The sequence below is a fragment of the Alphaproteobacteria bacterium LSUCC0684 genome (genome assembly GCA_041228335.1).
GTDB lineage: Bacteria > Pseudomonadota > Alphaproteobacteria > Puniceispirillales > UBA1172.
The window spans coordinates 574,250-631,920 of record CP166130.1 but is presented as its reverse complement, the minus strand read 5'-3'; the positions used below and the strand labels follow the sequence as shown (position 1 = coordinate 631,920).

52 protein-coding genes, 1 tRNA gene and 1 pseudogene (2 of these 54 running past the window's edge) are annotated in these 57,671 nt (G+C 54.6%); 41 read left to right on the top strand and 13 right to left on the bottom strand.

The window, feature by feature from the left end:
* The 14 genes from AB8880_02960 to AB8880_02895 form a co-directional block, all read left to right on the top strand.
* Positions 1-262, top strand: partial view of an ABC transporter ATP-binding protein gene (locus AB8880_02960; protein XDZ67005.1) — the 3' portion only. It extends 554 nt beyond the left edge of the window; the window shows 262 of its 816 coding nt (coding positions 555-816); the start codon falls outside the window, past its left edge; its stop codon occupies positions 260-262.
* A complete protein-coding gene (locus AB8880_02955) occupies positions 263-1,501 on the top strand; it encodes a phenylacetate--CoA ligase family protein (protein ID XDZ66372.1) in 1,239 nt (412 codons plus the stop codon).
* Between the two features lie 28 nt (positions 1,502-1,529).
* Positions 1,530-2,678, top strand: coding sequence for an acyl-CoA dehydrogenase family protein (locus tag AB8880_02950; GenBank protein XDZ66371.1), 1,149 nt, complete (start codon positions 1,530-1,532; stop codon positions 2,676-2,678).
* Positions 2,675-3,688, top strand: coding sequence for a 3-hydroxyisobutyryl-CoA hydrolase (locus tag AB8880_02945; GenBank protein XDZ66370.1), 1,014 nt, complete (start codon positions 2,675-2,677; stop codon positions 3,686-3,688). Before AB8880_02950 ends, AB8880_02945 begins: the two co-directional genes overlap by 4 nt.
* 20 nt (positions 3,689-3,708) lie before the next feature.
* Positions 3,709-4,887, top strand: a complete 1,179-nt coding sequence (locus tag AB8880_02940; GenBank protein ID XDZ66369.1) for an acetyl-CoA C-acyltransferase — start codon at positions 3,709-3,711, stop codon at positions 4,885-4,887.
* 245 nt (positions 4,888-5,132) lie between these two features.
* Positions 5,133-6,494 carry an alanine/glycine:cation symporter family protein gene (locus tag AB8880_02935; GenBank protein XDZ66368.1) on the top strand — a complete coding sequence of 454 codons (1,362 nt, stop codon included), beginning with the start codon at positions 5,133-5,135 and terminating at the stop codon, positions 6,492-6,494.
* A 152-nt stretch (positions 6,495-6,646) separates the two neighbouring features.
* On the top strand, positions 6,647-7,414 hold the full coding sequence (locus tag AB8880_02930; protein XDZ66367.1) for an SDR family NAD(P)-dependent oxidoreductase: 768 nt from the start codon (positions 6,647-6,649) through the stop codon (positions 7,412-7,414).
* 8 nt (positions 7,415-7,422) lie between these two features.
* Positions 7,423-9,135 carry an AMP-binding protein gene (locus tag AB8880_02925; GenBank protein XDZ66366.1) on the top strand — a complete coding sequence of 571 codons (1,713 nt, stop codon included), beginning with the start codon at positions 7,423-7,425 and terminating at the stop codon, positions 9,133-9,135.
* 96 nt (positions 9,136-9,231) lie between these two features.
* Positions 9,232-10,395: an isovaleryl-CoA dehydrogenase gene (locus tag AB8880_02920; GenBank protein ID XDZ66365.1), complete on the top strand. Its 1,164-nt coding sequence runs from the start codon at positions 9,232-9,234 to the stop codon at positions 10,393-10,395.
* Positions 10,396-10,407: 12 nt separating this feature from the next.
* Complete coding sequence (locus AB8880_02915) at positions 10,408-12,012, top strand: carboxyl transferase domain-containing protein (GenBank protein ID XDZ66364.1); 1,605 nt, start codon at positions 10,408-10,410, stop codon at positions 12,010-12,012.
* A 2-nt stretch (positions 12,013-12,014) separates the two neighbouring features.
* A complete protein-coding gene (locus AB8880_02910; protein XDZ66363.1) occupies positions 12,015-13,955 on the top strand; it encodes a biotin carboxylase N-terminal domain-containing protein in 1,941 nt (646 codons plus the stop codon).
* Complete coding sequence (locus tag AB8880_02905) at positions 13,952-14,833, top strand: hydroxymethylglutaryl-CoA lyase (protein XDZ66362.1); 882 nt, start codon at positions 13,952-13,954, stop codon at positions 14,831-14,833. Before AB8880_02910 ends, AB8880_02905 begins: the two co-directional genes overlap by 4 nt.
* On the top strand, positions 14,826-15,614 hold the full coding sequence (locus AB8880_02900) for an enoyl-CoA hydratase-related protein (protein ID XDZ66361.1): 789 nt from the start codon (positions 14,826-14,828) through the stop codon (positions 15,612-15,614). Before AB8880_02905 ends, AB8880_02900 begins: the two co-directional genes overlap by 8 nt.
* Before the next feature lie 41 nt (positions 15,615-15,655).
* On the top strand, positions 15,656-16,759 hold the full coding sequence (locus tag AB8880_02895; GenBank protein XDZ66360.1) for an AbrB family transcriptional regulator: 1,104 nt from the start codon (positions 15,656-15,658) through the stop codon (positions 16,757-16,759).
* Here the strand turns inward: AB8880_02895 and AB8880_02890 are convergent.
* Positions 16,741-17,178, bottom strand: coding sequence for a PaaI family thioesterase (locus AB8880_02890; GenBank protein XDZ66359.1), 438 nt, complete (start codon positions 17,176-17,178; stop codon positions 16,741-16,743). The two genes, AB8880_02895 and AB8880_02890, sit on opposite strands and share 19 nt — an antisense overlap.
* A 206-nt stretch (positions 17,179-17,384) precedes the next feature.
* Between AB8880_02890 and AB8880_02885 the strand changes: the two genes are divergently transcribed.
* From AB8880_02885 to AB8880_02875, 3 genes are all read left to right on the top strand, one after another.
* Positions 17,385-17,460: transfer RNA gene (locus AB8880_02885), tRNA-Thr, on the top strand.
* A gap of 61 nt (positions 17,461-17,521) precedes the next feature.
* Entirely contained in the window at positions 17,522-18,667 is a 1,146-nt protein-coding gene (locus AB8880_02880) for a DUF6538 domain-containing protein (GenBank protein XDZ66358.1), read from the top strand.
* 18 nt (positions 18,668-18,685) lie between these two features.
* A complete protein-coding gene (locus AB8880_02875; protein ID XDZ66357.1) occupies positions 18,686-19,513 on the top strand; it encodes a hypothetical protein in 828 nt (275 codons plus the stop codon).
* A gap of 457 nt (positions 19,514-19,970) precedes the next feature.
* Here AB8880_02875 and AB8880_02870 read toward each other — a convergent pair whose 3' ends face one another.
* From AB8880_02870 to AB8880_02855, 4 genes are read right to left on the bottom strand one after another with little or no spacing between them, the layout of a single operon-like run.
* Complete coding sequence (locus AB8880_02870) at positions 19,971-20,201, bottom strand: hypothetical protein (GenBank protein ID XDZ66356.1); 231 nt, start codon at positions 20,199-20,201, stop codon at positions 19,971-19,973.
* Positions 20,198-20,629: a hypothetical protein gene (locus AB8880_02865; GenBank protein XDZ66355.1), complete on the bottom strand. Its 432-nt coding sequence runs from the start codon at positions 20,627-20,629 to the stop codon at positions 20,198-20,200. The genes AB8880_02870 and AB8880_02865 overlap by 4 nt, the downstream gene beginning before the upstream one ends.
* Before the next feature lie 11 nt (positions 20,630-20,640).
* Positions 20,641-21,357, bottom strand: coding sequence for a hypothetical protein (locus AB8880_02860; GenBank protein XDZ66354.1), 717 nt, complete (start codon positions 21,355-21,357; stop codon positions 20,641-20,643).
* Positions 21,341-22,819, bottom strand: coding sequence for a hypothetical protein (locus AB8880_02855; GenBank protein XDZ66353.1), 1,479 nt, complete (start codon positions 22,817-22,819; stop codon positions 21,341-21,343). Before AB8880_02855 ends, AB8880_02860 begins: the two co-directional genes overlap by 17 nt.
* 313 nt (positions 22,820-23,132) lie before the next feature.
* Between AB8880_02855 and AB8880_02850 the strand changes: the two genes are divergently transcribed.
* A complete protein-coding gene (locus AB8880_02850) occupies positions 23,133-23,573 on the top strand; it encodes a hypothetical protein (GenBank protein XDZ66352.1) in 441 nt (146 codons plus the stop codon).
* A gap of 774 nt (positions 23,574-24,347) precedes the next feature.
* Here the strand turns inward: AB8880_02850 and AB8880_02845 are convergent.
* From AB8880_02845 to AB8880_02835, 3 genes are all read right to left on the bottom strand, one after another.
* The gene (locus AB8880_02845) at positions 24,348-25,124 is read right to left on the bottom strand and encodes a ferredoxin--NADP reductase (protein XDZ67004.1); all 777 of its coding nucleotides are present in this window, start codon (positions 25,122-25,124) and stop codon (positions 24,348-24,350) included.
* A gap of 165 nt (positions 25,125-25,289) precedes the next feature.
* A complete protein-coding gene (locus tag AB8880_02840) occupies positions 25,290-27,059 on the bottom strand; it encodes a hydantoinase B/oxoprolinase family protein (GenBank protein XDZ66351.1) in 1,770 nt (589 codons plus the stop codon).
* Positions 27,056-29,140 carry a hydantoinase/oxoprolinase family protein gene (locus AB8880_02835; protein XDZ66350.1) on the bottom strand — a complete coding sequence of 695 codons (2,085 nt, stop codon included), beginning with the start codon at positions 29,138-29,140 and terminating at the stop codon, positions 27,056-27,058. The genes AB8880_02840 and AB8880_02835 overlap by 4 nt, the downstream gene beginning before the upstream one ends.
* A gap of 113 nt (positions 29,141-29,253) precedes the next feature.
* On the opposite strand from AB8880_02835, the gene AB8880_02830 reads away from it, so the two are divergent.
* From AB8880_02830 to AB8880_02805, 6 genes are all read left to right on the top strand, one after another.
* Positions 29,254-30,675, top strand: coding sequence for a hypothetical protein (locus tag AB8880_02830; protein ID XDZ66349.1), 1,422 nt, complete (start codon positions 29,254-29,256; stop codon positions 30,673-30,675).
* 141 nt (positions 30,676-30,816) lie between these two features.
* The gene (locus AB8880_02825) at positions 30,817-32,142 is read left to right on the top strand and encodes an ABC transporter substrate-binding protein (protein XDZ67003.1); all 1,326 of its coding nucleotides are present in this window, start codon (positions 30,817-30,819) and stop codon (positions 32,140-32,142) included.
* A 118-nt stretch (positions 32,143-32,260) separates the two neighbouring features.
* Entirely contained in the window at positions 32,261-33,187 is a 927-nt protein-coding gene (locus AB8880_02820) for a branched-chain amino acid ABC transporter permease (protein ID XDZ66348.1), read from the top strand.
* A complete protein-coding gene (locus AB8880_02815; protein XDZ66347.1) occupies positions 33,184-34,128 on the top strand; it encodes a branched-chain amino acid ABC transporter permease in 945 nt (314 codons plus the stop codon). Before AB8880_02820 ends, AB8880_02815 begins: the two co-directional genes overlap by 4 nt.
* The gene (locus AB8880_02810; GenBank protein ID XDZ66346.1) at positions 34,116-34,838 is read left to right on the top strand and encodes an ABC transporter ATP-binding protein; all 723 of its coding nucleotides are present in this window, start codon (positions 34,116-34,118) and stop codon (positions 34,836-34,838) included. The genes AB8880_02815 and AB8880_02810 overlap by 13 nt, the downstream gene beginning before the upstream one ends.
* Positions 34,838-35,533 (top strand): ABC transporter ATP-binding protein, encoded by a 696-nt coding sequence (locus AB8880_02805; GenBank protein ID XDZ66345.1) that lies wholly within the window; start codon positions 34,838-34,840, stop codon positions 35,531-35,533. The genes AB8880_02810 and AB8880_02805 overlap by 1 nt, the downstream gene beginning before the upstream one ends.
* A 62-nt stretch (positions 35,534-35,595) precedes the next feature.
* Here AB8880_02805 and AB8880_02800 read toward each other — a convergent pair whose 3' ends face one another.
* A complete protein-coding gene (locus AB8880_02800) occupies positions 35,596-36,015 on the bottom strand; it encodes a MarR family winged helix-turn-helix transcriptional regulator (protein ID XDZ66344.1) in 420 nt (139 codons plus the stop codon).
* Positions 36,016-36,157: 142 nt separating this feature from the next.
* Here AB8880_02800 and AB8880_02795 point away from each other — a divergent pair, with 142 nt between their 5' ends.
* From AB8880_02795 to AB8880_02765, 7 genes are all read left to right on the top strand, one after another.
* On the top strand, positions 36,158-37,003 hold the full coding sequence (locus AB8880_02795) for a xanthine dehydrogenase family protein subunit M (protein XDZ66343.1): 846 nt from the start codon (positions 36,158-36,160) through the stop codon (positions 37,001-37,003).
* The gene (locus tag AB8880_02790; protein XDZ66342.1) at positions 37,000-39,777 is read left to right on the top strand and encodes a molybdopterin-dependent oxidoreductase; all 2,778 of its coding nucleotides are present in this window, start codon (positions 37,000-37,002) and stop codon (positions 39,775-39,777) included. The genes AB8880_02795 and AB8880_02790 overlap by 4 nt, the downstream gene beginning before the upstream one ends.
* Positions 39,774-41,246 carry a 6-hydroxynicotinate reductase gene (locus tag AB8880_02785; GenBank protein ID XDZ66341.1) on the top strand — a complete coding sequence of 491 codons (1,473 nt, stop codon included), beginning with the start codon at positions 39,774-39,776 and terminating at the stop codon, positions 41,244-41,246. The genes AB8880_02790 and AB8880_02785 overlap by 4 nt, the downstream gene beginning before the upstream one ends.
* Before the next feature lies 1 nt (position 41,247).
* Positions 41,248-42,222 carry a UPF0280 family protein gene (locus AB8880_02780; protein XDZ66340.1) on the top strand — a complete coding sequence of 325 codons (975 nt, stop codon included), beginning with the start codon at positions 41,248-41,250 and terminating at the stop codon, positions 42,220-42,222.
* The gene (locus tag AB8880_02775) at positions 42,167-42,748 is read left to right on the top strand and encodes an amino acid synthesis family protein (GenBank protein XDZ66339.1); all 582 of its coding nucleotides are present in this window, start codon (positions 42,167-42,169) and stop codon (positions 42,746-42,748) included. Before AB8880_02780 ends, AB8880_02775 begins: the two co-directional genes overlap by 56 nt.
* Before the next feature lie 73 nt (positions 42,749-42,821).
* The gene (gene pncA, locus AB8880_02770; protein XDZ66338.1) at positions 42,822-43,418 is read left to right on the top strand and encodes a bifunctional nicotinamidase/pyrazinamidase; all 597 of its coding nucleotides are present in this window, start codon (positions 42,822-42,824) and stop codon (positions 43,416-43,418) included.
* Positions 43,419-43,441: 23 nt separating this feature from the next.
* On the top strand, positions 43,442-43,966 hold the full coding sequence (locus AB8880_02765; GenBank protein XDZ66337.1) for a hypothetical protein: 525 nt from the start codon (positions 43,442-43,444) through the stop codon (positions 43,964-43,966).
* 105 nt (positions 43,967-44,071) lie between these two features.
* Here the strand turns inward: AB8880_02765 and AB8880_02760 are convergent.
* Positions 44,072-44,194, bottom strand: a pseudogene (locus tag AB8880_02760) (IS3 family transposase).
* A 33-nt stretch (positions 44,195-44,227) separates the two neighbouring features.
* On the opposite strand from AB8880_02760, the gene AB8880_02755 reads away from it, so the two are divergent.
* The 7 genes from AB8880_02755 to AB8880_02725 are packed head-to-tail and all read left to right on the top strand — an operon-like array spanning position 44,228 to position 50,741.
* Complete coding sequence (locus AB8880_02755; protein XDZ66336.1) at positions 44,228-44,965, top strand: GntR family transcriptional regulator; 738 nt, start codon at positions 44,228-44,230, stop codon at positions 44,963-44,965.
* A gap of 9 nt (positions 44,966-44,974) precedes the next feature.
* On the top strand, positions 44,975-46,009 hold the full coding sequence (locus tag AB8880_02750) for an ADP-ribosylglycohydrolase family protein (protein XDZ66335.1): 1,035 nt from the start codon (positions 44,975-44,977) through the stop codon (positions 46,007-46,009).
* Positions 46,006-46,986 (top strand): PfkB family carbohydrate kinase, encoded by a 981-nt coding sequence (locus AB8880_02745; protein ID XDZ66334.1) that lies wholly within the window; start codon positions 46,006-46,008, stop codon positions 46,984-46,986. Before AB8880_02750 ends, AB8880_02745 begins: the two co-directional genes overlap by 4 nt.
* A 10-nt stretch (positions 46,987-46,996) precedes the next feature.
* On the top strand, positions 46,997-48,037 hold the full coding sequence (locus tag AB8880_02740) for a PotD/PotF family extracellular solute-binding protein (protein ID XDZ66333.1): 1,041 nt from the start codon (positions 46,997-46,999) through the stop codon (positions 48,035-48,037).
* A 30-nt stretch (positions 48,038-48,067) separates the two neighbouring features.
* Positions 48,068-48,928, top strand: a complete 861-nt coding sequence (locus AB8880_02735; GenBank protein XDZ66332.1) for an ABC transporter permease — start codon at positions 48,068-48,070, stop codon at positions 48,926-48,928.
* Positions 48,925-49,710 carry an ABC transporter permease gene (locus tag AB8880_02730; protein XDZ66331.1) on the top strand — a complete coding sequence of 262 codons (786 nt, stop codon included), beginning with the start codon at positions 48,925-48,927 and terminating at the stop codon, positions 49,708-49,710. The genes AB8880_02735 and AB8880_02730 overlap by 4 nt, the downstream gene beginning before the upstream one ends.
* Complete coding sequence (locus tag AB8880_02725) at positions 49,710-50,741, top strand: ABC transporter ATP-binding protein (protein ID XDZ66330.1); 1,032 nt, start codon at positions 49,710-49,712, stop codon at positions 50,739-50,741. Before AB8880_02730 ends, AB8880_02725 begins: the two co-directional genes overlap by 1 nt.
* A 210-nt stretch (positions 50,742-50,951) precedes the next feature.
* Here AB8880_02725 and AB8880_02720 read toward each other — a convergent pair whose 3' ends face one another.
* On the bottom strand, positions 50,952-51,251 hold the full coding sequence (locus tag AB8880_02720) for a hypothetical protein (protein ID XDZ66329.1): 300 nt from the start codon (positions 51,249-51,251) through the stop codon (positions 50,952-50,954).
* The gene (locus tag AB8880_02715; protein ID XDZ66328.1) at positions 51,252-53,216 is read right to left on the bottom strand and encodes a GNAT family N-acetyltransferase; all 1,965 of its coding nucleotides are present in this window, start codon (positions 53,214-53,216) and stop codon (positions 51,252-51,254) included.
* A 250-nt stretch (positions 53,217-53,466) separates the two neighbouring features.
* Between AB8880_02715 and AB8880_02710 the strand changes: the two genes are divergently transcribed.
* Both AB8880_02710 and AB8880_02705 read left to right on the top strand, forming a co-directional pair.
* Positions 53,467-53,748, top strand: coding sequence for a hypothetical protein (locus AB8880_02710; protein ID XDZ66327.1), 282 nt, complete (start codon positions 53,467-53,469; stop codon positions 53,746-53,748).
* 106 nt (positions 53,749-53,854) lie between these two features.
* On the top strand, positions 53,855-54,301 hold the full coding sequence (locus tag AB8880_02705) for a YtoQ family protein (protein XDZ66326.1): 447 nt from the start codon (positions 53,855-53,857) through the stop codon (positions 54,299-54,301).
* Between the two features lie 534 nt (positions 54,302-54,835).
* Here the strand turns inward: AB8880_02705 and AB8880_02700 are convergent.
* Entirely contained in the window at positions 54,836-57,160 is a 2,325-nt protein-coding gene (locus tag AB8880_02700) for a molybdopterin guanine dinucleotide-containing S/N-oxide reductase (protein ID XDZ66325.1), read from the bottom strand.
* Between the two features lie 262 nt (positions 57,161-57,422).
* On the opposite strand from AB8880_02700, the gene AB8880_02695 reads away from it, so the two are divergent.
* On the top strand, positions 57,423-57,671 hold the 5' end (the start) of the coding sequence (locus AB8880_02695) for a sulfite exporter TauE/SafE family protein (GenBank protein ID XDZ66324.1). Its footprint extends 582 nt past the window's final position; the window shows 249 of its 831 coding nt (coding positions 1-249); the start codon lies at positions 57,423-57,425; its stop codon lies beyond the right edge, outside the window.

Below are 57,671 nucleotides of genomic sequence, written 5' to 3'. Positions count from 1 at the left end.
GGAAATTTTCAATATCGTGAAAGATCTTAACGAAAAGGAAGGTGTTTCCTTCCTCCTCGCAGAACAGAATACCAATATCGCGCTTCGTTTTGCCCATTACGGCTATATCCTTGAAAACGGCCGGGTGGTGATGGATGGACCGGCGGCGGAATTGCGCGAAAATCCGGATGTGAAGGAATTCTATCTCGGCATGTCGGATGAAGGCCGGAAATCCTTCCGCGACGTGAGATCGTATCGCCGGCGCAAGAGATGGCTCAGCTAGATGACACAAGAGAACAGCCAGTATTTTGATACGCTTGAAACCCGGAGCACGGCGGCGCGGGCCGAAGACATGGCATCTGCCCTTCCCCCGCTCATCCGTCATGCGCAGGAAAACATCCCCGGCTATACCGAAAGCCTGAAGGGGGTTGAGGCCGGACGTATCATCGATGCGGCAAGCCTGGCTTCACTCCCTGTCCTGCGCAAGGGCCGGATGATGCACAGCCCCGGTGAGCCACTGCCACTCAAGGATTTCATCGGCCGTGAGATGGCGGATATCGATCATGTGTTCCAGTCCCCTGGGCCGATCTATGAGCCGGGGATGCGCGGCCGGGACTGGTGGCGTTTTGGCCGCTTTCTTCATGCGCTCGGGGTTGGGCGCGGCCATATTGTGCAGAACTGTTTTGCCTATCATTTCACCCCGGCCGGGATGATGTTTGAAAGCGCGGCCCATGCTGTTGGCGCCACCGTCTTTCCTGCCGGCACCGGGCAGACGGAAATGCAGGCAGCTGCCATGTCTGATCTTGGCGTCGATGTGTATGCCGGCACGCCGGACTACCTCAAAGCCATCCTCGAAAAAGGCGAGGAGATGGGCCTTGACATGAGCAAGGTTACGAAAGCCGCGGTGAGTGGTGGGCCGCTCTTCCCGGCGCTCAGGGAAGAATATAAAAACCGCGGCATCACCTGCCTGCAGTGTTATGGCACGGCGGATGTCGGCCATATTGCCTATGAGAGCGAGGCGATGGAAGGGATGATCGTCGATGAAGGGGTGATCGTTGAAATCGTCACCCCGGGCACCGGCAATCCTGTTCCGGCCGGGGAGATCGGCGAAGTTCTGGTCACCAGCCTTAATCCCGACTTTCCGATGATCCGCCTTGCCACCGGCGATCTTTCGGCTGTTTTGCCGGGAGAAAGCCCTTGCGGGAGGACCAATCTGCGGATTGTCGGCTGGCGCGGCCGCGCCGATCAGGCCACCAAGGTCAAGGGGATGTTTGTCCGCCCTGAACAGGTCGCCCTGCTTGTTGCCCGCTTTGACGCTATCAGCAAGGCCCGCGTCACCGTAAGCCATGACGGCTCATCGGATCAGATGCATATCCAGTTTGAATCCAGCGAAAGTGATATTTCCGGCATCGATGATGCCATCCGAGATGTGTTGAAACTGCGCGGCACCGTCGAATGGTGCGCCCCGGGAAGTTTACCGAATGACGGCAAGGTGATTGATGACCGCCGCGAGATCGGCTAGATCATCATCATAAAGGCGAGGTATGAAGATGGACTTTTCGCTCAGCGAGGAACAGCAGGCTGTTTTCGACATGGCCCTGGATTTCGGCCAGAACGCCATTGCCCCCCATGCGCTGGCCTGGGACCAGAATCAGGAAATGCCCAAGGACATGCTGCGTGAGGCGGCGGCACTAGGGCTTGCGGCGATCTATGTCCCGGAAGAACATGGCGGCTCCGGCCTGACACGTCTTGATGCGGCGCTTGTTTTCGAGGCCCTGGCCATGGCCTGTCCTTCGGTGTCATCCTTTCTTTCCATCCATAACATGGTGGCCTGGATGGTTTCGAGTTTTGGCAGCGACGGGCTCCGGGACCGGTATCAGCATGATCTGAATACCATGACGAAAATCGCCTCCTACTGCCTGACCGAACCTGGATCAGGCTCCGATGCGGCGGCGCTCAAAACAAAGGCCGAACGCACCAATGAAGGGTTCCGGCTGACGGGGACCAAATCTTTCATCTCCGGCGGCGATTATTCCGATCTTTATGTGGTCATGTGCCGGACCGGCGATGACAGCCCCAAGGGGGTTTCAGCCATCATGGTGGATACGGGCACTGATGGTCTTTCCTTCGGGGCCCAGGAAGTCAAGATGGGCTGGCGTGGCCAGCCAACGGCGCAGGTTATTTTTGACAACTGCCAGGTCGCGGCCGAAAATCTGCTCGGTGAAGAGGGCGCCGGCTTCCGCTATGCGATGATGGGGCTTGATGGCGGCAGGTTGAATATCGCCGCGGCAGCGCTGGGCGGCGCCCAGGATGCGCTCAACCGGGCTCTTGTCTATGCAGGGGAACGCAAGGCCTTTGGCCGGTCGATTGATCAGTTCCAGTCCCTGCAGTTCAAGCTTGCCGACATGGAAACCGAACTTCAGGCGGCCCGTGTCTTTCTGCATAAGGCCGCGTGGAAACTTGACCGCAAGGACCCTGAAGCGACCCGGTACTGCGCCATGGCCAAGAGATTTGTGACCGATGTTGCCTTCAATGTTGCCAATCAGGCCCTTCAGATCCATGGCGGCTATGGCTATCTTGCCGATTACGGGATCGAAAAGATCGTCCGCGATCTTCGGGTGCACCAGATACTCGAAGGCACGAATGAGATCATGCGCCTGATCATCTCCCGTTCACTGCTGGCTGCCCGCGACGCATGACCGACCTCATTACGGGAAAGGAAAACAGCACCGGCAGGTTGACGCTCAACCGTCCTGATGCGCTGAATGCGCTGACCCATGACATGGCGCTCTTGATGGAAGATCAGCTCAACGCCTGGAGAAGTGACGACGGCATCAGCCAGATCCTCGTCGATGCATCGGGCGAGAAAGCCTTCTGCGCTGGTGGCGATATCCAGGATCTCTATCACCATGGCCGGGCCGGGGATTTTGCTTTCGGCCAGCGTTTCTGGCGTGATGAATACAGGCTCAACACCCTGATTGCCGAATATCCCAAGCCCTTTATCGTCCTGATGCAGGGTTTTGTGATGGGCGGCGGTGTCGGCGTTGCCTGCCATGGCTCGCATCGGGTGGTAGGTCGGACAAGCCGCATTGCCCTGCCCGAATGTTCGATCGGGCTTGTTCCTGACGTCGGCAGCAGCGCTATTCTCGCCGCCGCCCCGGGGCGTCTTGGTGATTATCTGGCAACCACGGGTTATCGGATGAATGCAGGCGATGCCATCCATACAGGTTTTGCCGATATCTTCATCCCTGAAGACGACTGGCCCGGGATCACCGCAGAACTGATTGCCGAAGGAAACCCGGATTGCCTCAAGCGCCATGCCCTGCCGGCGCCCACGCCTGATCTTTCCGGGCATGAGCCGGAGATCAATGCCTTGTTCACCACCGCCGATGCCGCAACGCTGATCCGGCAGATCGAATCGGCAGAAGGGGAATTTGCGGCCACAACCGCCGCCACGTTACGACGTCAATCCCCGCTGTCGCTTTACGGCACCCTTGGCATACTGGAAAGACTGAGGAAAGAGCCCGGCCTCGCCCACGCACTTGACCTTGAATATCGCTTTACCAGCCGCAGCAGCGCGTATGGGGACTTCCTTGAAGGCATCCGTGCCGCTATTATCGACCGGGACCGCAGCCCTTCATGGAAACATGCCTCGATCGAAGATGTTCCGGATGCGGATCACCTCGCCATGCTGGCGCCGCTCGATTGAAACCGGGAAAGGATGATGAAATGACCGACATCTGCATCACGGGCACAGCCCGCACCCCGATGGGGGGCTTTCAGGGGGAACTTGCAAGCCTCACCACGCCGGAGCTTGGCGGCAGGGCGATTGCGGCGGCCATCGCATCCGCCGGCATTTCCCCTGATCAGGTGGATGAGCTGATGATGGGATGCGTTCTGCCCGCGGGGCTGAAGCAGGCCCCCGCACGTCAGGCAGGTTTCCATGGCGGGCTTGAAAAGGAAACCCCCGCCACCACGGTCAACAAGGTCTGCGGCTCGGGAATGAAGACGGTGATGCTCGTCCATGATGCCATCCGTGCAGGCGGCCCCCGGATCGCGGTTGCCGGCGGCATGGAAAGCATGACCAACGCGCCCTATCTTTCGCTTGCCACCCGAAATGGCGGCAGGCTCGGGCATCATCAGCTGAACGACCATATGTTCTATGACGGGCTCGAAGATGCCTATGACAGCGGCACGCTGATGGGGAGTTTTGCCGAAGACTGCGCTGAGCATTACCAGTTCTCAAGAGAAGAGCAGGACAATTACGCGCTGGCCTCACTGGAACGCGCCATCGCCGCCCGGGATTCAGGGGCGTTTGATCAGGAGATCACGCCGCTCACGATTGCAACGCGCAGAGGCGAGATCACGATCAGTCAGGATGAACAGCCAGCCAAGGCAAAACCTGAAAAAATTCCATCCCTGCGTCCGGCCTTCCGGAAGGATGGCACGGTCACGGCCGCCAACTCTTCCTCGATTTCAGATGGCGCGGCCGCACTTGTGCTGGCCGGCAGCGATGCCGTCCGGGAATATGATCTGCCTCTTAGGGCCATTATCCGCGGCCATGCCGGCCATGCGCAGGCGCCGGGCTGGTTCACCACCGCCCCTGTACCGGCGGCAAGGAAACTTCTCGATCGCCTGGGCTGGTCGGTTGATGACGTCGATCTCTGGGAGGTCAACGAAGCTTTTGCCGTTGTCCCCATGGCCTTCATGCGCGAGCTTGGCGTTGATCACGAGAAGCTCAATATCCATGGCGGGGCCTGCGCGCTTGGGCATCCCATCGGGGCATCGGGCAGCCGGATCATTGTCACCCTTCTTCACGCCCTTGAGCGGAACAACCTCAAGCGGGGCGTGGCGGCGATCTGTCTTGGCGGCGGCGAAGGGCTGGCGCTGGCCATCGAACGTCCCTGACGCGCAAAACCCCCGGTTTCAGATAGGTATACTCTTTCTTAGGAAATTGGGGTATATTACCACATCAGGTCATCCTGGAATCATGCCGATTTCAGTACTCACGTTTCATGGTTGGGTAAGACCGATATACCTTTGGCATGACTGTTTAGTTTAACTCCATCACCGTTTCCTATCCAAAGGCCTGAACCCGGGGTGTCCGGTCCTCCGGCCACCCTCCATGTTCAACATCTGGAGGAAAGACCATCATGGAAACAATCAACTCACTTGTTGGCCAGATCAACAGTATTGTCTGGGGCCCGCTGATGCTGATACTCATCGTCGGGGTCGGGGCATATCTTCTGGTCCGGACAGCATTCATGCCATGGCGCAAGATCTCCTACGGGTTTTCGCTGCTCTGGCAGGGACGAAGTCCGGACGGCGTCGGCGATATCAGCGCCTTCAATGCGCTGATGACGTCACTTTCGGCGACAATCGGCACCGGCAATATTGCCGGAGTTGCCACGGCAATCGCCATCGGCGGGCCTGGAGCGCTGTTCTGGATGTGGGTGACCGCTCTTGTCGGCATGGCCACGAAATATGCCGAAGCCGTGCTGGCCGTCAACTTCCGTGAAGTCGATGCCGAAGGAAGGCATATCGGCGGGCCCATGTATTACATCAAGAATGGTCTCGGGCAGAAATGGCACTGGCTCGGGTTTCTCTTTGCCCTGTTTGGTGCCGTTGCGGCATTTGGAATAGGCAATATGGTTCAGTCGAACTCTATAGCCGATGCGCTCGATGACAAGATCGGGCTGGATCCGATGCTTACCGCGGTCATCCTGATTGTGCTGACCGGCGCGGTGCTCATCGGCGGCATCACCCGGATCGCGGTCTGGGCCGGCCGGCTGGTGCCGTTCATGGCGTTTTTCTATATTGTCTTCGGTCTGATCGTCCTGATGATCAATATCGGCAATGTGCCGGCAGCGATCAGCACCGTCTTCAGCCATGCCTTTACCGGCACGGCCGCGCAGGGCGGGTTTGCAGGTGCAGCCGTCTGGGCAGCCATCCGCTTCGGGGTTGCCCGCGGGGTATTCTCCAACGAAGCCGGGCTCGGCAGTGCGCCGATCGCCCATGCCGCTGCCAAGACGAACGATCCTGTCCGCCAGGGGTCCATCGCCATGCTGGGCACCTTTATCGATACCATCATCGTCTGCTCGATTACCGGGCTTGCGATTGTATCGACCGGCGCCTGGACAACCGGTGAAACCGGGGTGGATCTGACCGCGCTTGCCTTCTCGCGATCGCTCGCCGGTGGTGAGTTCATTGTTACCATCGCGCTCACCATCTTTGCTTTCACCACCATTCTCGGCTGGAGTTATTACGGTGAGAAATGCTGGCAGTATATTTTCGGCGTCGGCAGCATCAGGATTTACCGGGTTCTGTGGATCATTGCGGTCTTTATCGGCCCGATGGCACTCACTTTAGAAGGTGGTGCCCGCGCCGGGATTGATCTCATCTGGCTTGTTGCCGATACGCTTAATGCGATGATGGCCTTGCCAAACCTGATCGCGCTTATTCTTCTCAGCCCGGTTGTCTTCAAACTGACACAGGAATATTACGCGAACAAGTAATCGCGAAAAAACAGCTCCGGGGCATGTTCATGCCCCGGGGCATCTTCAATTCTCGCCAGATGGAACGGCCGGCCGTGTTGACAGAATCATGTCTCCGGGCTGAAACTGGGTTGATACATTAAATATCCGTTGCGGGAGGCAGCAGGCTTGCCATGAAAATTGACCATACCATTGCCGCGGCCGTGTCCGGCGGCGCCTCGGGGCTTGGTGCCGCGGTAGTGACGGCCCTGGCCGGACGTGATGCGCGCATAGCCATTCTTGATACCAATACCGAAATGGGTGAAGCCCTGGCAAAGGAAACCGGCGCGCTCTTTCTGGCCTGTGACGTAACCGACCCTGCCGCGGTCACGGCGGCCCTTGCCAAGGCAAGACAGGCCCATGGCCAGGAACGGCTCACCATCAATTGCGCCGGCATTGCCCCCGCCCGCAAGACCGTCTCGCGCGGTGAGGCCCATGATGCGGAACTTTTCCAGCGCGTTATCGCCATCAACCTGATCGGCAGTTTCAATCTTGCAAGCCAGAGCGCGGCAGGCATGGCTTCGGCCGCACCCGTCACCGATGATGGGGAGCGCGGGGTGATCATCAACACCGCCTCGGTCGCGGCCTTTGACGGGCAGATCGGCCAGATCGCCTATGCCGCCTCAAAAGGCGGTATCGCCGCCATGACACTGCCCATGGCGCGTGATCTTGCCGATAAAGGGGTGCGAGTCATGGCCATAGCTCCTGGGATTTTTGGCACGCCCATGCTTCGCGCCTTCCCCCAGGAGGTGCAGGATGCCCTTGCCGCCCAGATCCCTTTCCCTTCACGGCTGGGCGAGGCGTCCGAATTTGCGGATCTCGCCCTTCACATCGCTGAAAACCCGATGCTGAACGGTGCGGTTATCCGTCTTGATGGCGCTATACGAATGCCGCCCAAATAGGATCACCCATGATGCACAGGTTTGAAGACAGGCTGAAGCCACAGAACGGGCTGTCATTGGTATCGGGCCCTGTTGACCAGCCGATATGGGAGAAAACAATCCCCGAAGTTCTCGCCGAAACTGTCCGCACCCATGGATCCGATATCGCCGCCGTCTTTCATGAAAGCGGCATCCGGTGGAGCTACGATGATCTTGACCGCATCACCCGCGACATGGCGGCAGGGCTACTCTCGGTAGGGATTGAACGCGGCGACAGGGTCGGCATATGGTCACCCAATCGCTGGGAATGGGTGGCGTTGCAATTTGCAACGGCAAGGATCGGCGCGGTTCTGGTAACGATTAATCCGGCCTACCGCCGGGCAGAAGTCGAATATGTCCTCAACAAGACCGGCGCAAAGGCCCTGATGCTGGCACCGGAATTCAAGACCTCGGATTATATTGGCATGATCACCGATCTTGCCCCTGAACTTGTTGGGAGCACCCCCGGGATGCTCGAATCCGCGCGGCTTCCGGCGCTTGGTATCTGCATCCGGATGGGAGATCAGAACACCCCCGGAATGATGAATACCCGTGACCTGATGGCGCGGGCAACCGATGCGCTCTGCCAGAAGGTTGAGGAGATATCCGCCTCGCTCAACCCTGATGATCCCATCAATATCCAGTTTACCAGCGGCACCACCGGCGCCCCCAAAGGCGCAACCCTCACCCACCGGAACATCGTGAACAACGCCCGCTTCACCGTTGAGCGGATGCGTCTTCAGACCGGCGAAGGGCTGTGCATTCCGGTGCCGCTCTATCACTGTTTCGGCATGGTGATGGGGTCTCTTGCCTGCGTCACCCGGGGGGCCTTCATGGTCTTTCCGGCCGAAGCCTTCGATCCGCTGATGACTTTATCGGCGGTGTCAGCGGAGCGCTGCGCGGCGCTTTACAGCGTGCCGACCATGTTCCTTGCCATGCTGGATCATCCGGAATTTTCCCGTTTTGATCTTTCCTCTCTCCGCACCGGCATCATGGCAGGCGCGCCCTGCCCGATGGAAGTGATGCGGCGGGTCATGGGAAAGATGCATCTCAACGAGATTACCATCGCCTACGGGATGACCGAGACAAGTCCGGTTTCCTTCCAGTCTCATCCCGATGATCCGATTGACTTAAGGGTGTCGACCGTTGGGCGGATCCATCCCCATACAACGGTCCGTATCGTCGATCAGGATGGCAAAGTGGTGCCGATAGGTGAAAAAGGTGAACTGCTGACCCTCGGATATTCGGTCATGCAGGGATACTGGGGCGAGGAAGACCAGACCGCCGCCGCCATTGACAGCGAAGGCTGGATGCATACAGGTGATCTCGCCACCCTTGATGAGAATGGATACTGCCGCATTGTTGGCCGGGTGAAGGATATGGTGATCCGGGGCGGGGAGAACATCTACCCGAGGGAAGTGGAGGAGTTTCTCTACACCCACCCGTCCATCCAGCAGGTGCAGGTTTTCGGCGTGCCGGATGCGAAATATGGCGAAGAGCTTTGCGCCTATATCATCCTTTATGAAGACAAGGACGAAGATGAGGCGTCCATTCGCCGCTGGTGCGAGGGGCAGATCGCCCATTACAAAATCCCCCGGCATATTCGCTTTCGCCGCTCGATGCCCATGACGGTTACCGGCAAACCCCAGAAATTCATCATGCGTACCGAAATGATCGACGAGCTTGGCCTTGAGGATCAATAGCGCCCGGGCGCCACGACCGCGAAGACGGGCGGATGCATTCTGGCTGGATAATCCTGACATGGTGGGTAGAATAGGGGCGATAAGGGAGACGTTCTGATGTTCCATGCCAGCATGAATTTTCACCTTGGGGAAGAGATCGACGCCTTGAGGCAGGTGGTCCACCGTTTTGCCCAGGATGAAATCGCCCCGAGGGCGGAGCAGATCGACAAGGACAACAGCTTCCCGCCTGATCTCTGGCAGAAGATGGGGGCGCTCGGGCTGCATGGCATAACCGTGCCGGAACAGGATGGCGGCAGCGCCATGGGATATCTCGCCCATTGTATTGCCGTTGAGGAAATCAGCCGGGCCAGCGCCTCGGTCGGGCTGTCCTACGGCGCACATTCCAATCTCTGCATCAACCAGATCGCGCGCTGGGGCACGCCGGAACAAAAGGCAAGATATCTCCCCGGGCTCATCAGCGGGGAGCATGTCGGCTCGCTTGCCATGTCCGAACCCGGCGCCGGCTCCGACGTTGTGTCCATGAAACTCAGGGCGGAAAAACGCAACGACCGCTTTGTGCTCAACGGCAACAAGATGTGGATCACCAATGGCCCCGATGCCAGCACGCTTGTTGTCTATGCCAAGACAGATATGGAGAGAGGCCCCAAGGGCATTACGGCCTTTCTGATCGAACGTGATATGGCCGGGTTTTCCAGCGGCGCCAAACTCGACAAGCTTGGCATGCGTGGATCGAATACCGCCGAGCTGATCTTCGAGGATTGCGAAGTGCCTTTTGAAAATATACTAGGCGAAGAAGGCAAAGGCGTCCATGTTCTCATGTCAGGGCTTGATTATGAACGTGTTGTGCTGGCCGCAGGTCCAATCGGCATCATGGCGGCGGCGATGGATATCGTCATGCCCTATGTTCATGAACGCGAACAGTTCGGCCAGGCCATCGGCACGTTTCAGCTGATGCAGGGGAAGCTGGCGGATATGTATACCACCATGAACGCCTGCCGGGCCTATGTCTATGCAGTCGCGGCTGCCTGTGATCGCGGCGAGACAACACGAAAGGATTCAGCCGGCTGCATCCTCTATGCGGCGGAAAAGGCAACCCAGATTGCGCTTGAGGCCATCCAGTGCCTTGGCGGCAACGGCTATATCAACGATTACGCTACCGGACGCCTGCTGAGGGATGCCAAACTCTATGAGATCGGGGCGGGCACGTCTGAAATCCGCCGAATGCTCATCGGCCGTGAACTTTTTGCTGAAACCGCCTGACAGAATATCGCCATGACCGAACTGAAATCCTCCTTCGATCCACATAGCGAGGAAGCCGCTGGGAACCGGGCCGCCATGGAAGCGAAGGTAGATCGCATCAAGGCACTGGCCGAGGTCATCTGTCTTGGCGGGCCGGAAAAATCGCGCGAACGCCATCTCAAGCGAGGCAAGCTTTTACCGAGAGACAGGATAGACACGCTTCTTGATCCCGGCTCCCCTTTCCTTGAAATCGGTCTTTTTGCTGCCCATGAAGTCTATGATGAAGCCATCCCCGCAGGCGGCATGATTGCCGGCATCGGCACGGTCGAAGGCCGGGATTGCATGATTGTCTCAAACGATGCCACGGTAAAAGGCGGCACCTATTATGCCTTGACGGTAAAAAAACATCTCCGGGCCCAGGAAATCGCCGAAGAAAACCGCCTGCCCTGCATCTATCTGGTGGATAGCGGCGGCGCCAATCTGCCAAATCAGGATGAAGTCTTCCCTGATCGCGATCACTTCGGCCGGATCTTCTACAATCAGGCACGGATGAGCGCGAAGGGTATCCCGCAGATCGCCGTGGTCATGGGCTCCTGCACCGCCGGCGGCGCCTATGTGCCGGCCATGAGCGACCAGACCATCATTGTCCGCAATCAGGGAACGATCTTTCTTGCCGGCCCGCCGCTGGTGAAACAGGCCACCGGTGAGGAGGTGGATGCCGAAACGCTTGGTGGCGGAGATACCCATGCCCGGCTTTCCGGCGTTGCCGATATGCTGGCTGAAAACGATACCCACGCGCTCGCGCTGGCCCGCCAGTGTATCCGCAATCTCGGCATGGCCGGGCGCCGCCAGCCTGAAAACCCCCCGGTGCCGCCCAAACTTGACCCCGAAGATCTCATGGCCATCATCCCGGCGGATTCCCGCAAACCGTTTGATATTCGCGAAGTCATCGCCCGCATTGTGGATGGTTCGGATTTTGATGAATTCAAGGCGGTGTACGGCACCACCCTTGTCTGCGGTTTTGCCCGGATCGATGGCAGGCTGATCGGGATCATTGCCAATAACGGGGTGTTGTTCTCGGAAAGTTCAACCAAGGGTGCGCATTTCATCGAACTTTGCTGCCAGCGGAAAATCCCGCTGGTCTTTCTGCAGAACATCACCGGCTTCATGGTCGGCTCGAAATACGAGGCTGAAGGTATCGCCAAGCATGGCGCCAAACTTGTCGCCGCGGTCAGCTGCGCCAGTGTCCCCAAGATCACGGTCATCATCGGCGGCTCTTACGGGGCCGGGAATTACGGCATGTGCGGCCGTGCCTTTGGCCCTCGCTTTCTGTGGATGTGGCCGAATGCCCGGATCGCGGTGATGGGCGGCGAACAGGCCGCCGGTGTCCTGGCCCGGGTGAAACGAAGCGCGATCGAGGCCCGGGGTGAGAGCTGGTCCGATGAAGACGAAGCCGCGATCAAGTCACCTGTCCTTGAGCAGTTCGACCGCCAGTCCGACCCGCTTTATGCCTCGGCACGGCTGTGGGATGACGGAATAATCGATCCCGTCCGCACGCGGGATGTTCTGGCCTTGTCCTTGCAGGCGGCGGCAAATGCACCGGTTGCGGATACCGTCTTCCCTGTTTTCCGGATGTGATCATGATCAAGCGCCTGCTCATCGCCAATCGGGGAGAGATCGCCTGCCGGATCATCGCCACGGCCCGGCGGATGGGGATCGAATGCGTCGCGGTCTATTCGGATGCGGATCGTGCGGCCCGGCATGTCCGGCTTGCGGATCAGGCAATACGGATCGGCCCGCCGCCATCAAGGGAAAGCTATCTTTCCATCAGCGCAATCCTCAACGCGGCAAGGGAGAGCGGTGCCGATGCCGTTCATCCCGGCTATGGATTTCTTTCCGAAAATGCTGATTTCGTCGATGCCGTTACGGCAGCAGGGCTGATCTTTGTCGGCCCGCCAGCATCGGCCATAAGGGCAATGGGGCTGAAAGATGCCGCCAAGTCACTGATGGCTGATGCAGGTGTTCCCACCGTTCCGGGCTACCATGGCGATGACCAGAGCCTTGAGCGACTTGAGGCCGAGGCAGCACGGATCGGCTATCCCGTCTTTATCAAGGCCCGCGCCGGTGGGGGCGGCAAAGGCATGCGGCATGTTGCAGGGCCGGAGGATTTCGCCTCAGCCCTCGCCGCAACCCGGCGCGAATCTGCCGCCAGTTTTGGTGACGATCAGGTTCTGCTTGAAAAAGCCATCGAAAGTCCCCGGCATGTCGAAGTCCAGATCTTTGCCGACAGCCATGGTGAGACCGTCCATCTCTTTGAGCGGGATTGCACCCTGCAACGCCGGCACCAGAAAGTTCTTGAGGAAACCCCCGCCCCGGGGATTGATGCCGCAACGCGTAAAGCGATGACCGATACCGCCATCACCGCGGCCAGCGCCATCGGATATATCGGCGCCGGGACGGTTGAGTTCATCGCCGACGGAACAGACGGGCTGAAACCGGACGGTTTCTGGTTCATGGAAATGAACACCCGGCTTCAGGTCGAGCATCCGGTCACCGAGGCCGTGACCGGTATTGATCTTGTCGAATGGCAGCTTCGCGTTGCTTCAGGTGAGCCTCTGCCCCGCCGCCAGGAGGAGATCACCCTGAACGGGCACGCCATTGAGGCCCGCCTTTATGCCGAGGATCCGGCCCGCAACTTCCTGCCAAGCCCCGGGCGGGTTGAGCGGATTGTCTTTCACCGCAGCGTGCGGGCAGATAGCGCGATTGAGGATGGCGACAGCGTTTCAGCCTATTACGATCCGATGGTGGCCAAGATCATCAGCCATGAAGATACACGCTTATCTGCCCTTGCCCGGCTTGACGCGGCGCTCAACCGCACTCATGTCCATGGGCTGACGACCAATCTCGGCTTCCTCAGCCGGCTGTGTCGGCATCCGGATGTTTCGGCCATGCGGATCGATACCAGCTGGATTGACCGGAGCGATGATCTGCTTTCTTCACCTGGCCCTTCTCCTCAGATCATTGCGATTGCCGCGCTTCTAGCATCAGGCCTCACATCGAGGACGGCGCGTTGCGGCTGGCGGCACTGGGGCGCCGGGGCAAGCCATCTGGCTCTTCGTTACGGGGAGAACACCCTGCCCTGCCGACTGACACCGCTTGATGATGGCGGCATGATGGTTGCAACCCCTGAAGGGCCCGTCACCTTTCAGGATATTCAGCCCGGTCCGAATATGCTGAAGATGGATGGCCAGCAGGTCGAGGCGGAAATCAGCCCCGGCCATGTCAGTTTCAATCTCGCCGGTGAAATCTGGTGTTTTGCCCGTATTGACAGGCTTGATCAGCAAGGAGAGGGCCCGAACGCAGGTCAGGTTACCGCGCCGATGACAGGCGTGATCCGGCACATCTCGGTCAAGCCCGGCGACCATGTATCCAGCGGCGATGCGCTCATTGCGCTTGAGGCCATGAAGATGGAACATATCCTGACCGCCCCGCGGGATGGGGTAATAGATGAAGTCACCGGCGCGGTTGGTGATACGGTCGCGGACAGCCAGGTGCTGATCACGTTCAAGGAAACAACATGACGATAGGTGGAAAGGTGGAACTGGTTGAGGTAGGCCCCCGTGATGGCCTGCAGAACGAGCCGCTTTTCATCCGCACCGAAGACAAGATCCGCCTTGTTGACCGCCTCAGCGAGGCCGGTTTTTCCCGGATCGAGGTGACCAGTTTTGTCTCCCCGAAATGGGTGCCGCAGATGGCCGATGCCGCCGCCGTCATGGCCGGAATAAAGCGTAAGGAAAATCTCCGTTATGCGGTGCTGACCCCGAATCTCCGCGGCGTTGAGGATGCCCTTGCCGCAGGCGCGGATGAAGTCGCTATTTTCGGGGCCGCTTCCGAAGGTTTCAGCCAGAAAAACATCAACTGTTCCATCGCCGAAAGCCTCGATCGTTTTTATCCGGTGACCCGTGCCGCCGCTGAGCACAATATCCCGGTCCGCGGCTATATCTCCTGCGTGATCGCCTGCCCCTATGACGGGGATACATTGCCCGAAACGGTGGCGGATGTCGCCGAAACCCTTCTTGATATGGGTTGCTATGAAATCTCTCTTGGCGATACTATCGGGGCAGGCACGCCTCACCGCATCGCCGCCATGCTGGATTGCGTCATCCCCAGAACAGGGGTGTCTTGTCTAGCCGGCCACTATCACGATACCGGCAACCAGGCATTCGCGAATATCGACATCTCTCTTGAATATGGATTACGCCGCTTTGACAGCGCCGTGGGCGGGCTTGGTGGATGCCCCTATGCCCCCGGGGCCAAGGGCAATGTCTCAACCCTTGCGCTGGCCCGGCATCTTGAAAATATCGGCTGGTCAACCGGACTTGACCTGACCATACTGGCTGAAATCGAAGCATTTATCCGGACCCTCGGGGTAAAAGACAAGGACAACGGCAATGGCTGAACCCATCCTGACCGATCTTCACGAAAGCGGGCTTCTGATCATTACCCTCAACCGGCCCGACAAGCATCACGCAATGGATCAGGCGATGATCAGCGCATTGGCAGAAGCGGCAAGTCAGGCGCGCGACAATCCGGGAACCCGGGCCGTTCTTCTTCAGTCATCCGGCCCGAGTTTCTGCGCCGGCGGTGACCTTGGCTGGATGCAAGCCCAGATCAACGCCAGCAGGGAGGAAAAGATCCATCAGGCGCGGATGCTCGCTGACATGCTGGCCGCGTTCTACACCCTTCCCGTTCCGGTGATTGCGCGTGTTCAGGGTAATGCCTATGGCGGCGGGCTCGGGCTGATGGCAATTTCGGATATCGTTATTGCGGCAACCGGCCTGCGCTTTGCGCTGACCGAAACCCGCCTCGGGCTCATCCCGGCAACCATCGGGCCCTTTGTCCTGCGCCGGATAGGCCATGGCAAGGCACGGTCGGTCTTTATCACCGGCAGCGTCATGGATACCGCAAGGGCGGAGAAACTGGGGCTTGTTTCACAATCTCTCCCCATTGATCAACTCGATGAAGCCATTTCCCGTGAGGTTGAAATGATTCTGAAAGCCTCACCTGATGCCATGGCACGGGCAAAGGCCCTGATCCTCGCCCAGGAAGGCGGCAATCTTGAAAAGGATATCGACCAGGCGGTCACCGTACTTGCGGACTGCTGGGAAAGCCCGGAGACCAGGGCTGGCATCAGCGCCTTTTTCGCCCGCCAGGATCCACCTTGGATAAGGCCGGAATAGTTTAACAACATCGTCTTGCAGGGTAGCGGTCCCGTATCTCCATGAAATCTTCTGAACTTGCCGGGATTTTTTCGGATTTCCGCCGAATGGTGATCACCTTCACGATTGCACTTCTGGCGGGATATGGTTTCCTCTACATGGCTCTACCTGCGCCGTTCCTCATGGGCAGTCTCTTTGGGGTCTGGATCATCGGCGGGATATTTCCCTCGATCAGGCCTGAGCTTGGCGTGCCAAGATGGTTTCATGTCCCGGTTGTTCTTGGCCTCGGGGTGTTTATTGGTGCGAATTTCACCTCAGCCATGATCGAACAGGCAAGCCACTGGATGACCACCGTGAGCATCATGATCGCTGTCACACTTCTGGTCTCCATCCTCGGCTATGGGTTTCTGCGCAGGATCAGGGGGTATGATCCGGTGATGGCCCTGCTGTGTTCTGTTCCCGGCGGGCAGGCCGAAGCCCTCGTCATGGCAAGAGAGATGGTGGACAAGGATTATGTTGTGGCGCTTTTCCACCTGATCCGTGTTGCGGTCATTTTCTTCAGCACCCCTCTTCTCCTGGCCGTACTTGAGGGGGGTGAGGCGGTGGCGGTCTCCAATCAAAGACTTCTCAACATGCCGGGGATCCTTGATCTCACCTCCGGGCAGATACTTGCCTTTATCAGCCTTGCCATTGCAGGCTACGGGATTGCGCGGTTCCTGCGCCTTCCCATGCCTCATCTGCTCGGCCCGATGGGGCTTAGCATGGCGTTTCATATCACCGGGTTTGTGTTTATCCCCCGTATTCACGAATTCATCATGCTGGCCCAGCTGGCAATAGGCGGCGGGGTTGGCGCCAGACTTGCCCAGGTTGAATTAAGCTCACTTCTTGTCTACCTTCGCGATGGATTGCTCACAAGCGGGATCATCCTTCTTGCGTATCTGCTGGCAGCGCTGGGCATCGCCCATTTCACCCATGCAGGTTTTCTTTCGATCTGGCTTGCCTTTGTTCCGGGCGGCCTCTACGAAGTGACGCTGCTGGCGCTGATCTTCGGCTTTGATATCGCCTTTATCGCCTTTCATCATATGGTGCGGGTATTTCTGATCTTCCTCACCATGCCGGTGCTGGCGACATGGCTGAAAAGACAGCATCACCCAAGCTCGACATAAGTCATGGTGGCGGTCATGGTGGCAATGAGGATCATCCGGTCATCATCAAGACCATGGGCTGTGCCTTCGGTAAAAATGACCCGGCGCCCCGGCTTGATGACGCGGCCGGTGAAAATAATCTTCTCCTGACCTGCCGGGGCGATGAAGCTTGTCTTGAATTCGACGGTCATCACCTCAAGCCCCTTTTCAGCCAGGCTCAGGGCGGAATAGCCGCAGGCACTGTCAAGGCCGGCTGCCAGCACGCCGCCATGGATGAATTTCTGCTGCTGGAAGAGACGTTCATTCCGGAAAAGCGAGATCACGGCCCGGCCCGGCTCGATTTGATCCATCGACATGCCCAGCGTCTTCATCACGGTCTGGGCGGCGAAACTTGAACGGGCTTTTTCCTCGAAGTCGGGATCACGTGGATGTAGCTCCATGGTCTTGTCTCTCCTTGCCTGTTTGCCGATGGTTGCTTTCGGGTGATTGCCCCCGGATCATGCATCTGGTCCGCATCAGTTGAAACGGGGTTGCCGCCACCGCCTCCGCCATTATCTTGATCTTAATGGCAACGGGCGAGATCCGCAAAAAATTACTTGCATATGCGCCGGCTTTAACCGAATATGCCGCTGACCGCAGGGTCCATGCTGGCGTGGCTCAATTGGTAGAGCACCCGATTTGTAATCGGGCGGTTGGGAGTTCGAGTCTCTCCGCCAGCACCACCTCACCATGTAAGTAACTGAAAAGTCTGTATTATTTATATTGACTGCTCAGGTGACGTACATGTTGACGTACAAAAACTCCTCTTCTCATCTCCGTATTAGACAAGGTATCTATCACTTTGTCAGACGTGTTCCTTCAGACTTACAGCAATATTACAAGTCAGACAGGGTTAGCCTTAGCCTGAAGACACGTTCTCATAACCATGCTTTAAGAACAGCAAGTTCCATCAATCAAAGACTTGATGACTATTGGTTAGGATTGAGATTGAAGGAGATGGATGTTCCTGCCTTGCATCTGCTTGTTGAGGATAGAAAAGAGAATGAACATTCAAGCCCTACCATTCTTGAAGCAGCAGATATTTATCTCCGAATAAAGAGGAACAGTAATCCAACCTTTGTTCGTGCTGTAAAAAGAAACACCAAGTATCTGGTAAAGGCATTGGGCAATAAACCTATTACTGCTTACTCTTCTGCTGATGCGGCATCCTTTAGAGATAAACTATTCAAAAAAGACCTTAGCCTTGGGAGTGTCAAACGTATCCTTGGTTCTCTTCGCTCCATTATCAATCTTGTTATGAGAGAGATGGGCATAGAAGGAAGCAATGCCTTTGCTAATGTGTACTTGCATCAGGGTGAGCAGGAAGAAAACAAACGACTACCAATCGTGGATACAACCCTTGTCACCCTGCAAGACGCTTGTGTTGATAAGAATGACCAATTGAGATGGCTTGTTGCTCTTCTGTCAGACACAGGAATGAGATTAGCAGAAGCAGTTGGTCTTCATTTAGATGACATACAATTGGACACAGACATCCCTCACCTAATCATACAGCCACATCCTTGGAGAAGGTTAAAGACAAAGAGCAGTAAAAGAACTGTTCCCTTGGTTGGTGTGTCTTTATGGGCAGCACAACAAGTAGTTAAACATCATACAGTGTTTGCTTTTCCTAAATACTGTGATGGAACTAACACAAACTCCAACTCAGCCAGTGCAGCATTAAACAAATGGATAAAGACAGTTATTGGTAAAGAGTATGTCATCCATGGATTACGTCATGGATTAAGAGATAGGCTAAGGGCTGTAGAGTGTCCTTCAGACATCATTGACGCCATTGGTGGATGGACAACAGAAGGTGTTGGACAAACTTATGGAATTGGATTTCCAAATGAAATAAAATTTAGATGGTTAGCCATGATTTCCAACTAATACAAAATGGAGTGTCACTTGGGATTAATAGCAGAAACATTGGTGGAAGAATGGTTGAACTCAAAAGGTTTCTTTACAATAAGAGGTCTAAAGAAAGGTGTTGATGAGATAGATTTATTAGGTATTCAATCTAAAAACTCTTCACCCAAATACGTGCATTACGAAGTCCAAGTTTCTTATAATCCTGTTGCTTACATAACTGGAAACAACAGCGCAAAAAAAAGAACTCTGGATGAGTTGGTCATTTCAACGGAAGAGTGGATAGAAAAAAAGTTTAAATCAGACAAGAAATCATTAATGAGAAGTAATCTTTATGGTGAAACTGAAGATGTTAATTGGGAGTTTTGCCTTGTTCATGGAGTTGTAAGACACCAAGAAGAACTTCTGGAAATCAAGAAGCATATCAATACTATTTTTATAGGTGATATAATTAGCGATTTACAAAATAATAAAGAAATAAAAACAGGTAATTTGGGAAGAGAAATCACTGATTTAATAGGTATTTATCAAGATAACATCGTTAGCAAGGATATAACCGGTAGAGATAATCAAATAATCAGTGAAGCCCTTAAATTGGCAATTCCTATGATGGTTAAACATAGTCTTTCTGCTTCAAACACGGAAGACATGATTAAAATCTTGAATGAAAAATTCAATAATTATTCATCTACACCTCTAGATAACTCTATCCAGAATGCACTGATGAAAATGATTAGTGATATTTTGAAAGATGACATACATGCATCTGACAAAAAAAGTGATTACATGGAAAATGCCAAGGATAAACTTCTCACATTCGAATATGTAAAGAAACTAGTGCGTCACCTGAGCAGTCAATATAAATAATACAGACTTTTCAGTTACTTACATGGTGAGGTGGTGCTGGCGGAGGATGGTGACACCCCTGTCAGGAACACAACCAGACTGAAAAGTCAGTAATTCCTTAGTGTTATTATCTTCTTTGGTTGTGTCAACAGGCACATTTTGTACGTCAATTTGTGCGTCAATAAGTGACAAACAGAAGACACATACACCCCTGATACCCCGATGTGTGTTTAATGGAATCTCCAGCGCCGCTGACGGGCTTTGTATACTTGTGTGTGATTGGGATTCTGAATAACCCAAACGGCCTGTATGAATCTTATATGGCGATTGAGAGCATGTCTGAGTGGTAAGGAATCCCTTAGCCAATTTGCTGGGGATTTTAAGGGCTGGTTAGTGACACCCCCACCCAAAGAAATGGTATCAGTTTGTATATATAAATATCAGTGGAAGTTTGGTGGAGAAATATAGGGGTGTTTCATCAAGTATAGTTTCTTACTTCTTCTTCCCATTCTTCTCTTGTATGCAAGTCACCAATGCCAGCATCTACAAATTTAATAACTAAAGTATTATTGTCACAATCTACTTCGGATGCAGACAACCTCTCAATCAAGCCCATATTATTAAAAATCTTTTCTGCTTCATGGCCATTTTGGGCTTCAATTTCTATCTTTCCATGGATTACATCTTTCCAGTCAAATGTATAAATCATCTAATTACAGCCTTTTTGTTGAAGTCAAATGTTGGTCTTGCAGGGTGAGTTTTTAATGAATCTAATGGAAGTTTAACTATTTCAAAAAGTGACATCTTATTCATTAACGGTTCATTCCATATCAACCAATCAGGAATAGTGAATGACTGGAAGCCACGTAATCTGTGCGGTTTATATTCCAAAGAATAAATAAAGTAATCTCGATAATGAAACTTATCCTCAGAAATATTAGGCGGAAGTAAACCTAATTTTTGTATTTTCTTTTCTAAATAAGAAATATCATGCCCACTCATGGCAGATATCCGAGAAAGTTCTCCATCATCTTCCATAGAAAATTTCTTTAACCAAGTTTTCCAACCACCTTTAAAACGCAGTTCCAAAATTGGTTTACATACAATTATGGTTTCAAACTCAGTTGAAATTGTCATTCATTAAGCACCTAATTTCTTAAAATATCATTTATTTTTTCTATACACATCGACACACCTTCGTGAAAGCCACCACCTTTTTTATAATATCCTTCTGCTGCAAATTGAGGACAACCAAAAATTGGAATTTCATTCCATAATAATCCTTCAGCGAAATAAGTTTGTTTTTTCTTATTTTTTTTAATGCTTTTAATTGTATGAATCTTTTGTTTAACTTCACGACCAACAATCAGCCGATTGAAAACACCTATACCAACTACAAAAATTGTTTTTGGTTTTAAAATTTTAATAATTTCTTTTGTTTTGTTTTGACAAAAATCTTTAATTTTTTTTTCCTCAACATCGGATAAATTGAAGTTATTCTTTTTTTGGTAAAACCAAATATTAAGTCCTATGCAATTTTTTAATAAACTTTGTTTATCACTTTGGTTATCAAAAATATCCGTTAACTTTTTTGCAAAAGGATATTCATGCTCAGTATATGAGTTTATTTTAGGAATATTTCCATCCATCATTATTTCGTCAAATAAACCAAAACTTGATGGCTGTTGACCAATAACCATAATTTCTGCATCAGAGATTGGAGGAGAATAAAGAATACAAAAACCTAATTTTCCATTTAAAGCATTTGGTTTAGTCAAAAAATTGTTTTTAAACCCTCCAAAAAATATTTTTGTTTCTGAATAAATAGTTTCTATTTCTTGAAGTTGTCTATCTGAAATATTCATATCTAATTTTCCACTCCTCTACATATTTTTCCATTAATGAATCTTCATATAATGGTGCTTCAATTTTGTTTAAATTAGAAACTTCAGGAGATTTCAAACCTTCATGAGATATTTTGATTTTATCTCCAAATTTTCTTTTAAAGATATTATCCATTTCATCTTCCAAAAGATAAACACATCCTGCAGGTACTATAAAACCATCATGGATTGGTAGAACCACTTCATCTATAGATAAGAAAAGTTTCATAATATCCATAGCAATTTGACTGTCATAGAATTGTGTTTTCAAGCCGATTTTAGCATCAACTAAATGAGCAATTGGAGAGTGAACTTTTAAGAATCTTTCTTTGATTTGATTACTATTAAAGCCCAATTCTTTATGTTCACCATGGGTAAGGCTAAAGGTTCCATCTTCGTCATTCAGAAGAGCATTAAGATATTTTTTGACAAGTTCTCTTTGACGAGAATCTTTTTCAAATTTCCATTTCATGCCTGTTGAAGAACCATCACTCAAATCATAGATGTCTGGATTTCCTTCATAAGGCACTTCCGCAAGTCCATACAAAATACGAAGTGAAATTCCAGAATAATCCAATTCAACTGTTAACTTTCCATCAATTCGTATGAGATAACGATAATCAGAAGGAATGGATTGCCACCATCCTCCATAGAATCTTCCATGTTTTGTCAGGCTATTTCTAGAAAATATTCTTCTCAGTTGAACACTTGAAATATCTAAGTAGCCAATCTTATTTTCTTCCTCTGTTTCAGCCATCCAGTTGTGATGTTGCTTTTTATTATTCTGTTTATCCCTCATCTCTTTGCCTATTTCAAAGAGCAGGTTATCTGTGACATCAAGTGACACACAGTGTTGACACATAAAGGAATTATATTTGAATAATTCTTCCTGATATTCTTTCACAATAGGTTCATTAGGAAGCGGCATCTCAACCTTCTTCCACTTCTTCTTTGAACTCTTATCAGTATTAGGAACTCTATCTCGAACCTGAACTATTTTGTGTAAGGGTAAAGGTTCTTGTGGTGACCATTTAAAACCATGCTCTTCAAATATACTTTTAAGACCACCAGATGCTTTTATTCTTGTGTAAGATTGTTGGTTCTTTGCTTCTATTACTGTTATCCATTTTTTATCTTTCAACACATGGAGCAATGCTGAAGCATATTCTAAATTGAAATTTATCTTGTATTCACTTTTTGTGTCATATGCATCTGCTCTTAATGGATATGACACATAACCAGAACCTATCGGAAAAGAATAAAAGCAAGAATATAATGATGAAAGAACATGTTTTATTAGTGGTCTAAGTGACTGTTCACGGGGTTTAGATTTATTTTTCCATCCCTTCTTAGTTTCTACTTCCTGATACAAACTTGTAACAAGTTCATCAAAGAAAGAATGACAAAGAACAGGATACCAATCGTAACGTTTTCCTTCTTTCATTATGCTTGTAACCACCTGTAATAGGACAAAGAGAAAAGAAACAACCAACCTGTAACAAGTCTGTTACAAGTTTGTAACAGGTTACATTTGCTTCTGTGTCATGTACTATCTTCACGTATATTTATAGACATATCAACTTCTCCCTCATTACGGGTAGGAGTTTTGAAGAGGTACAGTAATGGAAGTGATAATTGCTATTCAGATAGTTATACCGCTGGTAGTTTGGATGTTTATGCAATCATCTTAGAATTGACTGATTATTATGTAATATTAATATGTATAAAAATTTAATATCAAAAGTTGGGCTGTGCATATGTTAAAATTCTTTATAGGTGTAGTGTTATTTGGTGTCATATATTTTGAATTTAATGATGCTAAAGCCAATGAAATTGGGACAGTTTTTGAATATGTTCAAAGTAATGATATGCAAGATGAATATCATGTTAGTTCATTGCTTCAACGTTGCTCGGGATTAATAGGTGCGTATGCTAAATACTTGCCATCTTCTATGCAAAATCAAAGAGAGGAACTTGCTAATTTATCCGTAAACGTTCTTTCAAACGCAGGCGTTATTCTTGCTGAGAAAAAAATGACAACTGTAGAAGAGACAATTAGACAACTTCAGACTGCATATTTGTATTATGTTGACCAATACTATGTTCAGATAGAACAATCTCAACTCAAAACCGGTTCTATTTTTTCTGGAACTGTGAAAGAAGAATTTGATTTTTGTTTAAGCATTATAAAAGGATAAATCAGACTAACTATCCAGACATATTAAGTTCTGCAAGATGTTATATAATTTTATAAAATATTCTTTGGTTAGCAATATGACCAAAATGAAATTCGTATTTTATAATCTCAAAGTAAAATAGAAGTATTTTTTAAGTTGTCTTTACTTAGACTTGATGAATCCCCCTTGCATTTTGTCACCAAACTTCCACTGATATTTATATATACAAACTGATACCATTTCTTTGGGTGGGGGTGTCACTAACCAGCCCTTAAAATCCCCAGCAAATTGGCTAAGGGATTCCTTACCACTCAGACATGCTCTCAATCGCCATATAAGATTCATACAGGCCGTTTGGGTTATTCAGAATCCCAATCACACACAAGTATACAAAGCCCGTCAGCGGCGCTGGAGATTCCATTAAACACACATCGGGGTATCAGGGGTGTATGTGTCTTCTGTTTGTCACTTATTGACGCACAAATTGACGTACAAAATGTGCCTGTTGACACAACCAAAGAAGATAATAACACTAAGGAATTACTGACTTTTCAGTCTGGTTGTGTTCCTGACAGGGGTGTCACCATCCTCCGCCAGCACCATTTTACTAGAAAATATATAATAATTTCAATTTTTTAATATATTTCATCAATTTTAGACCCACCTTTTTATCCACCTTTTAAAGTTCTCCGTTTCCTAAATAAAACAGTGGACCAATTCAGTCGGGGAAGATCAAACGCACTTAGCCTTAAACTAAAGTGATAGGTTAAATGAGCTAGGTCCGATGAACCAAGGTCATCCAACAAAGGCTTTTTCGATCACGAAATCAGCCGGGCGCGCGTTCGACCCTTCGCTCAGGCCGCGCTCCTGTAGCTTTTCGCTCATGCTTTCAAGCATCGCCATCGACCCACAGATCATCGCCCGATCAGTGGCCGGGTCCAGCACCGCATCGGCCGCCGCCTCGATACGGCCATTTTCAAGGCACGTTGTCAGCCTGCCGGTCATGGGCGAGTCTTCACGGGTTGTTGCGGTGATCAGCTGAAAACGGCCTGCCACCATCTCGCCTATAAGCGGGTCATCAGCGAGCGCAACCGCGAGCGCCTTGCCATAGGCGAGTTCGGCAACAAACCGGCACCCCTGCACCAGGATCAGCCGGTCGAACTTCTCGTAGCTTTCGGGATCACGGATGATCGATGCAAAAGGTGCGATGCCGGTGCCAGTGGCGAACATCCAAAGGCGTTTTCCCGGCAGTAATGCATCGGTGACGAGCGTACCTGTCGCCTTCCTGCGCATCCAGATAGTATCGCCGGGCTGTATATGCTGAAGCCGTTCGGTCAGCGGCCCATCTGGCACTTTGATCGAATAGAATTCCAGCGTGTCGTCCCAGTTTGGCGATGCAATGGAATAGGCCCGCCAGATCGGCGCCTCACCCGGCAATCCAATCATCACAAACTCTCCGGACCTGAACCGGAAACTGGCTGACCGCGTGATCCGAAAGCGGAAAAGGCTGTCCGTGTAATGCTCTATCTCGGTCACGGTCTCAGCAAAGCAGCCATCTGGCGCCGCCAACATCGTCTGATCCGTATGGGCATTCAGCAAATTTGTCTGAGGCATCATGATCATCTCACATCAAGTGACAAAATGATGGTACGTCATATCTCCAAATTCATTAGCATACGAATGATTTTTGTTCAAACATTTTGTTTGTACACGAATGAATATGGCGAAATGTCGCTTTCAGTCCTTAAGGGCTGATGCGATATTGGCGCGGGCAGCGCGGGTGGCGTCTTCATCGAGGACCACGCCGCCGTTACCATCATCCCTGATGATCACGCCATACAGATCAGCCGCCTGCGCTGCGCTGTAGCGGCCCAGACGCACATCCTCGAACACCGCCTCAGCACGGCGTTTGAACGGATCGCCATAGCCGCCGCCGCCTGGCGTTCGCACCCAGACTCGATCTCCCGGAGACAGCGGAATATCCTGTTCCTTTGATAGATGCAGCGGCACATAGGATTCCCCGCCACGAAGCACCACTACCTTGTTAACATCGCCGTCACCGCCGCCAAGAACACCCTGCGGCCCGAACCGGCCGTGATCCATGACAAAGCTGGCTCGGGCTTCGCCATTGCGAAGCTCCAGCTCATAATCCAGGCCAAAACCGCCGCGCCGTTGCCCAGCCCCCGCAGACCCTTCATGGAGCGCGTAATGATGATAGAGGACCGGGAAGGCCTGCTCCATGATTTCCACCGGCGGTGCTTTTGAGATGCCGATGGTCGAGCAGCCATTGCTCAGCCCATCGCCATCAGCATTGCCGCCATAGCCACCGCCAGAAAGCTGATACATCACGAAATCGCGGCCGCGCTCGGCATTATATCCTCCAAGCGCGAAATTGCCGCTGGTTCCGGCTGGCGCTGCCGTCACCCGATCCGGCAGAGGCTGTACCATCGCGGCAAATACCGCCTCGGCGATCCTCTGGCTTACTTCGGCGGCACAGCCTGAAACCGGGCGCGGATAATGTGCATCAAGGAACGTGCCTTCCGGGCGGATCACCTCCAGCGGCTCAAAGGCACCAGCGCTGATCGGCACTTCCGGGAAAATATGGCGCATCGCCAGATAGACCGAGCTCAATGTCGTCGCCAGCACCGAATTCATCGGTCCGCGACAGGGTGGGCTGGAGCCGCCGAAATCGAACACCAGCCTGTCATCGACCTTGCTGATCTTCAGCCTGATCTCCAGCGGTTCATTGACCACGCCGTCACTGTCCACAAAGGCCACGGATTGCCAGCTCCCCTCGGGAAGTTGAGCGATCATCTGGCGCATCTGCGTGGAAGCACGCTGGCGTAGCTCGGTGATTGCCGCCGCCACCGTGTCATCGCCATAGCGTCCAAGCAACAGATCGAGTCTGTCGGCGCCGGTATCAAGCGCCGCCGCCTGTGCCTTTACATCACCAATCCGCTGGTCCGCGACCCGGATATTGGAACAGATGATGGCGTATATTTCCTCGTCCATCACGCCCTTCTTGAACAGTTTGACCGGCGGAAGTCGCAACCCTTCCTGCTCGACCGACGTTGCCGAGGCCGAGAAGCCGCCCGGCACCGCACCTCCGGTATCTGGCCAGTGGCCGGTGTTTGACAGCCAGCACCACAGTTTGCCGTTGCGGTAATACGGCCGCACGAAACGCACATCCATCAGATGCGTGCCGCCAAGATAGGGATCATTGACGATATAGATATCGCCTGGCTCTGGTGGCGCGGCCCGCCCCTCCCTGATCAGCCGTATCAGCTCTGAAGTCGAATATTGCATGGTGCCGACAAAGACCGGCAGGCCGCCGATACCCTGTGCGATCAGCGCGCCGTCATCCGCGGCATAGATACCATCGGACCTGTCATTCGCCTCGGCGATGACCGGCGAGAAGGCGGCCCGTGAAAAACTGAGGTCCATTTCATCACAAACCTGCTGAAGCCCGGCCTGAATGACGCTGAGAGTGATCGGATCCAGGCTCATATCGCGCCCCCGATAGTGACAAGAATATTGCCATCATCGTCGGAGACGGCGCTATCCTGCGGCTCAATGAGGGTGGTGCTATCCATCTGCTCGAGGATCGCCGGGCCTGACAGGCGCGCATCCAGCGGCAGTTTCTCGCGCGCATAGACCGGTGTGTCCTGCCAACCAGAAGCAGCTCCCTGCCCGTCGAACCAGACCGGCCGGCTTCCGGTCTGCGCCGCCGCCACCGAGCCGGCACGCCCGGCATTGTCTATCAGTCCACCCAGATCGATCTCGGGGCGACGTCCCGTAACACTGGTGTTTACATTAACGATCTGCGCCCTGATTTCGGAAAGCCGTACACGGAACCTCTTGAAATAGGCGTCTTCAAAGGCGGCCTGAATTTCTTCGCGCGCCATCGCTGGTGACGCCAGAGGCACCTGCAAGAGATGCGTCTGACCGGCAAACTGCATGTCCAGCGAATGCTGAACGTCAATTTCGATGATTCGCACCGGCTCCTGTCGGATCAGCGCCTCGCCCTCAGCGGCTTGGGCTGCCAGAATCTCGGCAAGCCGGTCGATCTCCATCGCATTAAGCGGTGTATTCACCGTGCGCCCGAAATCGTGCCGCAGGTCGGCAACGATACAGCCTAGCGCGTTGGTGATGCCGGGGCGGGCTGGCACCAGCACCTCGGGAACGCCAAGCTCCCGTGCGAGCGCCGAGGCATGGAGCGGGCCAGCTCCACCAAAGGCGAAGAGGCTGAAATCCCGCGGATCAAGGCCAAGCGAGACCGATACCATGCGCGTTGCCCCGGCCATGCGAGTCGTTGCCATGCGCAGCACCGCGGCGGCCGCCGTTTCGGCATCAACACCAAGTGGATCGCCGAGCTGCTCCTGAAAAATGCCGCGAATCCTGTCAATATCGACCGCCCCGGGTACCGATTTCAGCTTACCGACATCAAGCCGCCCCAGAACCATATTCGCGTCGGAAATCGTAGGCAGAGAACCACCGCGGCCGTAACAGATAGGCCCGGGATCAGCGCCCGCACTCTGCGGGCCAACCTCCAACAGGCCGGCTTCATTGACCCGCGCAATCGACCCACCGCCAGCCCCGATGGTGCGAACATCGACCATCGGCACATGGATCGGCATCGCATATTCAATCTCAATCTCGTTCGACACCGATGGCTGACAATCACGTATCAGCGCTACATCGGTTGATGTGCCGCCCATGTCATAGCTGATCAGGTTTGGGCGATTGGCGCGCCGGCCGGTATAGGCGGCGGCGATCACCCCGGAGGCCGGGCCCGACATAACCGTTTTGGCGGCCTCGCGAACCACCCGTTTTGCCGATACGGTGCCGCCATTGCCATTCATCACCAGCAGTTCGCCACGATAACCTCCATCGGCGAGCTCATCTTCAAGGCGCTTCACATAACGTTCAAGCAGCGGCTGGACCGAGGCATTTACCGCGGCGGTGACCCCGCGCTCGAACTCGCGGCTTTCGGAAAGCAGCCCGTGACCGGTGGTGATATAGGCATTTGGCCAGAACTCGGCCAGCACCTTGGCGGCACGAAGCTCATGCGCCGGGTTTGCATAGGCATGAAGAAAGTGGATCACCACCGATTCAACGCCCTTGGCCAGCAGCATCCTGCCAGCGGCGCGCACGGCTTCCTCGTTGAGTGGGGTTAAAACACGGCCGGCATAATCCATCCGTTCCGGTACTTCAAGGCGCAGGTCACGTGGAATGATCGGCTCGAAATGACCTTTCATGCCGTAAGGCTGCGGCCTGGTCCGGCGACCAAGTTCCAGCACATCCCGAAAGCCGGCGGTGGTGATCAGTCCGGTGCGGCTCAGCTTGCGCTCCAGAACGGCGTTCGTTGTCGTCGTGGTGCCGTGAATGACAAGCGCTACCCGTTTCAGATCGCTGTCTGCCTCGGCGACCGCGTTCATCACCCCAAAGGCCTGATTGTCCAGCGTGCTGGCAACCTTGGCCAGGCGCACCGCTCCACTGGCCTGATCGAGCCTGACAAGATCGGTAAAGGTGCCGCCAACATCGACACCAATGAGGTCTCCGTCAAATCTTGTCTCGCTTTTGTCCATTCACATCCCTCTCAAGCCTCACGGCCTGCCCCCAATGACCGGGCGGCCGATCGTTGGTATACAAATGAGCACCAAATCTTGACAAAAAGTCAAACGAATTTCCATAATGAAGAATGAAAAGTACCGGTTATCGGGGTTGGGTTGCGGCGTGGATCAGCGCCGGATTAATTGGCACAGGGACGATGCTGCCGACCACGGCCAGCGCGCATGCCACTGGCCAGAGCATTGTTGCGTTATTACCGACCGGCCCCTATATGGCGGTGGGCGTAGCGATCGTTGCGTTGAGCATCATGCTGTTGTGGTTTCTGCCGCAACGCACCGCATCACAACTGTTGCCAAGCCGCAGAACAGGCCGGATGGCCGCCCCGCCAATGGCGAGGACAATCAGCAGTTTTGCGTGCTTTCTTTTACTATGCGGAGGCGTTGTCGCCGGCCTGACCGGCACCCGGGACCCGCTCGAAAACCCGCTTGTGCTGGGCTTCTGGCTGGTCTTCTGGATGGCTTCATTGATGATCCAGGGATATCTGTTTGATTTATGGGGATGGATATCGCCCTGGAGGTGGGCGGTGCGGCCACTGATCGACCTGATGTCACGCCCGCCACTGCCGTTGCCGCACCGTCTCGGGGTTTGGCCAGCCGTTGGCCTTCTGCTGGCCTTCTCTGGCTTCACCCTTGCCGATCCGGCCCCCGATGATCCGGCCCGCCTCGCAATGGTGATCACTGCCTATATAGCCGTGACCCTTGTCTGCATGACTGTTTTCGGACCTCGGCGCTGGTTGCGGCAGGCCGAATTTCTGTCGGTACTGATGGCACAATTTGGTCGACTGGCACTGCTTGCACGGCGCGGACGACAGCTTCGTATGGGCTGGCCGGGTTGGCAGGTTGCAAACGGCACCGCGGTGCTTCCCGGCATGCCGGTTTTCATTTTGGTCTTGCTTGGCACCGGGTCCTTCGATGGGTTTAACGAGACATTTGTCTGGCTGGATCTGATCGGTGTCAACCCCCTGGAATTTCCGGGACGTTCTGCGGTGATTATTCCGGTCATGACGGGGCTCATCGGCGCCAACCTTATGCTGATCATGCTGTTCGTGTTGATGATCATCATTGGTGACCGTCTTGTAGACGGAGGGCTTGGCGGAGCCCGGCTCCTGGAGATATTCGCGCCGACGATCCTGCCGATCGCGCTCGCCTACCATACCGCGCATTACCTGCCTTCGCTTCTTGTCGATGGGCAATATGTTCTCACCGCGCTGAATGATCCCTTCGGCAGCGGCGCTAATCTTCTGGGGCTTGACGGCTATTATGTTACCACCGGGTTTTTCAATCATCGTGAAACCATGCGGGTCATCTGGCTAAGCCAGGCGGTGGTGATTGTCCTTGGCCATGTAATCGCGGTGATCCTGGCTCATGCCGCCTCGGTGCAGGTCTATGGCAATTTAACCAGGGCCTTTCTTGCCGGGCTGCCGCTGGCGGTTTTCATGGTTCTGTACACATGGCTTGGTCTGTGGCTGCTCGCGGCGCCAAAAGGCGGATGAAAACGCGGTCAAAATTTGTGCTGGACATGTCATTTGTATACACACAAACTTAGAAATAAAAAAACAATCCGGAACACATCTGGAAGGCAACAAGTTTTATGGGAGATATCCATGAAGAAATCAATCAATGACACATCGGTCATGAAGAGTCAGACAATTGGCCTGAATGGTGACCGAAAGGTGACAGCAGGGCCAAGCCGCCGCAAGGTTATCAAGTCCCTGGCCGCCACTACAGCCTTGGCAGCAGCGGCAAGCAGCATGCCATTGTTCGGTCGTTACGGTCAGGCGCAGAGCTCAGAGCCTATAAAGATCGGCTTCCAGGTTCACCGCACCGGTATCGGTGCCGCTTATGGCCGTTGGTATGACCGCACAACCAAGGCTGCGGTTAAAAAGATCAATGACGAAGGTGGCATCAACGGTCGTCCGGTTGAGATTATCGCCGAAGATGACGGCACCGATCCGAAGCGCGGCGCCGAAGTGGTTGAGAAGATGGCGACACAGCATGGCTGCGACATTGCTTTTGGCACGCTGTTCAGCCACGTTGTGATAGGGTCCGCCCCGCGCGCCGGGGAACTGAAAATCCCCTATTTCGTGGTCTCCGAAGGTCACCATGTCGCCAGCGGCATGCTCAACCGCTACACCCTGCAACCCGGCATCACCGATGTGAAAAGCCAGGTTCAGGCCATGGCCCCCTTCGTCAACAATACGCTTGGTAAGAAAATCACGATGATTTATCCGGACTTCGCCTTCGGACATGATCACCGTGATTATTTCTCGGCGGCGGTCGAAGCTCAGGGTGGAGAGGTTGTGGCAAAGATTGCGATCCCGCCAACCGAGTCCTCCTTTACCAAATACTTCCCCAAAATCCCGCGCAACACCGATGTAATCTATCACGTCATGGTGGGTCCGGCGGTCCTGACCTTCGTCAAGGAGATGGGTGAATTCTTTGGCAATTCACGCCCTGAAATCTTCGGCTTCATCGACTCGCTTGAGGCGGTCGATCTGGCAAGTCCGGGCCTGGAGTTCCTCGAAGGCACCTATTTCTGGGAGGGCAACCCGCGCTATGCCCAGGCCAACCAGTCCGAATATGACAAAGCGTATCGCGCCGCCGTTGGCGTTGATGCTAATGGTGCCTCGATATCCGATTCCAAGGATGTGGCAACCTATGCCCACATGTTTGGCTGTTGGGAGACGCTTCATATCGTCAAGGCAGGCATGGAAGCCAGCGGTTATGCCGGGCCGAAAGATCGCGCCAAGCTGATCGAGGCGGTGGAGGCGATGACCTCGATGCCGCATTCCCACGCGCACCCTCAGGGCGCCAAGGAATTTAACGGCAAGACACACCAGGTCTTCGGCCACCAGTATATTACCAGAGTGACGAACGGCAAACTGGTGCTGGCGCATACAACCTCGATTGCGGATACCTACTATCCGGATGAGGTCGATTACACCACCCAGTCCTTCTAGGGCAATGGCGCGGCCTGCTATTGTGGGCCGCGCCTCTTTCATCGCATTGATCTATTCTTTGTTTTCTTCGTGCATTTTCATCAATGTGCGTCAGAGGGAGTGGCACTAGCCATATCACATGGAACTCGGCCCCTATCTCATCCTCGGCCTTCTGGAGGGTCTCGTCACCGCGGCGGTGCTGTCACTGATGGCCGTTGGCCTGTCGCTGGTGTTCGGGGTGATGCGTGTCGTCAATGTCGCGCATGGCGAATTTTTCATGGTAGGGGCAGTACTGGCCTGGTGGATTGCCGGGGCCGTTGACGGTCACCCGGCGCTTGGCTTCGTTGCCGCCCTGCTATTGGCCCCACCATTGACCGCCGGGCTGGCGATGATGGCAGACCAGCTGGTGCTGAAACGCATCAACTATGATCCTGAGCGGACCATCGTTGCCACCATCGGCCTTCTTTACATCATTCAACAGATCACCCTGATGACGTATGGGCCAGAAGCGCGCCCGGTCGAGGCTCCGTTCAACCACCGGCTGTCGATACCCTTTTTTGAATGGACCGATGGTGGGCTGACACTCTCCTGGCCATGGGGGCTTGGCACCACCAGCTACAAATTGGCGGTGATTGGCGCCGCGGTGATTCTGTTGACCGCCATCTGGCTGCTGATGACACGCACCCGCTACGGGCTACTGATGCGGGCGACCCAGCTAGACAGCGAGACAGCGCAGGCCTTCGCCATTCCGGTCGGCCGGGTTTATGCCTCGGTATTCGGCCTTGGCGCCGGGCTCGCCGCACTTGGCGGGGTGCTGATCGTGCCGATCCAGCAGGCACATTACCTGATGGGGCATGATCCGCTGCTGCTGTCCTTTATCGTCGTCATTATCGGCGGTCTTGGCAGTCTGCCCGGCACGGTTGTTGCGGCGCTGTTGATCGGCATCAGCGATGGCATGATCTCCGTCTTCTTCTCGCCAACGCTGGCGAAAATCATCGCCACGTTAGCGGTTGCCTTTGTTTTGGTATTCCGCCCCCAGGGCCTGTTTGGAAAGCGCACATTATGAGTGACCTGAAAAAATCCTGGACACTTCACCTCAGCATCATAGCGCTGCTGTTCGGGTTGCAGTTCTTCCTGCCAGCCTATCACCACGGTAACCTGGCGCGGATCATGGTGCTGACCTGCTATGCCATGGGATACAACATCCTTTTCGGCTATACCGGTCTGCTCAGCCTTGGCCATGCGCTGTTCTTCGCCGCCGGCATGTATGGGCTCTCGCTCAGTATCCAGCATCTCGGCTGGATGGCTGGCCCAGCCATGCTCGCCGGTCTGCTGGCCGGCTTCGTGATGGCGCTGGTGATCGGCCTTTTGCTGCTTCGCACCGCCGGCGTTGCCTTTATGATTGTTACGCTGATGTTCGCGCAGGCCGGCTTTCTGACCGTTCTCTATTTCGGGGAGTTGACGCGTGGTGATGAAGGCTTTGTCATCCAGCAGGAACTGCGCTCAATCGCCGGTATAGATCTGTCTGACCCGACAAGCCGCTATTTTGCGGCGCTGCTCCTGATGGCGGTTTGCATCGTGATCACCCTTCACGTCGTGCAGACCGGGTTCGGGCGTGTTCTTGTGGCAATACGCGAAAATGATGAACGCACACGGATGCTTGGCTATGATATTCAGCGCCACAAACTTGCTGCGATCCTGCTGTCGGGAACGATGTCGGCGGCCGCCGGCGCTGCTTACGGCCTGCTGTTCGGCTATGCCGGGGCAACATTCGCCTCGGTGCAATATTCGATCTTCCCGCTATTATGGGTTCTTCTTGGCGGTGCTGGCACCGTTCTCGGCCCCCTCATCGGGACGTTGTTCATGTTCTACCTGATCGATCTGTCAAGCAACCTGACAACCGCCTATATGCTGATCGCCGGTCTCGTGCTGTTGGCGCTGACGCTCTTCGCGCCGCAGGGACTTGTCGGCGAGATCCGCAGGAGAGGCTTGAGATGGTTGCCATGAGTCTGCTCACAACCCGCAATCTTAGTCGGCACTTTGGCGGCCTGAAGGCGGTCGACAATGTTGATTTTGAGCTTCCCGCAGGCCAGGTCCGCGCGCTGATTGGACCTAACGGTGCCGGCAAGACAACCTTTGTCGGCATGCTGTCGGGGCGAATCCCAGCGAGCCAGGGACAGGTGTTTTTCGATGGTCGAGATATCACGGCGGAACCGGCGCATCGACGGATTCGCGCCGGCATGGCTTACACCTTTCAGATTACGTCGATATATGGTCGCCTTCCGGTGACCGAGAATGTCGCGCTGGCTGTGCGCTGGCAGACTGGTGGCGATGAGGCTGAAACAAGGCGCCGCGTGGAAGAGTCGCTGGAGCGAGTCGGCATCTCCGATCGTGCCGATCAACTGGCAGGGGATCTCAGCTACGGGCACCAGCGCCTCTTAGAGATTGCCATGGGGCTGAGCCAGAGTCCACGCTTGCTGATCCTCGATGAGCCTACCCAAGGCCTTGCTGATAGCGAGATCGCCGACTTTATTGCACTGATCCGCCGTCTTGCCGGTGAGATGACCATCCTGTTGATCGAACACAACATCAATGTCGTGATGCAGACGGCAGATGCTATCACTGTGCTCAATTACGGCGAAGTGCTTGCGGAGGGTTCGCCTGCGGAAATTCGCGCCAATGCCGCTGTGCAGGCGGCCTATCTGGGGACTGGTTGATGCTGACGGTAAAGGAACTCTCATCAGGCTATCAGGGCGCCCAGGTACTCCATGATGTGTCCTTCGACATCCAGGCTGGCGAAATCGTCTGCCTTCTCGGGCGAAACGGGGCCGGCAAAAGCACTTGCCTGAAAACCATTATGGGGCTTATCTGCGCCAGCAGTGGGCGAGTTGATTGCAATGGCATTGAGGTCTCGCGTCTTCCAGCAAACGAGGTGCCGCGCCACGGAATCGGGTATATTCCGCAAGGACGCCGATTGTTCGCCGAACTGACGGTGGCGGAGAACCTCGAAATCGGCCTGATGGTGAGCGGCAAAGGCCACCAATTCCGCGAAGAGGTGCTGGAGATGTTTCCGCGTCTCCGCGAGCGGTTAAACCAGCGCGCCGATACGCTGTCCGGTGGAGAACAACAGATGCTAGCTACCGGCCGGGCGCTGTGCATCAACCCAAAAGTGCTGCTGCTCGATGAGCCAACCGAAGGCCTGCAGCCTTCGATGATTGAGCAGATTCGCAAGGCGGTCATCGTGCTTCGCGACCGCGGCGTTGCCATCCTTCTTGTTGAGCAGCGGGTCGATGCGGTGCTGTCGATTGCCGATCGAGTGGTCTTTCTGGAGAATGGCCGAAGCCATGCGCCGTTACAGGCAGCCGAACTTCGCGATAATCAGGAGCTTTTGCACCGTTTTGTCGGGGTATGAGGCGAGCACCGCCTTTGGCCGACCCGGCAACATGCCCGGCAGAAAACAATGAAAGGGCCGGACTAAATCAACCGTTCCAGCAGCTGCATCAGCCGCTCCTGTTCCTCGGGATTGAGCGGGGCAAGTGTCTGCCGAGTGACTTTGGCGGCCTGCGGCTCGTATTTCTTGTAGATTGCCCTTCCCTTTCGTGTCGGTGACAGCGTTAGCCGCCGCTTGTCGCTATCCTGTGCCGCCGCGGTGACCAGCTGCCTTGCGCGAAGCCTGTCAACGACACCCTTGATCGTGGCTACATCCATCGAGGTCAGCCGGCCCAGCTCATTCTGCGATGCCTGGCCAAGCTCACAGAGTTTGGCAAGGGCGGCGAATTGTGTCGGGGTCATGTCGGGGATCAGCGCCGCGAAAATGGCTATGTGACGCTGCACCGCCCGGCGCATGATGAAACCGACCTGACGTTCAAGGACGTAATGTTCCGATTTTTCCATAAAATATGCCTCCAGCCTATGGCGACCTGGTCGTCTTTTGACGCTCCTTGTACGGTCATTGATAGTTGACACTAACAGAGCCGCATAGCACAGTCTATTTGTACACAAACAAAATATTTTGCGAGAACAATTAGGCCGACCCATGCCATATCTGCGTCCTGACCGACTTGAAGATGCGCTTGAATTGCTTGCCGCCGAACGCCCGCTCGTGATGGCTGGATGCACCGATATCTATCCGTTACACCACACCCCCACGCTCGCCGGGTCACTTCTCGACATCACCGCGATTGATGAGCTGCGCGGCATTACCGTTGCGAATGGCTGGCGGCGCTTCGGGGCGGCGACCAACTGGACCCAGATCAGGCAGGCAGATCTGCCCGCCGCTTATGATGGGCTGAAAGCAGCCTCTGCTGAGATCGGCGGCGTCCAGATACAGTCAAGCGGGACCATCGGCGGCAATCTGTGCACCGCCTCGCCGGCGGCAGACAGCGTGCCATGCCTGATGACAATGGACGCCGAGGTTGAGCTTGTGTCGTGCCGTGGAAATCGCCGCTTGCCGCTTGCCGAATTTCTGACCGGTCCGAGGAGGACAGCCCGCGATGCCGATGAACTTGTTACTGCCATTTACGTGCCGACCAGGGCTGAGACCGGCCGTGCCGGTTTTGAGAAAATTGGTGCGCGGCGCTATCTGGTGATCTCGATCGCCATGACCGCGGCACGACTTTCCATCAGCGATGGCCGGATCGAACAGATCGCCATTTCTGTTGGGTCATGTGCGCCGGTTGCGGTCCGGCTTACCGACCTTGAGGCCGCGTTGCGCGGGCTGGAAACTGGTGCGGCGGCGGATGTCCTTGCGAACAGCCGCCAGATGATCATGGCGGCGCTATCACCGATTGATGATATACGCGGCACTGGCCAGTATCGGCGCGAGGCGGCGGCCGAGCTTGTCACCAGGGTGGTCAACAGATTGTGCAGAGAGGCAAAATGATGGACGGGCTTCGCGACCAAAATCAGCAGATCAGCTTCACGGTCAATGGCACGCCTTGCGAGGTCAGTTGTGCGCCATCAATGCGGCTTAGCGAGGTGCTGCGCGAGAAGCTGGCACTTCGCGCGACAAAGGTTGGCTGTAACGCCGGCGATTGCGGGGCCTGCACCGTTTTATTGGATGGCAACCCGGTATGTGCCTGCCTGGTCCCGGCCGGACAGATCGAAGGGCGCGAGGTTGAAACCGCCGAATCCCTTACCGGCGAGGACGACATGCTGTCGGCGCTTCAGGGCTCTTTTCTGCGCCATGGAGCCGCGCAATGCGGCATCTGCACTCCCGGCATGATGATGGCGGCCACCGCTCTGCTGCGGCGTGATCCGACCCCCGATCGGCAAAGCGTTGAGGACGCTCTTGGCGGTGTGCTGTGCCGCTGTACCGGCTATGCAAAGATCATCGATGCGGTGATGGATGCCGGCAGGCCTGTCAAGGCCGGGTCTGAGGCCGTTTTTCCAGCCGCCGGTTCAGCCATTGGCGCGGCGGTCGAACGCCTCGATGGGCATGCCAAGGTTGCGGCTATTGAGAAGTTTGGAGCCGACAGCTGGCCCGAGGGGGCTCGGCTCGTTCGTGCCATCCGCAGTCCCTATTATCTTGCCGACTTCACTTTTGGCGATCTGGCCGAATGGGCCGCGCGCCATCAGCTGATCGATGCGGTGATCACCGCAGCAGACATCGCCGGCATAAATGCCTATGGCGTCATCCCGCCCTTTGCCGACCAACCGGCGCTGGCCGAGGAAACGGCGCGGTTCAGGGGCGAGGCGGTTGCGCTTGTTGTTGGTGACGCCGAATGGCTTGCCAATGCCGACTTGTCCGGATTTCCGGTCAGCTGGCAGGAGCGTAAGGCGGCACTTGATGTTGCCGAGGCCCGCGCCAGCGGCGCGATGCAGCTTCATCCCGGCCGTGACGGCAATATCCTGATTACCGGGCGGGTGAAGAGTGGCGATGGCGCCGATGGACTGGCCGGCGCCGCCGTCACCGTCAGCGCCGCCGTGGAAACCGCCTATGTTGAACACGCCCCGATAGAACCCGAAGCCGGATGCGCCTGGATGGAAGGTGACGTGCTGGTTGTATCAGCCTGCACCCAGGCCCCGGTGATGGACCGGGAAGACACGGCAAAAGTTCTCGGCCTGCCATTGGAAAAGGTTCGGATCATTCCGGCGGCCGCTGGCGGGGGCTTTGGCACCAAGCTGGATGTATCGCTGCAACCGCTTCTGGGGCTGGCCGTGCTGAAAACAGGCAAGCCGTGCCGCATGATCTTCAGCCGCCATGAATCGATGATCGCTACCACCAAACGTCACCCGGCGCAGATGCGCGGACGCCTTGCCGCTGACAGAGACGGCAGGCTTGTGGGCATGACCTTTGAAGGTGAATTCAACACCGGCGCCTATGCCAGCTGGGGTCCGACGGTGGCAACACGTGTGCCGATCCATGCCTCTGGCCCCTACCGCGTCCCGCATTACCTGGCTGAGGCACATGCCATCCATACCAACGGCCCCATCTCCGGAGCCTTTCGCGGGTTCGGCGTGCCACAGGCAACGATCCTGCAGGAAATATTGATGGATCGGCTGGCGATAAAGCTCGGGATTGACCGGCTGGAAATCCGCCGCCGCAACGCCCTTCTTGATGGTGACCGTACCGTTTGCGGCCAGGAGCTTGAAGGGGTTGGGATCGCTGAATGCCTTGATGCGCTGGCACCGGCCTGGGCCGAGGCAGGTCCACGCATCGCTGCGTTCAACGCCGCCAATGATGCGAAAAAGCGTGGCATCGGGATTGCGTCCTGCTGGTATGGATGCGGCAATACCGCATTGCCGAATCCCTCAACTGTGCGGCTTGGCATCACCGCTGACGGGCGGCTGAGGATACATCAGGGTGCAACCGACATCGGTCAGGGATCAAATACGGTGATCACGCAGATCTGCGCCGATGCGCTCGGCATGCCGCTGTCGGATTTCGAACTGGTTGGCCCGGACACGGCGCTGACCCCGGACTGTGGCAAGACATCGGCCTCACGCCAGACTTTCATCACCGGCAAGGCGGCTGAACTCTCCGGACGCCGGCTTCGCGCCGATATCCTGCGGCTGAGCAATAAGAGCGATGATGCCACGATCCGTCTCGATGGCGCGGCGATCAGCATCAGCGATGCCAGCGGCGCCCGCCGTATCGACCTCGCCGGCATGACTGAAGATGAATTCGGCTATGTGCTTCGCGCAGAGGAAAGCTTTGATCCGCCGACCGTACCACTTGACGAGAATGGCCAGGGCAAGCCTTACGCTGTTTATGGCTATGGCGCGCAAATGGCCGAGGTCGAGGTTGATCTGCGGCTTGGCATGGTCAAGGTTATCCGGATCACCGCGGCGCATGATCTCGGGCGGGTGATCAACCCGCTTCTGGCCACCGGCCAGATCGAGGGCGGAATAGCCCAGGGTCTGGGAATGGCGCTGATGGAGGAATATATTCCCGGACGCAGCGAGAATCTGCATGACTACCTGATCCCGTCAGCCGGCGACATCCCGCCAGTTGATACCATCTTTATCGAAAAACACGATCCGGTTGGCCCAATGGGGGCGAAGGGACTTGGCGAGCATGTGCTCATCCCAACGGCACCGGCCATTCTGAACGCTATTCGCGATGCCAGCGGCGCTGAAATCGAGCAACTGCCAGCGCTGCCACACCGGGTGCTGGCCGCGATCAAAAAGGCGCAAGCCGGAGGCAACGGATGAACCAGCGCCAAGACGGGAAGATCAGATGCGATGCCTGTCCGGTGATGTGCTACATCGCCGAGGGCAACAGTGGTGCCTGTGATCGCTACGCCAACCACGGCGGCCAGATCGTGAGGCTGGATCCCTTGACTATTCTCGACCGGCGCTTGGCGGCCGGTGACAGCGTAAAGCCTTTTCTGGGTGCAAACTGGGATGGTGGTCTTGGTCAGGAGGATGAGGTCTTCGTTACGGCTATCGGTGCTGGCACCACCTATCCTGACTATAAGCCAGCTCCCTTCATCGTCAGCCGTGAGATCGAGGGCGTTGATTTCGTCACGGTCGTCACCGAGGCGATCTTCTCCTATTGCGGGGTGAAAGTGAAGATCGATACCGACCGGCATCTTGGCAAGGAAGGCGCGGTGGTTCGCTCGAGCGGTGAGGCTGTTGGCCTTGTCATCACCTCTGAATATGGATCGCAGATGCTATCGCTTGGCGGTGTTGATCATCTGACCGGCGGCTCTAAAGGCGAAGGCCGCGAGACCTGCGATGCGCTGATGCGGCTGTGCAACAAGGAGGCGGTCGAGCTGAGCATCGATGGTGGCGCCACCGTCATCGTTCAGGCTGGCCAGCCGCCAATCGTTGATGGGGTGCGCGAGGAACGGATGCGGGTCGGGTGCGGATCGGCCACCATCGGTATGTTTGCCTCACAATGGCAGGGGCTGGTCGATGAGGTTGTCGTTGTCGATGACCACATCACCGGCGTCGTTTCCGAACATCAGGCCGGCAAGGTGATTGACTGGCAGGAAACAGGCATCAGGATCAAGGGCCGCAGATCAACACCCGGGCGCTATTTCCAGGTGGCTGAACCCGGGCTTGGATGGGGCGGCACCGATATCGAGGATCCACTGACTATCCTTGGTGACTGGAACGCAGCCAAGGGCGCGCGGCCGGGCCTGACGCTGCTCATGGTCTCCACCACTGGTGAGCAATTTGGCTATTATTGTCTTGATGATGATCTGGTCCCGCAACCGGCCCCACTGCCTGAGACTCTTCAGGCCACGGTAGATCTGATTACAGAAAATTGTGAGCCGGCATTATGTACGGTGCTGTTCATGGGCGGTGCCGGTGGATCACTTCGTGCTGGCGCGACCCGGAACCCGGTAAAGCTGACCCGTTCAGTCCAGAAGAAACACACCGCTGTATCCTGTGGCGGAGTCCCGGCCTATGTCTGGCCGGGAGGCGGCATCACAATCATGGTCGATGTGCTGAACCTGCCGGACAATGCGTTTGGCTATGTGCCGACTCCGGCGATTGTTGCGCCGCTGGAATTCACCGTCCGGCGCGAGGACTATCATGACCTTGGTGGCTATGACGATGCGGTGCGCAGTATCACCAAAGCCATTGAGGATGGAAGCGAATATGGCGTGAACAGCCGCGTGGTGGGGCCAGGCCCGAACACATTTCTGACCCGCGATGATAAGGAAATATGACGTGAGCACGGCAGCATTGACCGGCCTCCAGGCCAGCCTTTTTGGCGCCAGTCAACGGCTTCATATTCAACATGGGCCAACTGATCTTGTGATCGATGCTGACGGGCCGGACCGGCTTGCCCTGTTTGAGGTGGCGGTCACTGCGATGGGGGATGTCCTCGCCGAGCTGGCAGAAGAGCTGGCGCTTCTTCGCGCGCCCTGGAATGCAGCGCATCCCCCGGCCGGCACAGTCGCGCGCCGCATGCACGCCGCATGCGATATTGCCGGGGAGCTTTTCGTGACCCCAATGGCGGCTGTAGCCGGTGCAATTGCAGATCATGTTCTTGCCGCGATGCTGGAAAGTGAGGCCGCCAGATCTAGCAGCAAGATCAGTGTCAATAACGGCGGTGATATTGCTTTCTGGACAGGCGAAGGCGCGATAACCCATGCCGCCATTTCCAGCCCTGCCATTGACCATCCAAATGGTTGCGGCATCACCCTTCGCGGACCAACAGCTTGGCGCGGCATGGCCACATCCGGTTTTGGCGGTCGAAGCCTGTCACCCGGGATAGCTGACAGCGTTACGGTGCTGGCGGATTGCGCTGCCACTGCTGATGTTGCGGCAACGCTGATCGCCGGTGCCGTTGATTGCCCTGATACAAACGGTATCCGCCGCCGCCCGGCACATGATATCCACCCCGACAGCGACCTTGGCGCACGTCTTGTCACTGTTGAGGTACCGCCGCTGGAAGTTGAGCAGATTGCGAGCGCCCTTGAAGCTGGGCGCAAGCTGGCGAGGCGAATGATGCAGGGCGGCAGGCTTGCCGGCGCGGTGCTTGAGCTTCAGGGTGAAATCACCGTGGTCGGGCTGGATGATCCGACGGCATCACTGACCGGCCGTAATTTTCAACGACAGATCCATGAACGGGAGGAATTGACCAATGCCCTATTTTCGGCTTCGCAAGATGATGCTCTTTTCCGAGACTATTCATCATGAGAACGGCCCGCCCCCGGCTGAACCGCGGCGCCGCGCGGCCATCGTTGCCATCGTTGCCAACCCCTTTGCCGGCATCTGGCAGGAAAACCTGCAATCAGCGATGGATGACCTGAAGCCGCTGGGGTTACAGATGACCGATGAGCTGATCGAAGCGCTTGGCGGGGTCGAGGGCATAGACGGCTACGGCAAGGCGGCCCTTGCCGGCGAAGGCGGCGAGCTGGAACATACCGCGCTCTGGCATGTGCCGGGCGGCTATTCGATGCGTGAGCGGCTTGGCAAGGCCAAGGCCATCGTTCCCTCGGCGATGAAGGTTGGCGGCCCCGGAACCCCGATCGACATCCCCCTTGGCCATATCAACGCCGCCTATGTGCGGAGTCATTTTGATGCGATGGAGGTGCGTATTCCCGATGCCCCGCGCACCGGCGAGATCATGTTCGCACTGGCGATGTCTCGCGGCCCCAGAATCCATGACCGAATGGGTGGGCTTACAGCCGCGCAGGTCAAAGGAGAGGACGGGCTTCGCTAGTCGTCATATTGCATCTCTGGAAAGACCAAAGTAGCATTGAGAATGAACAGGAAAACGGAACGGGAGGTGAGCCATGAAAGCCCTGATCGTGATCGACCCGCAGAATGATTTCTGCCCAGGTGGCGCCCTGGCGGTTGCCGGCGGCGATGATATCATGCCACAAATCAACGCCATGATGGATGGGTTCGACCTCGTGGTACTGACCCAGGACTGGCACCCTGCCGGGCATTCCAGCTTTGCCTCCTCGCATGACGGCGCCGATCCGTTCACCGTCACCAACATGCCCTATGGCCCGCAGGTGCTGTGGCCGGACCATTGCATCCAGGCCAGTGCCGGCGCCGCCTTTCATCCGGCGCTGAACACCGACCGCGCCAATGCCATCATCCGCAAAGGCATGAACCCGTTGGTAGACTCCTATTCCGCCTTTCTTGAAAATGACAAAACCACTGCAACCGGCCTTGACGGCTTTCTGAAGGGACGCGGTTGCACGGACCTTACGCTCGTTGGTCTTGCCACGGATTACTGTGTCGCCTGGTCAGCCCTTGATGGCGCGCGCCAGGGATATGATGTTAGCGTTATCCTGTCAGCCTGCCGCGCCATCGATCTTGATGGCTCGCTCAACACCGCACTGGCAGAGATGCGCGATGCCGGGGTCAGCCTTGCTGAATAATGAAATTCAGAGAGGAGAAAGCCATGATGCGAAAAGATACAGGCAGCAAGGATAGCGATGTGGCTTCACCGCGCTCAACCGGCGGCAGTCTTTTTGTGACATTCATTAGCGGCGCGCTCATCGGGGCCGCAGTCTTCTGGACCTGGCTTGAGCTTTGGCCAGCCCAGGACAGTATGCCAATGTCGGGCAGCAGCATGGCTATGTCCCATGGAGAAAAACTCATCGCCATTGATGACTGGGCTGCTCAGCCAACGCTCACTACCAGCATCTTTCCCGATCCGGTAGGCGGCTGGAACCTGAATATCCAGACAACCAACTTTACCTTCGATGCCGCCGCCGCCGGATACGAAAATGTTGAGGGGCATGGCCATGCACATGTCTATGTGAATGGGATCAAACTTGGCCGCATCTATGGCGACTGGTACCATATCGGCAGCCTGCCAGCCGGCAGCAATGAAGTCTCCGTATCTCTATACGCCAATGACCATAGTGGGCTCAGCCTTGGTGGATCAAAGATCACCAGTACCGTAATGGTGATAGCTCAATAATCTGCCATTTGTATGGAGCATGAAAGAACAGTCACCCGCTTCACCGGCGCGCCTTCCCGACACGGGCGATAGACCAATGCACTATGTGGTCTTTTAGTGCTGTAGTGCTGCCTTGTTCAAAATCAGCTTATCCCGTGTCAGATCAGATACAGCTCTTCTCAGCTGTTCGTTCTCTCTCTTAAGGCGCTTTTGTTCCTTCAGTTGCTCAACGCCCATGCCGCCATATTGACATCCTACCAAACGTCTGCCTATGATACAGGTATGAACAAGCTAGAACATGATAGCACAGGTGAGCATCTGATCGGCGCTCCAAAATCAGTAAAAATTGCAGATGCTCTTGAAATTGAGATTCGCTCTGGCTCACTTGGCAAAGGGGCACCGCTTGAGAGCGAGCATGCGCTAGTTAAGCGGTTTGCTGTCAGCCGGAACACGGTGCGCAAAAGTCTTGAAATTCTCAATGCCAAGGGGCTTATAACAACCAAAAGTGGGATTGGGTCGTTTGTTACATATGGAGGTCAAACGATTGATGATCGACGCGGATGGAGTCTGGCCTTGTCGGAAAGTCCGGACATGCTCTCCACCCGGGTGCTTAGCATCAAACGCGCCAAAATGGATTTGCATGACGCCCCGCCCGAAGCACAAACAGACTGCCTGTTTGTCGACAGGTTGCGGTTCCAAATGGCAACCGGCCTTGCCGTCTCTCTGGAAAGAAGCAGAATTGTGTGGCGACGTGGCTTTGCTGACATTCTGACCAATGGGCTGAAAAATGGCTCGCTGACCGACACATTGCGCGCAAAAGGTCTGGTCGTGGCGAGTGGCGATGAATGGGCAAGCGTGCTGTCGTCACTTGGAGAGAAGGATGCCATCACATTGGATCGCAGTAACAGCGAGCCAATGCTTATGCTGCGACGGTTGACCCGAGCTGCCGATGGTTCGGTGATCGAGTATGTACAGAGCATTCTTGATCCTGAGTATTTTGGATTGCATATGAAGTTTTAGCGAGGCGACATGGCAACCAATGCGTCAAAATTTGACCATGCTTACGGTACTCTTGCCGGACTAGCCATTGGCGACGCTCTCGGAATGCCGTCTCAAACCCTGAAACCTGACGAAATCCGCCAGCATTACGGCCAGATTACCGGATTTGTAGCCCCTTTCGCCGATCACCCGGTTGCTCACGGGCTGGCGGCGGGCCAGATTACCGACGACACCGAACAAACACTGCTGTTGGCCAGACGCCTGATTGACGGGAATGGTCAGATTGATGAATGGCAATTGGCCCAGGACCTTCTGGCATGGGAGGCGGATATAAGGGCCCGTGGGTTGCGCGATCTGCTCGGCCCTTCCACAAAGGCCGCACTTGACGCAATGCTTGAAGGCAAGCCGATCACGGAAATGGGAAAGGCCGGGACCACAAATGGGGCCGCCATGCGCATAGCGCCGATTGGTCTTGCAACACCCATAGAACCACTTGCACATTTTGTTGATAAGGTGGAACTGGCTTGCCGGATGACGCACAATACTGGCGAGGCCATAGCCGGTGCCGCAGCTGTGGCCGCGATAATCAGCTGCGGCCTTGACGGGGCGAGCTATAAGGCGGCAACGCGTGTCGCCCTGATGGCTGCGCAGGAAGGCCAGAAACGCGGCCATCAGGTCGGCGAAGGTAATATGACTTCAAGAATTGAGGCGGCTCTTGCGGCAGCAGAGCGAAAGGTCTCCGCTAATGATTTTGCCAATCAAATCGGCACATCCGTTGAAACATATGAGTCTGTCGCTACCGCTTTCGGTCTTGTCAGCCTGGCGGGTGGCGACCCATGGAAAGTGACGCTCATGGCAGCGAATGTTGGCGGTGACACTGATACAATTGGTTCCATCGCCGGGGCAATGGCAGGTGCCTGTTCTGGGATTTCCGCCTTTCCACAGCATGCTTTGCCGACAATATTGAGTGTCAATTCCCTTCCGCTCAAAGCCATTGCCAGGGATCTCATACAGCTACGTGACAACATGGCGACAACCGCTGACTTACAGGAGTCTTGCCTATGACAGCAGGCTTGTTGCAGATATCGGGCGTTGTAGTTGACCTTGTTTACAGCGTAGACGCGGTACCAAAGGCTGGAGAAGAGGCAATTGTTAGAGACTTTGCTATAAAACCAGGTGGAGGCTTCAACGCCATGATTGCCTCCAAACGCGCCGGGATGGACGTGTATTATGGTGGCGCACTTGGCACGGGCCCATTTGCCTCAATCGTTCGCAACGCATTAGACGCCGAGGCTATACCGGTCCTGCGTAGTCAGGACATGGCACGCGATCAAGGCTGCTGCACGGTGATGGTCGACCGTCAGGGCGAGCGAACATTTTTGGCTAGTGATGGTGCGGAAGGACATGCAACGATTGATGATCTCAAACAGGTCACAGCATCAAATTTTGACTGGATGCTGCTCTCCGGCTACGCTTTGCATTATCGTGGCTCTTGTCCGGCAATATTTGATTGGCTACAGCGCGAGGCACCATTTCCCGGATTGATTTTTGACCCTTCGCCTGTTGTGGCCGAACTGCCAGCAAACGCGCTTGCCGCGGCCCGCGCCCGTGCAACTTGGATCAGTGCCAATTCGCATGAGGCCGCCGTAATGACCGGGCTTTCGGACAGGATGCAATCGGCAAAAGAGCTGGCGCGAAACGCCCCGGAAAATGGAGGGGCAATCGTTCGCGATGGAAAACATGGCTGCATCGTTGCAACCCATGAGATTTGTATATCTGTTCCTGCTTTTCCTGTGACGCCAGTCGATACAAATGGCGCTGGTGACACGCATCTTGGTTGTTTCATCGCAAGGCTTGCCCGGGGCGATACCCCGGTCGCTGCGGCGCATTACGCAAATGTTGCCGCGGCACTGTCCACAACAAGACCGGGGCCTGCCACTGCACCTTTTGAAAATGAGGTAATCACGGCACTTGGCAGGCAACAACAGCAAAACTCAACAAGTAGAGCAGAAGAAGAACTACTACCAACCCAAAGTCAATAAGGAGGATAGAATGAAAACCAGCCTTTTATTTGCAACGCTGCTTGCTTCAATAACCGCATCGCTGACGGCAAGCGCCGATGAGATCAGGGTTTTGAACTGGCAAGGATATGGGACCGACCTTGAATGGGCTGTTGACGCCTTTACCCAGAGTACCGGCCATACCGTCGTACATGAATATTTCAACTCTGAACAAGAGATGTTGACCAAGCTACGCACCAACAAAGGGGCCTATGATGTGGTATTGATCAACGCCGCATTCACCCCACAGGCACAGGATGAGGGGTTGATCGGCCCGATTGACACCTCCAAAATCGCCAATCTGGCGGATGTCCCTGAAAACCTCTCCGGCAATGAAGATCTCAATGCTGGTGGATCGCTGCATGGCGTGCCTTGGACGTGGGGACTCACTTCTTTTGCGGTCAATACCAATGTCTTTGATCAAGCCCCAACCTCTATTGAGGTGTTCTGGGACAAGAGTTACAAAGGCAAGGTGTCAATCCGTGACGATGCACTAGAAGCCGTGCAATTTGCCGCCATTGCCACCGGTCAGGATATTAACAACATCAAAGACCTTGATGTGATTGAGGCAAAACTCTCGGCGCTGATGCCGCAAATCAGAACCTATTGGGGATCGGAAAACGACTGGAACCAGTTTATGGCTGCAGGTGATCTTGCGGTCGCAACTTTCTGGTCGGGTTCGGCGAGCAGATCAATCTCATCCGGACTTCCGATATCCTTCGTGGTACCTCAGGAAGGAGCGATCGGTTGGCTCGACGGCCTATCGATTCCCTCCGCCTCCACCAAAAAGGACGCAGCCCATATGTTCATCAATTGGATGATTGAACCAGAATTCTATGTCAAATGGGCGGCAGAGGGTGCACCAGCATCAGCCAACGCCAAGGCTGCGGCGGCGCTTCCAGATGACGCGTTCAACAACCGCGTTTTGGGTGACCCAAAGGTTGTAGCACGCGTACAGTTCCAGCGCCCGGTTTCAGACGACAATCGCCAAAAATACCTTGAATTGTGGCAACGTCTGAAAGCGGCCCAGTAAATCTGTGAACGCAAGCGGAGGCAGCAGGAATTGACAATTCTTGCCAATCAACAGCGGTTTCATATTCTTGGACTGCTTTCGCCTGCCTATCTGTGGCTGACAGTGGCAGTATTTTTGCCACTGTCGGCCATGCTGTTTTTCAGTTTTTTATCAGATGCACCCTTTGGCGATGCACAATGGCACTTCACGGCAAGGAACTATCAGGCATTCTTCCAGACGTCGACATACGCATCGCTGTTATGGAAATCAATTCGCCTTGGGTTGATGGTAACAATTATTGCGATATGTGTTGGCTTCCCCTGTTCCTATGTGCTGGCCAAGACCATCAGAGGCCGTTCCCGCGAAGCGCTTTTCCTTCTGGTTATCCTGCCCTTCTGGTCCAATTCGCTGGTCCGCATATTTTCCTGGGCAATCGTGCTTCGAGGCAATGGGGTGCTGGAACTGGGGTTGAATACCATCCTGCCCTTTGAAATTGACGTGAACCTGATGTTCTCGACCCCGGCTGTCATCATTGGGCTCGTGCATTCTTACCTGCCTTACGTGATCCTGACCTCATATCTCGCGCTTCAGGCCATTGACGACAATGTGATCGATGCAGCCCGGGCCATGGGCGCCGGCAAGCTAACGATCCTTTGGCGTATTATTCTGCCGCTTTCACTGCCGGGTCTGCTGGCTGGTGCCGTGCTAATCTTTGTTCCGGTTGTCGGATCGTTCATGGAGCCGCGAATTCTGGGCGGCAGGGTCGGCACCTATTATGGCACAGTGATCGAGGATCAATTCGTGGCGGTTTTCAACTGGCCCCTTGGTGCGGCACTCTCTTTCATCCTGTTGGCTGTGGTTTTGCTGTTTCTGGCTGTGGCCAGCCCAATTTTGAGAAAGGCCCAGGGATGAGCAGTGTATTTCTGGCACGTTTGGGTCGGCTGTGGCTTGCTCTCATCCTATTCTTTTTATATGCCCCGATCGTGGTAATGGCCTTCATGTCGTTCAACAATTCGCCATATTACCAGCTGCCTTTTGATTTTTCCCTGAAATGGTATGAAAAACTGGCCGGCAATCAGGCGATTATTGACGCCGCCACCCGGTCAGTTTTTATTGCAGTGATCACTACGGTGATCGCCACGATTCTCGGCACAGCGGCATCTATCGCCATGTTTAGATATGAATTTCGTGGAAAAAAATTTCTGCAAGCGATGCTATTTCCACCTATCGCCATACCTTGGCTGATCACTGGCACCGCAATGTTGATCTTCTTCTTTGGGGTTGGTCTTGGGCGCGGCACACTATCGGTGATCATCGGTCACGTGGCGTTGGCTTTGCCCTATGTGATCGTGGTGGTCTCCGCACGTCTTGCAACCTTTGATGTCACTCTCGAAGAAGCGGCACGGTCAATGGGTGCGGATTCCTGGACCATATCGCGCCGGGTGACTTTGCCCTGGATTTCGTCAGGTGTAATTGCTGGTGCCCTCTTTGCCTTTGCTGTCAGTTTTGACCAGTTCGTTGTGTCCTACTTCCTGTCCGCTCCGGGAGACAGCACCCTGCCCGTCCTGATCTATACATCCATCCGTAAAGGATTTACGCCCGAAATCAACGCAATCTCAACGATCATCATCATCATCTCAATGGCGGTAATGCTGATCGCCGCTCGATTTTCCAATTTTGGAGGCAACAGATAATGGCCGATGTTTCCGTGAAGAATATCACCAAGGCCTTCGGGCCAAGCAAAGCCCTTGATGATGTCACGGTGAATTTTCCTGATGGCGGCTTCTTTGCCCTGCTTGGCCCGTCCGGTAGCGGCAAGACTACATTGCTGCGGGCAATTGCCGGCTTCATCTTCGTCGATAGCGGGTCCATCTATATTGGCGATGAATCGGTTGAGAATATGCCGGTTGAAAAGCGCGGTATCGGCATGATGTTCCAGAATTATGCACTTTTTCCAAATATGAGTGTGGCAGATAACATCGGCTTCGGCTTGCGCGTGCGAAAGGTGGGGGTGGCCGAAGAACGACGTCGCATCGCAGACGCGCTTGATCTTGTGCAGCTTGGCCAATTTGCCGAGCGCAAGCCGCATCAACTCTCGGGAGGACAACAGCAACGCGTGGCGCTGGCACGGGCCATTGTGACAAACCCGCGTGTTCTGTTATTGGACGAGCCGCTTTCAGCACTGGATAAGTCCCTGCGGGTTGAGATGCAGTTTGAATTAAAGCGCATTCAGCGCGAGATCGGCATTACCACCATTTTTGTCACGCATGATCAAGAAGAAGCACTGACCCTGTCTGACCGCATTGGCATTCTTCGCGATGGAGTGCTGATCCAGGAAGGAGACCCGCGCGAGGTATACAATCATCCCTCAGACATGTTTACTGCCGCATTTCTGGGTGATGCGAACATTCTTTCTAATATTTCCGGGGCGGGCGTGGACATAAAAATCCCAAAGAAGTCGCCCTCGGGCACCATTCTTGCCGTGAGACCCGAGAATATTACAATCTCAAAGACAGAACCTAAAGCGGATGCAATCTCAAAACTTTCAGCCACATTGGAACGTCGGGTCTTTGCGGGTGCGATTGCAACCTGCATTTTTCAGTGCAATGGAAACAGCATCAAGGTTGTCGCACGCGATCAGGATATTCCCACAGACATCACCGAGGGCGAGCGCTTGTGGTTGAGTTGGCCGGCAGAAAAGACACTGTCTGTTTCACCTTCGTAACAGAGCCTTCGAGCGGTCTGCCCGGATTCCTGGCCTTGACCTATTAGGTGATGGTTTCAACGGATTTTGGTGTCGTTACCATATTTCCTCGTCCTCTATGCCTCTGGCTTCATTCTGCGGTTGCTCTATTCCCAATTTGTTGGGCGTATGTGGTCATCAGCCTGTCCACAGCTTGCCTGAGGCTTGTCCTCAATTCCATTAAGCTGAAATTCAACAAAGCCTAATGGCCAAAGTTTTTTGACTATTCACCCCCGGCACCCAAAAGGCCTTCATGGCGTTCGCCTTTGCCAGCGTTGCTTCGTTCCGATACCTCTTAACTTCAATAACCAAGTTCAGCGGATCATTGGGCACGCCATCACCTACTTTGACGATAAAATCATCGCGGCATTCGCGTGGTTCAGATCCCAGTGACTGGAAGCCAACCAAAAACTGTGCAAGAGGTGTGTAATAGAAAAAACGCTCCAAATTGATTTTTGAGACGCTATATTGCATTGAAAATGCTGCTGCCATCTATTCTGACAGGGGAAAGCCCTTTGAGGTGAGAATGCGCGCGTGAAATATCTGCATGATTTGGTCATAGACAGCGCGGCCATAGATCTTGTCTTCGATACCGGCATCGATATTCGGGTTGTCGTTGACTTCGATAACAATGGCGCGCCGATCGATCTCCTTGAGGTCAATACCGTAAAGACCGTTGCCGATGACGAGGCTGGTACCGACAGCAGCATCGAGGATAAACGGCGGCACTTGTTCGATCGCAACAGTCTCGAACCCGCCGGAAACAACCCTGTTTCCTCCCATGTGGTTGTATATCTGCCAATGGCCGCGGGCCATGTAATATTTGCAGGCAAAAAGCGGCTCACCATTGATCACACCGATGCGCCAGTCAAATTCTGTCGGCAGATATTCCTGGGCAATGATGACAAAACTGTCTTTGAGCATCTGATTTGCCTTGTCGAGAAATTCCTCACGATCCTTCACCCGCACCACGCCACGAGAAAAAGACCCGTCAGGTATCTTGAGCACCTGGGGAAATTCGATCTCCTCGGCTACGGCCTTCAGGGTTGATCGGGTGATCAGTTTTGTCGATGGCGTTGAAAAGCCGGCCCGCACAAGAGCTTCGGACAGATATACCTTGTTTGAGCACCGAAGGATTGACCGGGGATCATCAATGACCGGCATGCCTGCGCGCGATGCCTTGCGGGCAAACTGATAGGTGAAATTGTCTTTCGATGTGGTAGCGCGGATAAATAACGCATCAAAGGCGTCAAGCCTCTTGAGATCTGATCTGGTGATGAGTTCGGCATGCATGTCATGGCGGCGTGCGGCTTTGATGAGTTTTTCGAGTGCCGGAGCATTAGACGGCGGCAGGGCTTCATCCGGATCAACAAGAATGGCGAGATCAAAATGTGATCTTGTCTCACTTGTCCGGGTGGGCGCGGAAAACCCGATGGAATCATTGAGTGCGGCGATAAAACGAAAGAGATCCGCATCGTCGATGGCCGAGATCGAAAGCGGCCATACATAATCGATTTTCCACCCGGTATCTTCACGGGAAATCATCACTTCCAGGATTGGCACGGGGAAGAGCTGATAACATCGCTTGGCAAGGCGTCGGGCCCAGGCTTTATCGGTTTTGCCGAAATAGAATTCCAGCGATACCGGCTTGCCACCATGCTGGCCCGAATGCTCAGCCAGCACCTCGGCATCGGGAAGAAGCCGGTTCAGTTCCGCCAGATAATCCTCATAGAGTCGTTTTGTTCCAAGACTTGACAACGTGTCTATCGAGGGGAGCGGTTTGCTGTCCCTCGCCTCGGCGATCAGGGAGACATAGTAACCGGAAGAGAGATATTCATCACCCGGGCAGAGATTGATAACCGTGAGCATGTTGTCCTGGCCGGTTGACTGCGACAGATATTGCTGCGCGGTGAGCAGCGCAAACGATCGTCTTTTATCAAGCGGTTCTTTCAGCAGTTTCAAATCCTGACGCCGCGGCACCACCACCAGATATCGCGTTGCCTCGCGGATCACGCGCTCCTCCGGCAGAGCCCCGCGTTGAGACGGTATCTCAAGTGACATCTGCACCGCATCGCTACCATCTTCATAATACCCGGGAAGGCTGCACCTTGGCGCAAAGCCGTGCCTGAGATAGAGATTGAAAAGCCTTGCGTTCTGCTGCCTTGCTTCAAGCGTCAGGCGCTTGCGGCCGAGCTCCCGGGTTCTGGAAATCGCCGCCCGCAACAAGGATGAGGCGATACCCTGGCCTTGCCACGCATCAAGGACAGCAATCGAATAAACGCGGGCAGAAGCCGCCTTGTTGCGGCAATGCATCAGCACATAGCCTATCGGCACGTCTTCGGCCGATACCGCCACCCGGAGCCACTGGCTTTTAGCCCTGATTGCCCGCCTGATTGACTGTTTTGACAAAAGGTCAGACGAGAAACTCGCAGCTTCAATCACACAGAGTGCGTTCAAATCATCAGGCTTTGCCTGCCTAAAACTGAATTTGGGCATAAAGAAAACTCAACAGGTTTAAAACTCCCATACGCGTGATTGGAGCAACGTTCAAGAAAGAATACCTTATCTTCCATCAGCCCGGCTCAAGGCGGCGGAAAAAGCCCGGAAACCGGGGAAAAGCTGCGCATGCTTAAAAAAACCATCTCGATATGATAGAATGTCTTTTTAAAGACATATGAACAGTCGATATTCTTACGGAGGCACTGTAATGAAAAATCTTTTCTGGATAAGCCTGGCTGCCGTGACCTTCAGCCAGCCAGCCCTTTCGCTTGAAAGGGAATGGAAGATGGTGGTCAAGCATTTTGACAGCATCACCAATCAGTCTTTTGAACTGGTGACCGATGTGACCTATGACAGTGGACGCAAATGCCATCGCGACGCCTATATCATGAACGTCAACTCAAATGACGGCAGTTTCAGCAATCTGACCACGAGCGATCTTGTGCGCTATTTCTGCATCGCGCTACCCAAACCGGATGAGAGTTCCTAGAATTCCGGGGGCCATCTCGCCTCACCTCCCGGGATGATGATCATCATTGCCGGATTAACCCTTTGCGGCTCTTTGCAGGGCAACCAGAAAAAACAACAGGTAAACCATGTCACTTCAAATCTATCTTTCCGGCGAAATACATACCGATTGGCGCGAGCAGATCATCGCGGGCTGTGCTGGCATGGATGTTCGTTTCACCTCCCCTGTCACCGATCATGCCGCCAGCGATGATTGCGGCGTTGCCATCCTTGGCGATGAGCCGAATAAATTCTGGCATGATCACAAAGGCGCCAAAATCAACGCCATCAGGACGCGCAAGGCAATATCGGATGCGGATCTGGTGGTGGTTCGATTCGGGGAGAAATACAAGCAATGGAACGCCGCGTTTGATGCAGGATATGCGTCTGCTCTCGGAAAATCACTGATCGTGATGCATGGGGCAGAGCATCAACATGCGCTCAAGGAGGTTGACTCGGCCGCGCTCGCGGTTGTTGAAACACCTGATGAGATCATTCGCATTCTGCGCTACGTCATCGACGGGGTGCTGTCCTGACCTCCCCGAAATATCCCGGGCCGTCAACAAAACAGGCAAATTTTAATTAAATATCTTTTTATGTACTTAAAAATATTTTTCTACTATCATAAATAACGTTTTGTTGTTTATGGTTGGTTATGCCCAGGTTATTTTTAATACTATTTTTGATATTTATGCCCGTGCAAGCGACCTTTGCTGATACCGCTTCCGTGTCTCAAGTTGATTTCTCAAAATGTGAAACCGCAATCAATCACGGCACAAAGATTGGGAATACATCCTCATCGTATGAAGATATTTCCTACTGGTCGCATCAGAATGCGTTTTACCGCCTCAAGATAAGTTCACTTAATCTGTTCAATGTCCAATTTGTGTGTGAAGAGTTATCTCTTTCCCGATAATTCGGGCGGTGACGGTGCCCTGTATTCCGTCTCAACAGCTGCCTTCTGTTCGTTTACCCCGGGGCCAGCGCCGCGTTCAGGTGGAGGCTTGCAGATCACACCCGCATCATCTGCCCCGGCACCCCCGCCGGAGACACGCGCATGCCGTTCAAGGTTATGATGATCCTTTTGAGGTGATGATTTCGGGCGGCTCAAAGGCCGTGACGGCAACATCACCCCCGCTCCAGCACTCAACCTCGACAAGACAGGAATGCGCCGCCGGGCCCTGCCCCAGGCGGGACGTGCCCCTGTCTGGTGTCAGCACATTCGGGTTGCCATGCTTGCAGCTGAGCTCGCCGCCTTCATCATTGGCCGGGTCAAACCATGCGCCGGTGGGAATAAGGATCACTCCCGGTTTTATACTATCGGAAAGCACCGCGCCGCAGAGGCAGGCACCCCGGTGATTATGGACCCGGACAATATCGCCATCACCAATGCCGCGAGCCCCTGCGTCATGGGGATGGATGACCATTATCTCATGCCCCTTGATCTTCGCGTTGCGGCTGATGCTGCCATGGTCAAGCTGGGAATGAAGTTTCGTTTTCGGCTGATTGCAGATCAGATGAAGGGGAAACGCCCTGGCTTTGCTGCCGATCCATTCTTCCGGCTCAAGCCAGCTTGCATGGGGCGGGCAATCCGCGTAGCCGAAACCTTCGATCGTGGCGGAGTAGAGTTCGATCCGGCCGCTCGGCGTATTGAGCGGGGTTTTCACCGGATCCTTGCGGAATTCTTCAAAAAGGATGGTGCTGTTGTCCCTTGCCTCGATCTGGAACCAGCCTCTTTTCCGGAATTCGTCATATCCCGGAAGGTCATATCCATCGTCGCGCATCTGCTCCCGGCTTGTCTCATAGAGATGCCGCTGCCATTCGTCGCTGGACCGGCCTTCGGTGAAACGGTCTTCAATATTAAGGTGGCGGCTTAACCGCACGAGGATTTCATAATCATCCGCGGCGTCGCCCACCGGCTCGATCGCCTTTTCCATGGAAATGACATAGTTATCCCGCGGCGACATGGCGATATCCTGCCGCTCAAGGGTAGTGGTGCAGGGCAGCACGATATCCGCATGCTTGGCCAGCGCATTCCAGCACCATTCATGGACGATGATCGTGTCCGGCTTCTGCCAGGCTTTCCTCAGTCTGTTCAGATCCTGATGATGATGGAAAGGGTTGCCGCCTGCCCAGTAGACCAGGCGAATATCAGGATAGGTGAGATCCTGGCCGTTATATTGAAACGCGCCACCGGGGTTCAGCAGCATATCCGCGATACGCGCCACCGGAATGAAACCAGCCACCTCATTACGGCCTTGCGGAAAAGCCGTCATGCTGTAATTGCCGATACCATTTCCCACTGTCTGCACGGCCGCATAACCAAAACCGAACCCGCCACCAGGCAGGCCGATCTGGCCCAGCAAGGCGGCAAGTGTAACCCCGGCCCAGAGCGGCTGTTCACCAAAAGCCTGGCGGCTCAGAGACCAGCTCATGGAGATCATGGTCCGGCCAGCGGCCATCCGCCGGGCAAGATGGCGGATGGTTTCGGCCGGAATATCACAGATCTCTGCCGCCCATTGAGGTGCTTTTCTCACCCCGTCAGCCTCCCCCATGAGATAGGCTTCAACCTTTTCGAATCCGGTGGTATAGCGATCAAGAAATCTCCGGTCATGAAGATCTTCTTCGATCAGCACATAGCAGAGCGCGAGCATCATCGCCACATCGCTGTTGGGCCGAACAGGCATCCAGTCCGCAGACACATCTTCAAGAAGATCGCTTTTCATCGGGGAAACATTCACGAATTCGACCCCGTTTTCATGCGCCTTCAGCATCCACTGTTTCTGCCGGTGCTCTCCTATTCCCCCCTGCCCGATCTGCGCGTTCTTGAGCGGGATGCCGCCAAAAGCGACAAAGAGATCACAATGCTCGATGATCGACGCCCAGCTTGTCTGCTGATAGAGATAGGAACGAAAATCCCCGAGGACATGAGGAAAAATGACTTCCGCGGCGGCAAAACTGTAGGTGTTGACCGAACGCGTATACCCCCCGATCGCATTGAGAAACCGGTGGATCTGCCCTTGGGCGTGATGAAATCTGCCGGCGCTTGCCCAGCCGTAGGAGCCGGCATAGATGGCCGAATTTCCATACTGGCTGATAACCCGGCTCAGCTCATCCCCGGCAAGGGCGATCGCCTCACCCCAATCGAGCGCAACAAAAGCATCATGGCCGCGCCGGTCGGTGTTCTCGCCTCTTTTGCCGTCAAGCCAGCTGCGGCGGACCATGGGTTTGGTAATGCGTGACGCGCCCTCAATGACATCGACAATCCCCTGGCCGATCGGGGACGGGTCTCCATCCTGATCGAACGGTACCATGCTTTTCAGCTGGCCGGACGCCGTTACCGCCCGGTAGCTTCCCCAATGGGCACTTGTGAGAAATGTCTTTGTGTCGCTCATGATGACATCTGGTAAAATTGCGCTGTAGGCATTCTCATTACGCCCGCAATTTTGCACAAGGTCAAGCAAGGTGTGCGGGCCGGTGGCGTGATCTGTTCCGTCTCCGCCAACATCCCTGGTATTTTTTACTATACTTCTTTCGCCGCATCCCCAAAGATAGGGTATAAGTATTTTCGGCGAACACCCATCTACGTGTTCCCAGTTCGCACGTTTCCAGTTGAATGTTTCCAGTTGAATGTTTCCAGTTTAATGTTTCCGGGCCATGTTTGCCGAATTTCTCGCATCATATCTTTCCCCACCTGATTTCGTTGAAGTTCCCGCGCTGATCTTCTGGGGGGTCGCGATCGCCTCGGTACTGCTCATGGCGATAGCCAAATCCGGTTTTGGTGGCGCGGTGGCGTCGCTTTCGGCGCCGCTGATGCTGACGGTCCTGCCACCCCGGGAAACGCTTGCCCTTCTCTTGCCTCTCTATCTCTTGACCGATATCTGGACGATCTGGATCTGGCGTGGC

Coding starts and splice junctions, on each gene's coding strand:
- AB8880_02730 (XDZ66331.1), top strand. CDS start 48,925: ATGAGCAGTGTATTTCTGGCACGTTTGGGTCGGCTGTGGCTTGCTCTC.
- AB8880_02850 (XDZ66352.1), top strand. CDS start 23,133: ATGTTAAAATTCTTTATAGGTGTAGTGTTATTTGGTGTCATATATTTT.
- AB8880_02840 (XDZ66351.1), bottom strand. CDS start 27,059: ATGAGCCTGGATCCGATCACTCTCAGCGTCATTCAGGCCGGGCTTCAG.
- AB8880_02895 (XDZ66360.1), top strand. CDS start 15,656: ATGAAATCTTCTGAACTTGCCGGGATTTTTTCGGATTTCCGCCGAATG.
- AB8880_02905 (XDZ66362.1), top strand. CDS start 13,952: ATGACGATAGGTGGAAAGGTGGAACTGGTTGAGGTAGGCCCCCGTGAT.
- AB8880_02820 (XDZ66348.1), top strand. CDS start 32,261: ATGGAACTCGGCCCCTATCTCATCCTCGGCCTTCTGGAGGGTCTCGTC.
- AB8880_02835 (XDZ66350.1), bottom strand. CDS start 29,140: ATGGACAAAAGCGAGACAAGATTTGACGGAGACCTCATTGGTGTCGAT.
- AB8880_02705 (XDZ66326.1), top strand. CDS start 53,855: ATGTCACTTCAAATCTATCTTTCCGGCGAAATACATACCGATTGGCGC.
- AB8880_02700 (XDZ66325.1), bottom strand. CDS start 57,160: ATGAGCGACACAAAGACATTTCTCACAAGTGCCCATTGGGGAAGCTAC.
- AB8880_02955 (XDZ66372.1), top strand. CDS start 263: ATGACACAAGAGAACAGCCAGTATTTTGATACGCTTGAAACCCGGAGC.
- AB8880_02740 (XDZ66333.1), top strand. CDS start 46,997: ATGAAAACCAGCCTTTTATTTGCAACGCTGCTTGCTTCAATAACCGCA.
- AB8880_02790 (XDZ66342.1), top strand. CDS start 37,000: ATGATGGACGGGCTTCGCGACCAAAATCAGCAGATCAGCTTCACGGTC.
- AB8880_02750 (XDZ66335.1), top strand. CDS start 44,975: ATGGCAACCAATGCGTCAAAATTTGACCATGCTTACGGTACTCTTGCC.
- AB8880_02785 (XDZ66341.1), top strand. CDS start 39,774: ATGAACCAGCGCCAAGACGGGAAGATCAGATGCGATGCCTGTCCGGTG.
- AB8880_02795 (XDZ66343.1), top strand. CDS start 36,158: ATGCCATATCTGCGTCCTGACCGACTTGAAGATGCGCTTGAATTGCTT.
- AB8880_02865 (XDZ66355.1), bottom strand. CDS start 20,629: ATGACAATTTCAACTGAGTTTGAAACCATAATTGTATGTAAACCAATT.
- AB8880_02945 (XDZ66370.1), top strand. CDS start 2,675: ATGACCGACCTCATTACGGGAAAGGAAAACAGCACCGGCAGGTTGACG.
- pncA (XDZ66338.1), top strand. CDS start 42,822: ATGAAAGCCCTGATCGTGATCGACCCGCAGAATGATTTCTGCCCAGGT.
- AB8880_02925 (XDZ66366.1), top strand. CDS start 7,423: ATGATGCACAGGTTTGAAGACAGGCTGAAGCCACAGAACGGGCTGTCA.
- AB8880_02855 (XDZ66353.1), bottom strand. CDS start 22,819: ATGAAAGAAGGAAAACGTTACGATTGGTATCCTGTTCTTTGTCATTCT.
- AB8880_02745 (XDZ66334.1), top strand. CDS start 46,006: ATGACAGCAGGCTTGTTGCAGATATCGGGCGTTGTAGTTGACCTTGTT.
- AB8880_02805 (XDZ66345.1), top strand. CDS start 34,838: ATGCTGACGGTAAAGGAACTCTCATCAGGCTATCAGGGCGCCCAGGTA.
- AB8880_02890 (XDZ66359.1), bottom strand. CDS start 17,178: ATGGAGCTACATCCACGTGATCCCGACTTCGAGGAAAAAGCCCGTTCA.
- AB8880_02950 (XDZ66371.1), top strand. CDS start 1,530: ATGGACTTTTCGCTCAGCGAGGAACAGCAGGCTGTTTTCGACATGGCC.
- AB8880_02915 (XDZ66364.1), top strand. CDS start 10,408: ATGACCGAACTGAAATCCTCCTTCGATCCACATAGCGAGGAAGCCGCT.
- AB8880_02940 (XDZ66369.1), top strand. CDS start 3,709: ATGACCGACATCTGCATCACGGGCACAGCCCGCACCCCGATGGGGGGC.
- AB8880_02710 (XDZ66327.1), top strand. CDS start 53,467: ATGAAAAATCTTTTCTGGATAAGCCTGGCTGCCGTGACCTTCAGCCAG.
- AB8880_02870 (XDZ66356.1), bottom strand. CDS start 20,201: ATGATTTATACATTTGACTGGAAAGATGTAATCCATGGAAAGATAGAA.
- AB8880_02860 (XDZ66354.1), bottom strand. CDS start 21,357: ATGAATATTTCAGATAGACAACTTCAAGAAATAGAAACTATTTATTCA.
- AB8880_02720 (XDZ66329.1), bottom strand. CDS start 51,251: ATGGCAGCAGCATTTTCAATGCAATATAGCGTCTCAAAAATCAATTTG.
- AB8880_02900 (XDZ66361.1), top strand. CDS start 14,826: ATGGCTGAACCCATCCTGACCGATCTTCACGAAAGCGGGCTTCTGATC.
- AB8880_02880 (XDZ66358.1), top strand. CDS start 17,522: ATGTTGACGTACAAAAACTCCTCTTCTCATCTCCGTATTAGACAAGGT.
- AB8880_02800 (XDZ66344.1), bottom strand. CDS start 36,015: ATGGAAAAATCGGAACATTACGTCCTTGAACGTCAGGTCGGTTTCATC.
- AB8880_02755 (XDZ66336.1), top strand. CDS start 44,228: ATGAACAAGCTAGAACATGATAGCACAGGTGAGCATCTGATCGGCGCT.
- AB8880_02845 (XDZ67004.1), bottom strand. CDS start 25,124: ATGTTGGCGGCGCCAGATGGCTGCTTTGCTGAGACCGTGACCGAGATA.
- AB8880_02815 (XDZ66347.1), top strand. CDS start 33,184: ATGAGTGACCTGAAAAAATCCTGGACACTTCACCTCAGCATCATAGCG.
- AB8880_02765 (XDZ66337.1), top strand. CDS start 43,442: ATGATGCGAAAAGATACAGGCAGCAAGGATAGCGATGTGGCTTCACCG.
- AB8880_02830 (XDZ66349.1), top strand. CDS start 29,254: ATGAAAAGTACCGGTTATCGGGGTTGGGTTGCGGCGTGGATCAGCGCC.
- AB8880_02935 (XDZ66368.1), top strand. CDS start 5,133: ATGGAAACAATCAACTCACTTGTTGGCCAGATCAACAGTATTGTCTGG.
- AB8880_02930 (XDZ66367.1), top strand. CDS start 6,647: ATGAAAATTGACCATACCATTGCCGCGGCCGTGTCCGGCGGCGCCTCG.
- AB8880_02920 (XDZ66365.1), top strand. CDS start 9,232: ATGTTCCATGCCAGCATGAATTTTCACCTTGGGGAAGAGATCGACGCC.
- AB8880_02825 (XDZ67003.1), top strand. CDS start 30,817: ATGAAGAGTCAGACAATTGGCCTGAATGGTGACCGAAAGGTGACAGCA.
- AB8880_02775 (XDZ66339.1), top strand. CDS start 42,167: ATGCCCTATTTTCGGCTTCGCAAGATGATGCTCTTTTCCGAGACTATT.
- AB8880_02810 (XDZ66346.1), top strand. CDS start 34,116: ATGGTTGCCATGAGTCTGCTCACAACCCGCAATCTTAGTCGGCACTTT.
- AB8880_02725 (XDZ66330.1), top strand. CDS start 49,710: ATGGCCGATGTTTCCGTGAAGAATATCACCAAGGCCTTCGGGCCAAGC.
- AB8880_02910 (XDZ66363.1), top strand. CDS start 12,015: ATGATCAAGCGCCTGCTCATCGCCAATCGGGGAGAGATCGCCTGCCGG.